Origin of the sequence: Desulfosporosinus meridiei DSM 13257, assembly GCF_000231385.2 — a bacterium.
GTDB lineage: Bacteria > Bacillota > Desulfitobacteriia > Desulfitobacteriales > Desulfitobacteriaceae > Desulfosporosinus > Desulfosporosinus meridiei.
Genome location: NC_018515.1, coordinates 4,111,191 through 4,168,861 on the forward strand (window position 1 = coordinate 4,111,191; position 57,671 = coordinate 4,168,861).

Genomic DNA, 57,671 nt, shown 5'->3' on the forward strand with positions numbered 1-57,671 from the left:
CATAGATCTGAGTCACTCCCTTATGTTCTAAGAACTTTACGATGAATTGTGCCCCAGTCATTTCAGCATCTTTTTCTAGCTCATCAGCAAAATAGTGTTTCACCTGTCCTTCTAATTCCCAGCGCGTCATGGTCGTCTCCCCCTTCTAATCCACTTCAAATCAGATTGTAAGCAATCTGAAAAATCATCTCAATTATTGTCCCGTATAATGAAACTCCGTTTTACTTTTAGCAGATATCTCTGTCTGTGATAGATACCTCGATATATTAGCTCTTATTCACTCGTGGATAGCCATCATAACCTCTACTGCCATGAAGGAGGCCAAAAATTCCTAGATGCAGAATTATGTTTCGTATTATAAAACTACGTTTTGAAGCCTTGTTAAAATTTGTACAAATATATTTTGCAACACAAACCGTTTCTGTTGATAAAAGTATCATAACACGAGATTAGCAATCTCTGCAATACCTATTTTCTCAATCTTTTAAAAATTTTTGTTAATCTACATAAAACAAAACTTTGACGTCATTTTTCGCTTCTAATGATAGACAAACATCTTCTTCAAAGGGATTATAATTTACTCCAATTACATCATCTAAATTAATCCAAAAAACATTACCCTCTTCGCTCCACACCGAAACTTTATCATCTGCAACATCAATATTTACAACTACCCCAAAATCGATGGTGCATTCTACAACCGCAAGAATCTCTATACACTTTAAGTTATTCCCTAAGAACTTCTCTCTAAGGGCCTTTACGAACTCAATTTTTGACGACAAGGTTATCACAATATGTTCCTCCCAAACTCATATACTCTAAATACTATTTTTTCCTTTTTCCTTCGAAAATATAAAAGAACCCGCAGACAGAAGTCACTGGGTTAGTCTTAGTAAACGATTTCTGTACTCACCGGTGGATAACTATAGTCCAATTATACCACATTCTACAACTTTAACAGCAACAAGTTGATTTCTCCAAAATCGGAAAGGTTTCCAATTTTGGGGCAACGCCTTCAAGAAACTAACCCCGAAGCTAGCGGAGTTCTTAAAAACAAATAAAGCACTCTTCCAAGAGGAAAAGCGCTAAGACCAACAAGCTTAATTTCTTACGAAAATGAACTACACTTTCATCCCACCCTCTGAACAGGCAGGTTCATGGAGTTTACATTCTAATTGACAAAAGGATTTTGGAGTTCACTCTATCAAATAGGCTGAAACCCTTACTTTAACTGGTGGGCGATACTGGTCTCGAACCAGTGGCCTCATCCGTGTGAAGGATGCGCTCTACCGCTGAGCTAATCGCCCGAATTGGATTTATGTATTCCATATTTTCGGCCAAAAACAAAATTCCCACCATTTATCCAGATTGATAAATGGTGGGCCCACTAGGATTCGAACCTAGGACCAACCCGTTATGAGCGGGGGGCTCTACCGCTGAGCTATGGGCCCAAAAAGAACTGATATAAATGGCTCCCCGAGTAGGACTCGAACCTACAACCTACCGGTTAACAGCCGGTTGCTCCACCATTGAGCTATCGAGGAATGCTCTGCACGGGTTATTATACGTAATTAACGACCTATAGTCAAGTCTTTGGCAAAAATTTTTAAAGTTTTTTAGGGACGCCTCTTTTTAGCAATTTTAGAATGGGGGAATACTCTATCACACTTCCATAAGGCAAAACGCCGCAGAGGGTAGTTCCGCCTGCGACGCTGTTCTATCTTTCCCTGAAGTTCTTGGGTTGTAAATCTCAAGAAGACTATTACTCCAAATAATCCTTCAATTTCTTACTGCGGCTAGGGTGGCGTAATTTACGCAATGCCTTGGCCTCGATCTGTCGGATACGTTCACGAGTGACACCGAATTCCTGTCCAACTTCCTCTAAAGTCCTGGTGCGTCCGTCATCAAGTCCAAAGCGTAATCTAAGAACTTTTTCTTCGCGAGGGGTCAAGGTCTCTAAGACTTCTTCTAACTGTTCTTTTAACAAGATGAACGAAGCAGCCTCAGCGGGTGCCGGAGCATCATCATCCGGAATGAAATCACCTAGATGAGAATCTTCCTCTTCCCCAATGGGGGTTTCAAGGGACACAGGTTCTTGAGCGATCTTCATAATCTCCCGAACCCTCTCCACAGGAATATCCATTACTTTTGCAATTTCTTCGGGAGCTGGCTCTCTTCCTAATTCCTGTAAAAGTTGACGAGAAACCCGAATTAGCTTATTGATAGTTTCAACCATATGCACCGGAATTCTAATGGTTCGAGCTTGATCAGCAATGGCACGGGTAATAGCTTGACGAATCCACCAAGTGGCATAGGTACTAAACTTAAAGCCTTTAACATAATCAAATTTTTCTACAGCTTTAATCAGACCAAGATTACCTTCCTGGATTAAGTCCAAAAAAAGCATGCCCCGTCCGACGTAGCGCTTAGCGATACTAACCACAAGGCGCAAGTTTGCCTCAGCTAAGCGGCGTTTTGCTTCTTCGTCACCGTTTTCCATTCGTTTGGCCAATTCGATTTCCTCATCGGCTGAGAGCAGGGGAACTCGTCCGATTTCTTTTAGGTACATGCGAACAGGATCATCAATTCCTACACCCTCCGGTACAGAAAGATCCACTTCCGCTTCTTCCTCAACATCATCGTCCGGATCCTCTACAATGTCATCATCTTCGTCAACTTTAACGCCTTTTAAGATTTCCAGTTCAACTTCCTCAGGCTCCGGCACCACATCTATTCCCATGCGTCCTAGTTGCTGATAGATATCATCAATTTGATCCGCGGAAAGTTCAATTCCTTGAAGAGCATCCATAATTTCTTTGTAAGTTAAAGATCCCTTCTTTTTTCCACTTTGAATGAGGGCTTGGACATTGTCAATCTTTTGCTTTTCGTTCATCTGTCCCCCACCTTCCCTCGGATCATTCTTTTTGGTGCCTATAACCTTACTATTCGCCACGTTTCAACCGCTCTCCTATCTCTTTCAACAGAGCCATAGCCCCTGCCATGTCACCGGATTTTTCTAAAGCTGCCATGCGGGCTTGAAGATCCTCGACTCTTTCATTTGCTTGAGTAGAAAGAATCCCTTGGATACAATCATCAAAAAGCCGCTCGGAATGGGTTATATCTAACTCTTCCAGGAGTAAACTAGCCAAGCGGCTTTGAACCTGTTCTTCAATGTTAACAGGCAATTTACCCTCCTGATTGAGATAATTAAAGATTTGCTGATGCTCCGGTACCTTCCAAAAGGATTCTCCCAATTCTGCCTTAATTTTTGGCAAGTATGAAATCTCCTCTATAAGTAACCGTAAAAGAATACGTTCGGATCGATACACCTTTAAATGGACAGTTGGTGAAGCTGGAGTATTTTCATCTTGAGAAATAATTTCACCCTTAATATTATCTCTATTTTTCCCAGAACTAACCTGTTTTTGCTGAGAATATTCGATAAATTGTACATTTTTAGTATTTTTGTTTTCTACTCTATAGATTTCTCGTTGTACCGCCTCAAAAGTTAGACCTAGTTCAAAACTTAAGAAACGCTCATAACCTTCACGTTCGATTGGACTGCTAACTTTTATGATATCCGGAGCAAGCTTCACGACTAATTCTGCTTTTTCCTGAATGGTCTGAGGAGGAACTTCCTTAACTAGCGTCCGGTATTTGAACTCAAAATAATTCAAAACCTGACCTAATACTTTTCCAAAGTCCTCGGCTCCATACCTTTTCAGGAACTCATCAGGGTCTTTTGCTCCTCTTAAAGTAGCTACATCCAAGCGGATTCCCGCATCTCGAAGAATTTCTCCTCCTCTTAACGCAGCCTGGATTCCGGCCTCGTCAGAATCATAAAGCAGGATGACATGCTGTGTATACCGTCTTAATAGCTTGGCCTGATCCCTTGTTAAGGCTGTCCCCAAAGAGGCGACTGCATTGGGATAGCCGGCATTCTGAAGAGCTATGACATCCATATAGCCTTCAACCAAAAGGGCATAACCTTTCTCCCGAATTCCTTGATGGGCCCGATGTATGCCATATAGCTGATGCCCCTTGTTAAAGAACTCGCTTTCCGGAGAGTTAAGGTATTTAGGAAGAGAATCATCTAGAACTCGACCGCCAAATCCAATTGAATGGTTTCGTCGGTCAAGAATACTAAAGAGGACACGGTTTCGAAAGCGATCATAATAACCTGCGCCTTTGCCTTGGGTTCCCCTTTCTATCGCCAGCCCATTCTCTACTAATTCATTTGGCTGCACTCCTCGTTCCTTCATGAAAGTTAGTAACCCATCCCAGCGATCAGGTGCATAACCCAGACGAAAGCTCTTCATGGTATCTGGGTCAACCCCGCGTTTTGAGAAATAGAGTCTTCCAACTTCTCCTTCAGGTGCATTAAGTAAAAGTTCATGAAAATAGCTGGTAGCTAATTCATGGATTTCTTCAAAACGCTGTCGACGTCGATTTGCTTCCCGTTCACGCGGAGATAATTCTTTCTCAGGTAATGCCACACCATATCTAGAGGCCAAATTCTGAACACATTCCATGAAGGACCAGTTCTCCCTTTTCATAAGAAAAGAAAAAACATTCCCTCCAACATTGCAGCCAAAACAGTAAAACATTTGTTTTTCAGGGGTTACTGTAAAACTAGGAGTTTTTTCCGTATGAAAAGGACAAAGCCCCAAATAAGTTTTCCCTTTACGCTGCAAGCTTACATATTCAGATATAATCTCTACAATATCTGTGCGTAATCGCACTTCCTCGATAACTTCTTCCGGCATAAATTCTTGATGAAGTCTAATATCCACGTCTCCTACGCCTTTCAGTTTCCAGCCACACTTTGTTTATTTTGTCAACCCTTACATATACATTTCTTTCGCCGAAACTTCATAAAATCCTCTTTTTTAGTTCTTCATTCGGTGAATCTGTTTTAGTGAGGGTAAAATCATCTTCTTCAACTGTATTAATTCTTCTTTTTCAAGGATAATACCTTCTTACTTCGACAATTATTTTGGGAAAAGTAATTATTTATGATCAGTTGCCTTAAAACAAGAATCAATACCTTAGCCCTTTCGCTCATTTAAAAAGCATGATAGTATATATAAAAGATTGGACTAGTGCCGATGGACGAACATTAAGCTCATATGTCAATGAATTTAAGGAAGGTGAATGTTTTATGACAAAGAGATCAATACGTACAATTATTTTAGCTCTGACTTTTTGCCTGTTGCTGGCAGGTGCCTTTCTGACAGGGTGCAATTCCTCCAAAGCTCAGGTTGATAATAAACCTTCAGATACAGCAACCACCCCGCCGCCTTCCAATACGGACACAATAGAGCAACCCAAAAGCTCCCAACAAATAAAGCTTTATTTCCCTAACTCAGATGCTACAGGGTTAGTTTCTTTTGAACGAACCGTTGAAGTAAAGGATCAGGCAGTTATTAAGGCAATGTTTAGCGAATTAGCTAACCCTCCCAGTGGATATGAACCCCCGCTCCCAGCGGGAACCACTCTACTTGACGCTACGGTAAGTGCAGATGGAATAGCTACGATTAATCTCTCTAAGGAGTTTAAAGCTAACTTTGGGGGAGGCTCTACCGAGGAACAAATGACCATATATAGTATCGTAAACAGCTTAACGACCCTTCCTAATATCCGGAGTGTCCAGTTTCTTCTGGAGGGTGCAAAACACGCTGGCATTCTCGGTCATTTGGATACCCACGATCCAATTAAACGCGATGAGAGCTTAATTATCAAATCCTAGCTAATCCATAGTAGATTCCTTTGCTTTGTCTCTTTATTCAATAGACACACTAACTATCTTATGTCTGATAGCTTTATTTTACTTCTCTAAGACAAAACTTATACTTTAATTATGGAATATATTACAAAAGTGGTTGAGATTTAAATCTCAACCACTTTTTCATTATCTTTTTACTTCCGAGGAATAAATAAGCTTTGAAAAAGATCAATGGCATAATTATCCGTTAGACCTGAAATGTAGTCTACAACCGCTGTAATTTTATCACCACCAGCCCAAACCAAAAAGTTCTGAGGAAGTTTTGAAAAGTTCTGACTGTAATAATGATAAAGTGCTTGCACTATGTACTGACCTTTCTCCCTTTCTTCCCGCAAATTCAAACTGGTGTAGACCCTTGCAAACATAAATTGTCTAAACTCATTCATTGCAGCACTGATCTCAACAGACTGTTTAATTTGATTTTGTCCATTAGACGCTTCTATCATATCCACCACCATTGTGGTAATCATGTCACTTGGTTTCACCCCCAGCATTCTCTTAACATTTGGGGGCAAGTCACTTTCAGTCAGCAAGCCCGCCCTTAAAGCATCATCATAATCATGACACAGATAAGCAATCCTATCTCCCGTTTTAACGATCTGACCTTCCAAGGTCTTCGGAATACCTTCACCAGTGTGATTTAAGATTCCGTCCAGAACACAATCGGTAAGATTTAAACCCAGACCATCCTTAGCCAGTACCTTGAGGATACGAATGGATTGTTCATTGTGCTCAAAATGGCCAATAATACGTCTTAGAGCCTCTTCCCCAACATGACCAAAGGGAGTATGCCCGACATCATGCCCTAAAGCTATGGCTTCAATAAGATCTTCGTTCAACTGAAGCCCTCGGCCAATAGTGCGACATATTTGGGATACTTCTAAACTATGAGTCATTCTAGTCCGATAGTGATCCCCTGAAGGAGCAATGTACACCTGGGTTTTATGTTTAAGACGACGAAATGGTTTGCTATGCAAAATCCGATCTCGATCCCGTTGAAATTTCGTGCGAATCGGGCACTCTTCTTCCAGACCCTGGCGTTTAGCATCTTTGCTTTTTGCTGCATAGGGTGAGAGTCGCGTTTCCTCATCTTTTTCTGAGCGTTGACGAATGTTCATGATCCCGCTCATCTAAATCCCCCCTTGTCTTAAAAACTGTTCCCTAAACAGATCTCTTTTCATTTTAGCATAATGACCGGATAAATACCTGCATACTTAGGGAAGAGCAGAAATGGCTGGCCAGAGCCTGTGCCGGCTTCTTAACATTCAGATTACTTAACAAGTCCCAAGAATTAGACACTGTCCCTAGATTTTTTGTTTGGTAAAATAATCCTAGAAGGAATCTCAAAGATAAATGTCGAATATCTAAACAATCTGTTGTATGTATCATAATTTACTCTTTATTTGAAGAAAGAAGGAAAATAATTGAATTTAAGTATAAAAACTAAACTAGTCATAATCATTGTTGCTTTAGTGTTTGTAGCAACAACAGTAATAACGGTATTTTCGATTAGAACACTTCATAGTGGAATGATGACAATGGCCCAAGAAAAATTGCACTCCGATCTTGCTCTCAGTAATTCGATTATCGATAAATCATTTCCGGGAGATTGGTCGATCCAAGATAACAAACTTTATAAAGGTGATAGGGTCATAAATGACAGTACGATTGTTGACCAAATTGGTGAACTTTCTAATGATAATGTGACAATTTTCCAGGGAAATACTCGTATCGCTACAAACGTTAAAAAAGAAGATGGTACACGGGCTGTCGGTACAACGGTGTCATCCGAAGTTGAAGAGATCACCCTTAAAGAGGGTAAAACCTACAAGGGAGAAGCAGTTGTAGTTGGGGTGAAAAACCAAACCATCTATGAACCTATAATTGATAAGCAAGGTAAAGTTATAGGTATGACGTTTATTGGAGTGCCAATTTCACTGATTGAAACTTTAGTGTCTGGGCTTAGTAATAAAATCGTTATCTTTATAGTCATTGAACTATTGATATCAGCCTTGGTCATTTGGGTAATAGTATCACGTACTTTAAGACGCCTCCATCATATTGTGAATTCTGCCGATAAGATCGCCCAGGGTGATCTATCTATTGAAGCACTTAATTCTAACTATAAAGATGAATTTGGACAATTAAGCAGTTCATTCAATACTATGGCTGATAATCTAAGGGATTTAGTCCAACATGTTGCTAGGGCATCAGAGCAGGTTGCTGATTCATCTCGCGAAATGTTAACCATCACCGAGCAAAGTGCAGAGGCCTCCGCTCAAATAGCTGGATCAATTGAGAAAGTGGCAGTTGGCTCTGCTGACCAGGTTAATTCAATAGCAGATACTGTCCAGGCTATTGAACAATTATCTGCCAGCACTCAGCAGGTTGCCGCTACGAGCAATGAGATAGCTTTATTGACAGCTAAAACGACTCAAACCACTAATCTGGGCCAAGATGCTATTAATTTAGTGGTTGTCCGGATGGATAGTATCAATCAAAAAACAGAGCAGGTTCAACAGACTGTTCAGAAGTTGTCGGAAAGCTCGGAGCAGATCAACGAAATTATTACAGTTATCACTGGAATAAGTGAACAAACAAATCTTCTGGCTCTTAATGCAGCAATTGAAGCAGCACGAGCCGGAGAACAAGGACGAGGATTTGCTGTAGTTGCTGATGAAGTTAGAAAACTAGCTGAACAATCTAAGGAAGCTGCTCAAAGGATTGCAATGTTAATTCAAGCGAACGAAAATAATATTAACGAAGCAGTAAGTGCCATGGACGCTGAAACTAAAGATGTTAAAGCCGGTATAGACACTGTAGATGCTGCAGGAAAATTATTTCAAGATATCACCAAGCTGGTTCTTCAAGTCTCTAATCAAGTCCAAGAAATATCCGCTACCACTCAAACAATAGCCAGTGGTACAGAAAAAATAGTCTCTGCCACTCAGAACATTGACCGAATTAGTCAAGATGCCGCAGATCAGACTCAAACTGTATCGGCAGCTGTAGAAGAGCAGACTGCTTCCCTGGAACAAATTAACTTGTCGAGTAAAGAGTTAGTTGCCATGGTTCAGGATTTACAAGAAATTGTTAGTGCTTTTAAACTTTAGGATTACCAAGGGGCAGCTTAATCTCTACGACAGTACCTCTCTCCAACTCGCTCTGCACGGAAACCGAAGCATCCTGGAGTTCGATTAAGTGCTTTGCGATAGCCAGGCCGAGCCCGGTACCTCCGCTGTTTCTTGATTTATCGGTTTTATAAAAACGATCCCAGATATAAGGCAATTCTTCCGCTGCAATTCCATAACCTTGATCGCGAATTATGATCGAAAGGGTCTTAATATCAAATAGGCTTGTTGCAACGGTCACTGTGGTGTTCACCGGCGAATATTTGACAGCATTGTCCAGAAATATTACCAGCAGTTGGCGTAAGCGATCATAATCTCCTTCAAAGGCGGGAATATCTTGTTTAGTAAGATACTCAACTTTAATTCCTTTTCTTCCGGCAATAGTCGCAAAATTTCTCACCACATCTTCAAGAAGATCTGGCATGTACAGCTTTTCTTTATTCATTTTAATTTTGCCGGCTTGAAGACGAGAAAGCTCCAAAAGATCTCCTACCAATCGTTCCAACCCGCGGGTTTCCGAAAGCATCCTTTGGTGGTAACGTTTAATCTCCTGGCTGTTTTCTACCGTTCCATCCACCATGGCTTCAAGGGATCCACGAATGACGGTCAGAGGCGTGCGAAATTCATGAGACACATTGGCCACGAAGTCCCGTCGTAGTTGTTCAAGCCGCTCACTCTTACTAATATCCTGAACTAAGGCAACACTCCCTGTCACCATTCCCGAATTATCGACAATTGGCGAAAGAGTAAACATAAGCTTTTTACCCAACCAATCTTTGAGTACTTGAGAGGTCTTTTTTTCCTCCGTTACTTTAGTAAGCTGGGCCTCAATTTTCAAATCATTGAGGTCTTTTTCTATGTCTTCATTTAAATAGGGATGAGGTCTATTCATAATTTCCGAAAGTGCAGAATTGACACTTATGGGTTTAAGAGTCATGTCAAAGGCTACGATTCCATCTGAAATACTCCCTATGATGTCTTTGAGTTTTCCTTTCTCCTGAAAAAGCTGATTAATCGTATAACCTAACTTACCGGCCAAAAGGTCAAGGGAATTCCCCAATTGACCCAACTCATCTTCGCGATTAACTCCTGTTTTAACTGAATAATTTCCTTGCGTCATTTCTAAGGCTGTTAGGTTCATGGCCTTCAAGGGACGGGTAAAGAGCAAAGAGTAGAAAACACCTAAACCCAGGGCTAGCACAAGCGCCCCCAGAAGACTGACTGCTAAAATTCGAACTGCCTTATTGACTGTTGCAGTAATTCCCGTAACCGGGGAATGGAGAAGTACGGAGCCAATAACTTGATGGTCGGAATCAATAATCGGTACGCCTACTGTCAGAGTTGCTTCATCGTAGACACTGCTAAAATTTTCACTGACCGATTCTTGGCCACTTAAAACCCCCTCAATAACTTTTTCAGCCTCCTGGGGGAGAGGCTCTGAGTTAAAAGGCTGCCCTTGCCTCATACCCATACCCCTTCCTGTACCCGGGCCTGTGCCTTGGCCTGCACCAGCTCCTCTACCTTTGCCAAAACCCATTCCGGACATCAAAGAGAGGTTCCCCTGCTTGTCAGTAATCCACACCTTTGCCTCAGTCATCCTATCCAGGAAGCGCATAGATCCAGCGAAGCCCCCAAACTGACCACTGCTTTGGGAGTTCTCGGCAATCACCTCCGCTATACTTCGGGCACGGTCCAGCATAGTTTGTTCTCGGCTGCTGAAGGTATACTGCCTGAACATTTGAATAAATAATCCCCCTATGACTAACATAGAAATGAGCACTATTCCAACAAAACCAGCCGTTAATTTTAACGCAATACTTTTCTTAAACATGCTTCACCTCAAATTTATACCCTACTCCCCAAATGGTCTTTATCTCCCAGCCAAAGGTTTGAGAAGAAGCTATTTTTGATCTTAACCGCTTAAGATGAGTGTCCACTGTACGAGCATCTCCAAAATACTCATACCCCCACACACTGTTTAAAAGGTTATCTCTTGAGAAAACTTTTCCCGGATTTGATGCCAGGATCCATAGTATTTCCAGTTCCTTTTTTGTAAGGCTGACGGGTCGCCCTTCGATTATTACTTCATAATCCGAAATGTTAATTTCCAAGCCGGGATAATGGATAATGTCTTTGCTTTGCCCCTCTGAAATATCAAGGCGCCTTAATACTGCACGAATGCGCGCCATGACCTCCGCTGGACTAAAAGGCTTTACAATGTAGTCGTCTGCTCCAATATCAAGGCCCATAATGCGATCGCCATCTTCGCCTTTGGCGGTAATCATGATAATCGGCACATTAGAACTCTGACGAATTTCCCGACAAACCGCAAACCCATCCTTCTTGGGCATTAAGACATCAAGTAATACGAGTAGGGGTCTATATTCCCCAAGCTTCGCTATAGCCTCTTCCCCATCATGGGCAATAATTGGAAGAAAACCTTCTTTAGTGACATAGGTACTTAGTATTTCTAGAATGCCCTCACTATCATCGGCAATCAATATGTATTTGTTCATAAGCCATCCCCCCTCTTTTAAGTCTATCACTTATAAAAATAGTGTTTGTGTCATAAATGTGACATTTAAAAATGTAGGAAGTCGTTTTATCACTTATGGATCAATTACTTTATTGAATACTATTACTCTTTAGGTCATACTCCTTCTTGTTTTTCAGTTGTCCTCTCCTCACAACAGTACCCCAAAATTATAGCCATAATCTCGTCTATTCCCTGAGAGATTATGGCCACGGTTATTCTTTACCCAAGCAAAAATCACACTTTATGGAGTTGTCGTTCTAACCGTTTAAATCCTATGTACATACTAATTCGCCAGGGCAGAATCATACTAAAGGCTAAGACGAAGAAAATTCCGGTCATTTGAGCAGGATCGATTTGAATGGCTTCAGCAAGGATAATCTTCCCGATCATTCGCAAAGCGACTAGACTTATCAGGGCTACTAAAAAAAACTTTGATCTTCGGAGATAGATTTGGTTGTCCCTTATTTCAAATTTAGATGTTTTTATTAAGATGACAGAAAAAAGCATGCCCATCATAACTGAACTTATCAGCTCTAGTAGGGTTGGTCTAAACATTGGCAAAATAAACATACTCCCACCAGTAGCCATGAAAAATGGAGGTAAAATAATCATTTTTGCCACTGCTGGTTTTTTTGTGTTTTTCACTCGTACCAAATTGACTACAACAACCATTAACAAGGACACGACAATTGATGCAACCACTAGGAATTGTTTTGTCAACATAATTAACCTTTCTATCTCGCGATTACGCCTATTCCAGTTTACACACATTATAATATAACTCTTTGCCTTAATAATAAAGCAAAGAGTTAATATTAGCAGACATAAAGAGCTATCCGACTCTTAATGTGGCTACTTATTATTCAGTTTTTCTATAGAGCTTCTAGGAGATATCTTTCGCGGAAAATTTCCGTATCGCTAAGGTCACAAATCCAAGCATGTAAATGGCAATATATAAGAACATCCAAATACTTGCCGGTTTACCGCTGCCGGATAAACTGGCACCGGCCATGGCACCAGCTGCCAGCTCAGAATTTGGAACCATTATGCGTTCCATCGTACTATAAATCGTTTGGAAAGGTGAGACTAAGCTAATAAAAATTCCGGTACCAATGACCGAGTTATTATTTACATACTGCCCGATCATTTCGACCATTCCACCAACATTCCCCAAAATGTAAATGAAAATCATTAAGATTCCATTGGGCACTGCCTTAAAAGTCACAGATCCAAAGATTGTTACACAAAGAACTGCAACAGGCAGCAAAAGGTATAGCAACCATCCCGAAAGGATTTGCGAGAAGGTGAGACTTGTTATCGTACTCAGGCCAAATAAAGCTCCAATAACCAGAATTGAGGTGAATAGCAGGGTTGCGTAGGTACAGGCTAATAGAACTAATCCTCCAAGTTTGCCAAGAATAAACTGATAGCGGTGAATCGGACGAGTAAGAATCCCTTGAATCAGACCAGACTCTAGTTCTGAGGCAATGGCACCGGAGCCAAGCATAATCGTGAGCAAAGCTATTAACATAGCAGAAAATTGAAAGCCCATTTTCGTAACCATTTGAATCGCAAAAGGTCTAAACTGATTTCCCATTCCATGGGTCACTGACGTGTTAGGAAAATAATTAAGCATTACTGTCCAAAATACCAAGTACAAAAAAGTGACAATACCCATTATGATAAAGGTTCTTTTACGAATTGCTTCATTAAGCGTGGTAATTAAGATTGCTGCGATGATAATCCCTCCTCACCGACAAGCTGCATAAACACAGTCTCAAGGGTCTCTCGGTGGGGCGTCAACTCATAAAGTGTCACACCATTAGAGATAAGCTTAGCTGCCAGGGCAGGAATCTCTTCGTAATCCTTTAAAGTGGCTGTTAAACTTCCATCTGCTAATATCTGCAAGGACTGGTATTGGTTATGCATCGTAACCAATAAATCTTCAGTCATACCCTTAGCTCTGATGGTTAAGGAGATTTTATTCATCAGTAACTCGTCCATCCGGGCGGATTTAACAACTGTACCTTTATGAATAAAGGTAACACTGTCACAAACAGCTTCCACTTCACTTAACAGATGACTGTTTAGAAAGATAGTTGTCCCTTCCTTTTTCAAAGCAACAATGATGTCTCGCACATCCTTCCGACCAATGGGGTCCAAAGCAGATGTCGGCTCATCGAGAAAGATCAGTTGGGGATTAGGCAGCAACGCACAGGCCAACCCTATACGCTGCTGCATGCCTTTACTATAGGCACCCACTTTGTATTTTTCTTGCCCTTCAAGACCTACTAACTTTAAAACCCTGGTAATTTGATCCTTCTTGTTTTTCAATTTAATTAATTGGGCATGGAAATTCAACAGATCTAATCCAGTCATCCAATCTTGATAGCGGAAAAGTTCAGGCAGGTAGCCCATTCTTTCTCGCGCGGAAACATCACCCAGGGGTTTACCCAGGACAGTGCCGCTTCCGGAGGTGGGGAATACAAGCCCGGTTAACATCTTAATACAGGTACTCTTCCCCGCGCCGTTGCGGCCAAGAAAGCCATAGACTTGCCCAGCTTCTACTGCAAGGTTGATTTGCTCACAGGCTGTTTTATTGCCATACTTTTTAGTCAGAGCATGGGTTTCGATGATCATTAACGAACACTCCTAGCGATTTCTGCCAGCTCTGCATCCGTCTTATTGCCAATTAAGCCATATAAATTGCCATCCTTAGTCCAGATTAGTACAGAAGCGTTATCCATATTGGACATTTCCTCCATAGCCATGGTATGAGCTTCTTTCAGAGCAGCAAATTTTTCTTCCCCATATTTGCTAATCATTGTTTCGCTCATTTCATCCATTAAAGCTTCATGTGACCTACCATTTAAGCCTTCCAGTGAAGTATTATGTGATCCTGTGACTGTCATATCTTGAGGAATAGTTTCCGTAAGTCCTTTTAAATCAGACAAAGTGTAGATGTAGCCTTTTTTTCCACCTAAATCCACTTCTCTACCGAAGCCTACTAGGACCGGAAGATAGATATCAGAACTATCTTCCTCGATTTCAGCAAGCTGTTGGCGAAGATTCGTAGGGATTAAGGGCAAATTCAACATGACATCTCGCAATTCTTCTTTGGCAGCTTGCGGGGCATCTAAATAGGACTTTTGGGTGGCTAAGAATAGGACATCCTCATATTTTGCAAAGGCTGCAGCAGAAGATACCATAGACATTTCTACACCGTTTAAACCGCTGGAAAGTTGTTTCGGACTATGCAGCAATTTCAACAGTTCGTTGCTGGCATCCACATCTAAGGTAAACTTCATTTCCCGGGAATTCAGCGCAGATATTTCAGGGGTTTGAGATGCTAGTTCAGAAGGCAAACGAAGTTTGAAAGCATCAAACTCTCCAGCTGAGTTCAGTCTTGTCAGTTTATGTTTCGGTTGTGAAATAAGGTTAAGCAGAGATTTGTGTTCAAATTCTTTTCCCTTGAAGTCTTCTTTCAGATTAGAAATTGCTTGCATTCCTTCCTGCAAGTCCGCCATGGTAATTTCAATGGTTTTCACATCGTTTACGCGGAAAATTGACAGAGCATCCAGGGCTAAAGTTTTTACCGGATTTACAAACGTAATGAGTCCTGCCACCAGCGCCAGAGAGGCAAAGGTAAAGATTTTTCGTTTCATGTTATCAAGTCCCTTCACAAATTTTCGGTACTCCTACTTTAAATCAAATTTGTGTCCTCAGTGTGCCCTCGGAGTATTAATTTCTAAACGGCAGCCTAACCACAAAAGACGTCCCTTGATCTAATTCACTCTCAACAATTACCTCTCCGGCATAGATATCCACTATTTTCTTAACAATAGCTAAGCCCAGTCCGCTTCCTTCTTTGGAATGTGACTTGTCCCCCTGAAAAAATTTTTCAAAAATCCGAGCTTGATCGCTCTGGGCAATCCCGATCCCTTGATCCTTAATCTCAACCACCACATTGTTGGGAGTCCTCTTCGCTTGGATATAGATAGTTCCAGATTTAACAGAAAATTTGATGGCATTCTCCAATAAGTTTAACCAAATTTGTTGAATCAAAGCTTCGTCACCCGTGTAAGCTATTTCAGCGAGATCAATATTGAGTTCTAAGTTTTTCTCAGACCATTTTTCCTCTAAAAGAACAATCGTCTTTCGAATCTGCTCATCTAAGGAAAAGGGTTTCCTATTCTCTGGGATGAATTGATGGTCTAATTTAGAAAGCCGCAACATGTTTGAACTCAAATGGCTTAATCTCTTGGCCTCTTCGATAATAATGCTAGTGTAAGATCGAAAATCCTCTTTCGACAAATCCTTATCCTGAAGCATTTCTGCGAAGCCTTGGATAGAGGCAATGGGGGTTTTCAACTCATGAGATACGCTGCTAATAAAATCTTTGCGGAGATATACCATATTCCCGAGTTCCGCCGTCATCAAATTAAAATTTCGGGCCAGAACCCCTATTTCATCATTGCCCTCATAGTCCATCTTTACAGAAAAATTGCCCTTTGCAACCTCTTTGGCAGAATTACTAATACGAATAATTGGCTCAGAAATTTTGCGCATAGCCAAATATAATAGAGACCCTCCTAAGGCTAAACATAAGAGCAGTGTTACTAGCATAAAACTCCCAAAAACTGCATGAGCTTCTCGAATACTCAAGTCACCATGGTAGAGAAAGAAGAACAGAATCGTCATCATGGTAAACGAAAGGAAACAGGAAAAAAATAAGATTCCAATGGCCATTAATGTTCCTTTAGCGCGGATTGAATGTGTTAAATCTTTAATCATAGTTCTTCTCCGCCTTATAACCCAGCCCGCGAATCGTGATGATCTTAAACTCCGGCCTGTCATCAAACTTCTTGCGCAGCTTTTTTATGTGGCTGTCCACCGTTCGTTCATCTATATCTGTATCCAGCCCCCAGATTTCAGACATTAGCTGCTGCCTTGTAAAAATTTGCTTAGGATAGCTTAACAATTTAAAGAGTAATAGAAACTCTTTTTTGGGTAATTCAATCTGAAGGTCTGGGCCAGTAATGCTCAAATTGTCATAATCCAGTAGGATTTCACCGATAACAATTTTATGTTCATTGGTAATTTTAGCCCGTCTTAGCAGAGCTGCTACTCTTAAAGTCAGCTCGTTCATATCAATTGGCTTAACCATATAATCGTCTGTACCTAATCTGAAGCCTTTCTCTTTATCCTCATAATCCTCTCTGGCAGTCACAATTAAAATTGGCAGGGTGTACTTTGCATCTCTAAGGCTTTCAATGAGTTCAAATCCATCCATATAGGGCATCATGATGTCACAGATAATTAAATCAATATGTTCGTTTTCAAAAATTTCAAGAGCCTTTTGACCGTTTTCGGCTTGCAAAACTCGATAACCGGCTTGTTCCAGCCGAGTTTTCATTAACATTAATAAGTTCTTATTATCCTCAACTACCAATATTTGAAACATGATAAACCTTCTTTCCAAAGCCTACTAAAAAGAAAGGGTATACCCTTTATTCCCAGAACATTATTCATTGTTTAAAACCTTTAAAATTTATGTCTCTTAAAGAGTATAACTTCATATTGTGACTTAAATGTGCCCAAAACATAAGAATCAGCGGTTAGAGTTATTGTACCAATAGTAAATAAAGCAAGGATATTGCCTGTTAAACTAAAGACAATACCCTCACTATTTTGCACCTAAACCCTAAAGCTTGGTGTATAAGACTTTAAAACATTCTAGAAACGACACATGTGGTGCTTTGCACGTAAATCTGATTACGGTATAAAGCCACACCTGTGTCGTTTTTTTGTTGTCTAAAAGGTTGCGCTAATATTTTTATTATATAGAAAGAAGGTATTTTTAAGTGCCAACGACAAAATTTCAGAAGGTGGTTTTTGCTTTTCTGTCCGTGGTAATAACGGTACATTTATTCGTGTTTTATAATCTTGTCCTTGAGATGGGAGGTATGTCGAACCAAGTGTTTATGGCATCTCGCAAAGTAGTACCCATTGGGTGAGGTATCACCTTAACTATTAAAAAGCCAGACGGTGATCAATTGAGTCAACTATTTACGCGAAAGATTACTCGCATACTTTACTTAGAGTCATGCCCAGACTATTTGTTAAACTGTCTTTGGAATATTGCAGCAGACTCTCCTTCAAGCAAGTCATTGACATCCTTAATATCGAGACGGTCAAGGAGTTCTCGAATATATGGGTTGTGTAAAGGGGTGCGGGCATCTGCTAACAGTCCATAGGTATTGACATGGAGGGTTCCTAATTCAGATTTGAGGAGGGCTTTTGGACCGCCGACACAGCCACCAACACAGCCCATTCCCTCATAAAAATTCGCCTTAATGTCTCCCTGATTAATGGAACGAAGGATCTCTTTACACTCCTGAATTCCCTCAGCTTGAACTGCCTTAATCCGGATAAGTTTATCTGGTCTAAGCTGGTCAAGGGTATCTGAAATAGCTTTCGATACCCCTCCTGTGCGGGCATAAATACGTCCGGCAGAGGAAGAATGTCCACTAGTGATATCCTCCATATCTTCAGGATTAACTCCCGTCGCTTCAAAGATCTGCTTAACTTCCTCAAAGGTTAATACTGCATCAATGGCATCTTGAATATCTGCTTCTTTGGCCTCAGCTTTTTTTGCTATACAAGGACCAATAAAAACCACTTTTGCTTCGGGATGAAGTCGTTTAATTCCCCGGCCGCAAGCAACCATTGGGGATACGGAAGGTTGGATATGGGGAATTAATTGATTATAAACCCGCTTAACCATACCCACCCAGATAGGGCAGCAACAACTGGTCAAGACAAAATCCTCTTCAGAATTAACTGCTCGATCAAATTCAAGAGCTTCTTTCAGGCTTAGGATATCTGCAAAAAGCGCAACTTCTACCATACCGTAAAAACCAAGCTGTTTGAAAGCAGCTCTGAGTTGACCCATAGTAACCCGATCTCCAAACTGCCCAATAATGGCAGGGGCCACAATTGCATAGACAGCGACCTCTTTTTTTCTCAGTAAATCTATTAAAGGAATAAATTCCTTCTTATCAATTAAGTTATTGAGTGAACACGTATCAATGCAATGCCCGCAGTGAATACAGCTGCGATCTTGGATTACGACTTTTCCTTCCATATCCCGGACTATGGCATTAAAGATACAGGACGTTTCACAGTTATGTTTTTCACTCGTACATTCCCCTTTACAATCATTAATCTGAAACACTACTTTGTTCTGCTCACCATTCCCCAAGGCATAATAAACATATTTTTTCGTGGCTTCATTTCCGCTTGCTTCAATTTCTCGGATCTCTTGCTCCAGCTTATCATTGTAGGAAGCTTTAACTAAGCGTTTAAAAATTTCGTCATAGGTAGTCACTATAACCCCTCCATGTCAAAAACATTGTTTACAAAGTGCGGGCCAAACTTATTTATACTAGCCTACACACCTTCCGGATGTTTATACTAGTTCGGAAACTTTCGGAATGAGGTCATTATGAACTTATTGTCCGATGATTTGGGAGGGTCACAGCCCAGAACACTGAAGTGTCTGACGGATACTTGCTTTAAGAATCTGAGGACGACATGAAGATTGGATTTAAAAAACTACTGAGACAGAGCAACGGAATTTACAATTAACATCCATTATCTAAAGTTTAGGAGGGCTGCCCATGCCCGGCAGTCCTCCTAAACTTTAGTATCTTAATAACCAATCGCTGTGAGTATCTGTTCTGGTAAAGCGTCAAAACTAGAACATCGTTGTCAACCCTATTAACCAAAAGCCAGTCGGGAGTGATATGACATTCCCTATGCCCGGTCCAAACACCTAATAACCTCCGCTATCAGTTCTTCAAAACTTGAATAGCGTTTTGCGCTTGGGTCACGGCTTATTTTATTAGCCTCTAGGGCAGCTTCCTTACGTCGAAGTTCTCGTTCTAAAGCCTAAATCTCACGCTCTTTCTCACAATTATTATTTCCGCAAAATCTTATCCAGCGCTTTTCCCTTTGCTAACTCATCGATCAGCTTATCCAAATAGCGAATTTCCTGCATAGTTGGTTCTTCGATGTCTTCCACTCGGACACCGCAGACCACACCTTTGATCAAAGCCCGTGAAGGATTTAGTTGGGGGGCTTCCTCAAAGAAGGTCTCAAAGTCTGTCTTTTTTTCAAGTTGCGCTTCTAACTCGTCCTGGCTATATCCTGTCAACCAACGGATGATTTCATCGACTTCTGTTTTCGTCCGTCCTTTTTTCTCCGCCTTCGTAACATAATGGGGATAAACACTTGCGACACTCATTGTATAGATATTATGTTTGGGCATAATACATCCTCGCTTCTATGGTTTTGTTTATATTATATCGAAAAATAGTCAGGCTCAACCGAGCCTTGAAAACATTAGGGAAATCAACCTACATTTCTATCAAATTTGTTCCGGAATGCAAAAATAGCGCGATGATAGTAAGCTTTAAAGCTATTTCTATTCTGCTTTTTGTTTTATTTACTACCCCTTGTTTCTAACAGCTACCTGAGCGGCAGCTATCAAAATAGACCTATCATCATAGAACACTTTTGCCTATCTAATATATTCATTACTAATCAATATATCGGATATCACTTCTGTTGGAATGATAAATTCCTGTATCCCCATATATCCAGGCCCAACCTCATATTCATCAAATGAAATCACTAATTTGCCTTCTGTATTAATGAAAAAATTTTGGCTTGCTGATATTTTATCAAACACTTCAATATACGTTTCCTTATCGTCAACCCAGTAAATTTTTCCTTCATCGGCCTTCATCTGTTCTCTCATTTGTGCCTTTATATTCTCACTAATAACTTCGACATAACTATTATCTTTGAACAAGCTTGGCAGGGTTATTAAGACCTCGTTTTCTTTGTCTATAGTATCATATTTAAGCTTTTCTACCCCAGAGGCTTTGGTAATTACAGTATAGCGCCCTATTGACAATATCCTGTCTGTGTCAGTCTTCACCATATACCCACTGTTAACTCCTAAATTGCCGCCACCTTTTTTCTGTATGTCTTCCATTTCAGCTTTAAACTCTTCGTATAACTTTTTGTTTTCATTAACATATTTCTCATTCAAGCTGTTTTCAAGGGCTTTATTTTCCAGACCTTGTATCGAAGGCACTTTAATATCCACATTGAATTTATCCCCATTCACAGTATATTCTCTGAAGGTTAGCACCTTTACTATACTACCTATAACCGGTACTTTTGATAGTGTAGACGCAAAGACTTGGCTGCTGTTAATCCCGACCATAAGCAAGGCTACACAGGCAGCGATTGAAGCTACTACTACACTTATTTTTTTAACAGTTATTTTTCTTTTCATTTTAGATTCTCCCTTATCTTTTAAAGCCTTGCTTACTAAATAGTCCAATTCTCCTGGAATGGGTGTCTCTAGATATTCTTTTTTAAGATGCTGCAAGTTTCTACGTTCCATTCTAGACCTCCTCACAATCACTTAACTTTATGCGCAACTTTTCAAGAGACTTGTATAAGCGGGTTTTTACTGTATTAACATTTTCACTAAGAACTTCAGCAATTTCCTCAATTTTTAAGTCTTCAAAATACCTTAATATCACTACTGTACGGTATTTGTCAGGTAAATTATCTAATGCTTTTTGCAAGTCAAAATCCCCATAATCATCAGCTTTTCCGAAGTCCAAGCTAGTCAAGACTTCTTCGTCTACAAAATCAATCTTCCTTCGTTTCCGCAAAAAGTCCAGTGAAGTATTAACCACTATTCTGTAAAACCAAGTCTTTATGTAATTAGGATTTTCTATTAAATTCTTAGATGAAATTGCTTTATATATTGATTCCTGCATAATGTCTAAAGCATCATCAACGTTCTTAACATAACTAAATGCCAATCTATAATGATTTTCTTTGTATTTAACAGCATGCTCTGTTATTTGTTCTTCTAAAGAGTTTATTTTTATTAAGGCCAAGCTATACCCTCACTTCTGTTTTAGATGCTTATCTTAACCACCTTATATTTTATAGACGTCTGTAAGTAATAAAAAGTTTTTTAATTTCAAAATTAATCCGCTTCATTAAAATATGGACACAGTCTTTTTTAAAGACTTCCCCACTAATCAATAACCACCAATCGATTGGAAGGAACTTCTTTTGATATTTACTTATATAAGATTTAATATATAATATAAAGTGAGGGTTTCTTTGGGGGAATCTCACCTTAATTAAATAGTTTTATTATAAGCGGCTATCTTAGATGCGATTGTCGCTCAATTTTATTTGAAACTGAAAGGATAGGAAAATGAACAGGGCAATTGATATTACATTTAAGGATCGCGATCGAATACTTAAGCTTATTGAAAAAGAAAAAGAATTCGGCACGGAAAAAAATAAAGGCTATTTAAAAGACCTTGAACAAGAACTAAAGCGAGCAAATATTGTATCCTCAGAGGATATACCACCTAACTCCATAACAATGAACTCTAAAATTATCTTGAAGGATTTAGATCTAGGGGAAGAAACAACATATACCTTAGTATATCCTGGAGAAGCAGATTTGTCAGAAAACAAAATTTCTGTACTTGCACCTATAGGAACAGCTATACTAGGATTCAGAGAGGGAGATGAAATTGACTGGAAGGTTCCGGCGGGAATCGTTAAACTAGAAGTCAAAAAAATAATTTACCAACCTGAGGCAGCTGGCAACTACGAGTTGTAAAATACGATTCTATTCATAAAAATCATACAAATTTGATACCCCTAAAAAGTAAGGTACCGTCTGTTAATTGCTTAACGACAGTACCTTATTTTTACATAGGTAAGGTTTAAAGCCTTGCCGTACAAGGCTTCAAACCGATCTATTTTTTGTTTTAATTATTGCTACTTGTTTCTCACCGCCGCCTGAGCTGCTGCTAACAAAATAGTACAATCTCATTTTTTCACATTATGGAACACTTCTTACAGCTATTGATATATAAGGGGTTATATATCAATAGCTGTAATGAACAAATGGGAATAGGATTTGATTTCTTCCTTTCAAGCTATATTCCATTCAGCTTTTAAGATGATTTTACTCCTCGGGTACTCCGTACCCCTCAGGTGCAGGAATACCCTTTTCGGCAGCCCGGCTAACTTCTTCCCACTCCTTCCAGGCAACTATTCGTTCCTTAAACGTATCTATAGCTACATCGTAGACCATACTGCCAAGAATAAGCCTTAGAGGAGGATTATCACTATCCACTAATTTCATAAGCGCTTCTGCAGCTAGGTAAGGATCGCTATCCACCGAATCCTCTGAATACTGACGAGCCAGTTCCTCACGAAGGCTTCCGTAAGATTCTAGGGGATTGCTGTAATTCATCGTGGTGTACAAGTTTGTCCAGTACCCACCAGGCTCTACCATGGTGAGCTTTATCCCGAAATGAGCTGCTTCCTTAGCCAGAGCTTCGCTCATGCCTTCCAGAGCAAATTTACTTGCACTGTAAATACCACTCATAGGACCCGAGACAATTGCACCAATACTAGAAATCTGTACGATATGTCCGGAGCCTTGAGAACGTAAATAAGGCATTACTGCCTGACAGACCCAAAGAGCCCCAAAAAAGTTTGTCTCCATCAGATTTCTGATATCAAATTCGCTTAGTTCTTCAATCATGCCCAGGGTCAATATGCCCGCGTTATTAACAACAACATCGAGGCGCCCAAAATGCTCTACTGCTAATTCAACTGTGGAAAAAACAGCTTTTCTATCTGTTATATCCAACTTTAATGGCAATAAAGTATCCTGATACTCTTCCTTTAGCTTTTCCAGTTTGCCGGTAGTTCTCGCGACTGCTACAACCCTATCCCCAGCCTTCAGAGCGGAACGGGTGAATGCATATCCCAGACCCTTACTAGCTCCGGTAATGAACCATACTCTTTTATTTTCATCGCTATGTGTCATAATATCTAATCTCCTTTATTATTTGATTTATTCATTGATGCTAGTTCAAAATTGAAATAGAACATTAAGTGTCCTTCTTTTCTAGCGCATTTTACTCGCCTCCTTTACGAAAAAAATTAAAAGCACAGGCTAACTGCCTGTGCTTTTAAGTAATCGAGAGAAGAAGTCAATAATCAAAGAAGTCCCTTGTTTCACAACGTTATTATTTCAATTATTATCACTCATTTTTAAGAAATAAAAGGATAGAGTTGTCTCTATCCTTAAAAGAATTCATATATTTCACCGCAAGGTTTTCTTAAAAATAGTTAGACCAATCCCGATTACCCTACACACAGGTAGAGGCTTAAGTACTATTTAATTAGTTACTTTAATCGAGATGTAATTCCACACATTCTTAAGCAACCCTCCATTCGTAAAAATTAAATTTACTCTATCATACAAATTAAGCTTTTTCAATACCCTTTTTTTATCTGGAAAAATGGAACTCCACCAGGGGGCGTTCCCTAAAAACAAAGTCTGTCTCTTAATCATAAGAAACAGTACCTTGCTCCGTTTTTAAAAAAAGCACACAAAGTCTTAGTTTATAACTTCCTTCATCAATATTATTTTATTTTTACTTCGATTGGTCTTTGTTGTTAACCGCCGCCTGAGCAGCAGCTAAGCGAGCAATCGGCACCCGGAAGGGTGAACACGAAACATAATCCAATCCAACCATGTGGCAGAATTCAATGGAGTTTGGCTCCCCGCCATGCTCCCCGCAGATACCTAAGCCCAGACTAGGATTAGCACCCCGGCCCAGATTTACTCCGATACCGATGAGTTTGCCTACCCCGTCTCGATCGAGTACGACAAAGGGATCCGTTTTCATCAGTTTCTTGTCCAGATAGACGGGTAAGAACTTTCCTTGTGCGTCATCCCGGGACAGCCCCATGGTCATCTGAGTGAGATCATTCGTTCCAAAGGAGAAGAAGTCCGCAACCTTTCCGATTTCATCTGCCAAGAGAGCTGCACGAGGCACTTCAATCATAGTTCCAACATGATAGCTGATTTGGACATTTTGTTCTTGCATAACTTCAGCGGCAGTGTCATCCACTAACTTCCGCATCATAATAAACTCTTCTTTGCCCATAACAAGGGGGATCATGACTTCAGGATGAATTTCATATCCTTCTTTAACCAGCCGGGCACTGGCTTGAAAAATCGCTCGGGCTTGCATAACCGTGATTTCCGGGAAGGAAACCCCTAGGCGACAGCCACGATGACCAAGCATGGGATTTAATTCAGACAAAGCCCGAACATTGCGCAGCAAGGACTCTTTTTCCTGTAAGGTGCCCGAGTCATCCTTGCTCATTCTCAGCTTAGTAATCTCGACAACTAACTCTTCCGAATGGGGCAGGAACTCGTGAAGGGGGGGATCAAGCAAACGTATGGTGACTGGGAATCCCTGCATAGCCTTAAGAATTCCATAGAAATCCTCTTCCTGCATCGGCAAGAGCTTGGCCAGAGCCTCTTCCCGCTCTTCTAAGGATTGGGCCAAAATCATATCTTGCACAATGGGAATCCGCTCAGGATCCATAAACATATGTTCAGTCCTAGTTAACCCAATTCCCACCGCTCCATAATCTCGAGCGTTGGTAGCTTCCGTGGGACTATCGGCATTGGCCATAACTCGCAGTCTGGAAATCTCATCAGCCCAGCTTAAGAATTCTTTAAATCCTTCACTCAGCTCAGGATCCACCATGGATACTTCGCCCTTGATGACTCGTCCGGTAGCTCCATCAATAGACATAATAGTCCCTTGTGGGTAATCAACCCCATCAATAGACACTACACCTTGAGTATAATCTATTTTCAAGGCATCACAGCCGCAAACAGCCGGTTTACCCATATGACGAGACACAACCGCAGCATGACTTGTCATACCTCCGCGACTGGTTAGTATTCCCTGGGCAGCCAAAATACCGCGAATATCATCGGGAGTAGTTTCAGTCCGAACCAAGATTACCTTCTCGCCAAGATTCCCTAAGCGTTCTGCTTCCTCTGCACTCAAAACGATTCTTCCCGAAGCAGCCCCGGGTGAAGCCGGAAGTCCTTTAGCCAGTACATGCAGCTTAACTCCGGTATCCATACGACGATGCAATAAATGTTCCAATTGATCCGGCTCAATTCTCATAACAGCTTCTTCTTTAGTGATAACACCTTCATGGAACAATTCTACTGCCACACGAATAGCTGCTGAGGCAGTTCGTTTGCCATTACGGGTTTGCAGCATGTACAGTTTGCCCCGCTCGATTGTGAACTCAATATCCTGCATATCTCGATAGTGAGCTTCCAGCTTTTTGGAGAAACTCAAGAACTGCTGATAGATCTCCGGGTTTTCCTGAGCCAAGGTGGCGATAGGGTTTGGGGTTCGTATCCCGGCTACCACGTCTTCCCCTTGGGCATTCATTAAATATTCTCCATAGAGCGCACTTTCCCCCGTTGATGGGTTACGGGTAAAGGCCACTCCAGTTCCTGAATCTGAGCCCATATTTCCAAAGACCATGGATTGAACATTGACAGCTGTTCCAATCTCATGGGGGATATTGTTAATTTTACGATAGACATTGGCCCGATCATTATTCCACGAACGGAAAACGGCTAAGACAGCTTGCTGCAGCTGATTTCTTGGCTCCATCGGAAAGGGGCTGCCGGTTTTACGTTCAATCTTTTTCTTATATTCACTGACCATCCATTTGAGACTCTCCGTGGACAGTTCAGAGTCATAACGAACTCCTTGTTTCTCTTTAGCAGTCTCTAAGATCTGTTCAAAATTATAATGCTCTACTTCTAAAACAACGTCGCCAAACATTTGAATAAAACGGCGATAACAATCCCAGGCGAAACGCTCATTTTGCGTATTAGCAGCTAAAGCTTCTACTGTGTCATCATTAAGTCCTAAATTAAGAACGGTATCCATCATCCCAGGCATGGAAAACTTCGCCCCAGACCTGACAGAAACCAGCAGAGGATTTTTCTTATCTCCAAAAACTTTACCGGAAGCCGCTTCAACTTCTGCTAAAGCCGGCCAAACTTGTTCCCAGATCCCCTCGGGAAACTTCTCACCGTTGCTGTAATACTCGTTGCAGGCCTCTGTTGTAATCGTGAATCCCGGAGGTACCGGCAAGCCAATTTGAGTCATCTCCGCTAAATTAGCTCCTTTTCCGCCCAACAAATCGCGCATAGAAGCCTTACCTTCTTGAAATAAATAAACATACTTCTTATTCATTTCGATCCCCCTTAAATAATATCTCTAATATAATGCTGGCTGTCTCCTCTACCGCTTTTCCGGTAGCATCGATAATCGGACAGCCGATACGTCTCATAATACCTCGGGCATACTCTAACTCTTGCATAATCCGGTCCAGGTTGGCATAATCCGCGGAAGCGCCTAAGCCCAGTGTTTTTAAACGCTCTGTTCGGATTTGGTTAAGTAGTTCCGGTCTCAACGTAAGACCAACTATTTTTCGGGATGGAATACTAAAAAGTTCCTCCGGAGGATCAACTTCAGGAACCAAAGGAATATTCGCAGCTTTGAGTCCTTTATGAGCTAAGTACATACTGAGGGGTGTCTTGGAAGTACGAGAAACACCGATTAGAACTACATCCGCAAATAAAACCCCACGAGGATCTTTGCCGTCATCGTATTTAACTGCAAATTCGATAGCTTCTACTTTTCTAAAATACTGTTCGTCAAGTCGATGGATTATGTTCGGTGTATGGGTTGGATCCATACCGGTTTGACTGGCCAAGGCCCCAATCAGCGGCCCAAGAATATCAACAGTTTTAAGTCCCTTTTCTAAAGCCTTATTCTCTAAATATTCACGAAGGTCTTTAAGTACCAAGGTGTAAACCAAAATAGCTTGCTCAGCCGCGGCCTCTTCCATAATATCTTCTAAATGAGCTTGATCCCTTACATAAGGAACCCTGCGAATTCGAGTCTTAACACCAATAAACTGTGCCGCAGCAGCCCGACTTACAAACTCAGCCGTCTCTCCCAGGGCATCTGAAATAACATAAATAACAGCCGATTGGGTCGTCAAAAATAACACCTCCGAATTATCCAAGTCACTATAACTCTTATCATAAGACCACTAGTCTGGCTTATCTAGTTTCTGCAATTTCTACAAAAAGTTTCGTGACATTAGTTTTTGTAAACCGACCTACAACCTCATAACACTCATTTCCATTCTCATCCACATACCCTTCAACCACCGGCAAACTATCCACCTGATGCTGAACCAGTTTCTTAGCAGCACTCAAGACGGGCTCATCAAGGGTTGTCATGTAGATGTTCGGCATCCGGGTCATAATAACGCCGACGGGAACTTGTTGAAGATCCATTTTTCCCAGGGATGCTTTCATGATATCTTTTCGAGAGACCATTCCCAGCAGGACTCTGTCTGGGCCGACAACCATCAGACTGCCAACATTCTGGGTAAACATCACAACTGTTGCATCATAGATACTGGCGTTTTCCAATACTGTGACCGGCATAGACTTAAATGAGCAGACTCGTAGCTGAAGCATACGCTCCATGATAGGAGAGGGGCCGAGATCTTCACGATAAGAATATCCGACACGCGGCCGTGCCACTAAGACTCCGGACATTGTCAAGACGGTTAAATCAGGGCGGAGCGTAGCTCGCGTCAAATTAAGCATTGACGCAATCTTTTCACCCGTGATGGAACCTGAAGCTTTCACGATCTCCACTATTCGTTGTTGCCGTTCCGTCCATTCCAACCAATTTCACCTCTTATGTATTGCTCTGTCTCAATGTGACATACTATTAAGTTCAATTCGCTCAATTATACCATATAATATTATTCGTTGGGTAGATATTGTTCCATATATGATGAACTTTTTAGAAATAAATTTTAGATCTTTCTAAGAATATGATGTTTACGTTGAGGTAAAAGTTGGGGACAGTTTATAAAATAGGATCACCTAGATTTATCAAAAAACCTTTAGTAATTCCGAAGATTCTCATTGAGTCACCTCGGTAGTAACATGCATCTTAAAAACTAAATTAACAAAAATAGAGGGTCATATAACAACTATTGTTACAGACCCTCTATAGACCCTACCGTTCAATTGTATCTTCTAATTAATTTAAGCCAAAAGGCTTAGCTCACCCAAGCAGCCCAGCATTTCCACACATTGCCCAAGCAAGGCTAAACGTGCCTTCTTCAAATCTTCATCTTCTACCATAATCATGACTGCTTGGAAAAGGGCTTCGATCTGAGGGACAAGTTCCCAGGCCAGATCATAGGCTTCCTCATAGTTGCCTAACTCGATCATCTCATCAAAACCCTGTCTGCGCGAAGATATCCCTTTGGCCAAGGCTATTTCAGTGGCATCTACCAAAGAAGCTTCTTTCAGCTCTGCCAGAGCTTCTTTCTTGCTTAAGTTATAGCAGCGGGTATAGGTTTGAGCGTAAAGAACAAATGCTTCTTCCGTTCGTTTTTTCGAAAGCACTCGAGCTCTTTTTACCGAACGATTAATATTCTCACTGCCTAACGCCAAAACAGCATCCACTGTATCATAGCGAAGGCCTTGCTCTTGAAGCACAAACCGAACCCTCTGCTGGAAGAAATCAAGCAGCAAAGGTAAGATGTCGCCCAGGGGCAATGCTGCCGTCCCCTGCTCTTCAAATAGACTGTAGGATTTCCGAATGAGCTCAGGCAAAGAGAGATCCCAGCCGGAATCTAAAATAACTGCAACAATTCCTTGGGCTTGTCTTCGGAGAGCGTAAGGATCTTGAGACCCGGTAGGTTGAATTCCGATACTGAAAGCTCCAACAATGGCATCAAGTTTATCCGCTATGCTGACCACCCGTCCACAATCTGAAACAGGTGTCGCATCCCCTGCAAAGCGAGGTTGATAGTGCTCCAGTATTCCCCGGCAAACCTCAGGCTTCTCTCCGCTGGCTTGAGCATAATCCGCCCCCATAATCCCTTGCAGCTCCGGGAAATCACTAACCATCAGGGTTACCAGATCTGCCTTGGCTAAATATGCAGTTCGATCAACCTCTGCTTGCTTGCTCTCTCCAAAACTTAGACCTTCCGCCATAAATCCGGATAATCCTCTTAAACGCTCAACCCTTTGCTCAACAGTTCCCAACTTCTCGTGATAGACAATTTTCCCGAGCTTCGGCACTAAGTCAGACAAGGCAACTTTTTGATCTTCCCGATAATAGAAGGCAGCATCTTCTAAGCGAGCCTTCAGAACTTTTTCATTCCCAGCTTTAACTGTGTCTAGAGCGAAATCACTTCCGTTGCGTACAGTGATGAAATAAGGCAAAAGTTTTCCCTCTTCAGTCCGCACAGGGAAATAACGTTGATGCTCCCGCATAGGAGTTGTAATAACCGCTTCCGGCAAATGCATATATTGAGGAGCCACTTCACCCAATAACGCCGTTGGATATTCAACCAGATGAATAACCTCACTCAAGAGTTCTTCATCTTCAGGAACCTTACCTCCGACTTTTTCAGCCAGTTCTTTCAATTGCGCTAAAATCAAAGCCTTACGTTCCTCGGGATCGATAACCACATAGGCTTGACGCAAAACCTCACGATAATCTGAAGGTTGACTAATCTGTACCTCTTCCGTTGCTAAAGTACGATGTCCTCGGGTAACACGCCCTGAGTTGAGACCCACAAACTCAAAGGGAACGATATCGGCACCGTAAAGTGCGACAATCCACCGAATCGGTCTAGCAAAGCGAAAATCAAGATCCCCCCAACGCATTGGCTTTGGAAAATGTAATGAGTTAATCAGGTCAAGGGCCAACTGAGAGAGGAGAGATTTCGTTTCCAGACCAACTTCAGCTTTTCGAGCATATACATAAGGTACCCCATTAACTTCCTGAACAAAAAGGTTTTCGATGGACACACCCTGCCCTCTGGCAAACCCTTGAGCTGCTTTGGTGGGAGCTCCGCCGGCATCATAAGCGGCTTTCACCGCCGGCCCTTTAACTTCCATAGATAAATCCTCTTGGGTATCCGCAAGTTCTAAGACAATTAGCGTCAGACGTCGCGGAGTCGCAAACACTTGGATTTCTTTATAGTTTAAACGGAGTTCCAGAAGACGCTTGCGGGCTTGCTCTTCCAACTGAGTCATTGCCCCCGGTGAGAATTTTGCCGGAATTTCTTCCGTCCCAATTTCAAGTAAAAAATCCTTTGCCATCTTATTTCACCTCTTTCACGGAGTTATTGTTCTTTAATAAAGGGAAACCTAACTTCTCTCTCTGCTCAACATAGGCCTGAGCACAAAGACGTGCTAAGGCCCTTACTCTGGCAATATAGCTGGTACGTTCTGTAACACTAATTGCCCCGCGAGCGTCCAAGAGGTTAAAGGTATGAGAGCATTTTAAAACATAATCATAGGCCGGAAGTACTAAACCCTTCTCTACTACCCGTTTTGCCTCGCGTTCATACATATCAAACCAAGTCTGTAAGGCTTCGATATCCGCTACCTCAAAGTTATAGTGAGAGTAATCAATTTCATTTTGCAGATAAATATCACCATAAGTGACATCCCCCACCCATTCAATGTCATAAACATTATCCTTGTTTTGAATATAGGTTGTTAAGCGCTCTAGTCCATAGGTAATCTCAGCACAAACCGGTTTACAGTCGATCCCTCCGCACTGTTGGAAATAGGTAAACTGAGTCACTTCCATTCCATCAAGCCAGACTTCCCAGCCTAATCCCCAGGCACCCAAGGTTGGCGATTCCCAATTATCTTCAACAAAACGGATATCATGCTCAAGGGGATTGATCCCTAATCTTTCTAAGCTCTGCAAATATAGCTCCTGGACATTGTCCGGAGAAGGCTTAAGAATAACTTGATATTGAAAATAATGCTGCAGCCGGTTAGGATTTTCTCCATATCGTCCATCTGTAGGTCTCCGAGACGGCTCAACATAGGCAACATTCCAGGGCTCAGGCCCCAAGGCTCTTAAAAAGGTTGCCGGGTTCATAGTTCCAGCCCCTTTTTCTACATCATAGGGCTGGGCAATAATACACCCTTGCTCACCCCAAAACTGATTAAGGGTCAGAATAATGTCTTGGAATTTCATAATAAGCCTCCTATTTAGAATTTATTTAGTTAAAGATGGTTTAAACTCATATTTCCCCGTTCCCAGCCCCGACTGACCAGAAACTAAGGGGGCCAATTGCTTAGTGAACACTTTTGTGGGAGTTCACGATAAAGCGAGTGCCGATGCTGAGGCATTATTCCGCCCAGGTTCACATTCTGCACTACCCAGAGGTTGGCGGAATAGCCTCAGCATCCAACGAGCTAGTGAACGGAACGTGTGTGAACGGGCAATGGCCCCTTACTTTCCCAGACCCCAAATTAAAAAAACCCTCACCCCCGTAGCAATTTTACAAGCTACAGGGACGAGAGTTATTCCCGCGGTTCCACCCTGTTTGACCCCTCGGGGCCCCCTTCGTTTCATGTGCTCAGAGCTGCCCCATTCACTTCTCACATTCGGCTTCCACCCGCCCGAACTCGCTATAAGAGAGGATTCATGAATTTCTTTCCCATCATCGCATATTTAAAAGGTTTTAATTTTTATCATTATATGCCTACTAAGAAAATGTGTCAAATGTAATCAAACTTACCCTATTAATTACTCTTTACTCTTATAATCTATAATCTTAATTTTTTAACTCATTAATTTTATTAATAAACTTCGAATACAACTTATGCATATGAGGTTCATTACTATAGGCAATCAATTCTTCCAGAGGAATCCATTTCACACCACTGTTTTCATCTTCTTTAACAATTAAAGGGTCATTCTCATTCGCCTCAATCAAAAACGCTACTGATAAATGTAAATGAGGAGAAACATACTCCCCTCTTCGTATATGCCCTAAAACAGGAAGAATATCTAAAGAGAAAATTCCGGTCATCATTAAGTTAACATTAAGAACCCCAGTTTCCTCCTTTAATTCCTTAATAGCAACAGCCAATAAGTCCTTCTCCCCATCAGCATGCCCACCTGTCCATGACCAAGAATTATATATATTATGATGGACAACCAGGACTTTGTCCCTCGCCTTATTCAATACAAACGCTGAGCTGGTGAAATGAGCAATTTTATTATTTCTAGTTAAAACATCCTCAAAGACCTCTAAACAATTTAAAATGATTGATTTATCCTTTTCCTCTTGCTCATTATCGGGGATATATCTTTGAATTGATTCAATGAAATCCATCTTTTGCTCTCTTTCATTTAAGAATAATTTAATTATCAGGATCACATTATGTCTTTAGAGGTTCAAAAAAATCAGCGGGTAGTTTTTATCGAGAAAGAGAAACCAAAATATAACAGCCTAGACAATCCAAGAAAAGATAAGATAATTTCTTGGATTCGTATATTACAAATAGATCGTAAAACACGAATCCAAGAACTAAAAACTAAAACTCTCCTGCTTCTCCATCATAAGGATACTCCGCTTTTGAGGCTACTTCCAACTCAAAATGATTCAAAGCCGCACCTACAGCACCTACAAGTGTCAGCAACCTCAAGCTGGGCTTCCTCCATATCGTATAGGCCAGGGCCAATCCCAAAGGAGCGGAAAGGCTAATAATCGTATTGTCATGACGTTTGAGACTAATCGTTGAATGATTAATCCTCGAAACCGTGGACTTAAGACTGTCTAGAATACCCTTGCCACATTCTTCAAAATGCCAGTCTGGGCCCAAGCCATTGCGAACCCTCTCTAAATCATCTAAAGCCTTCAACAAATCCCCTTGAGCTAAGTTCAAGGCCGTCCGAGCCTCTTCATAGCCGATCCCCATACGTTCACGTATTACATCTATCTTGTCAAGTTCTGTCCAGGATTCGCTCATATTATTTCCCTTCCTTTCCATCAAAACTTTGCTCCAAGTTATCCTGCATCAAACTTCCCATTCTCCAAGATTTAAGAGGACGTTCAAATTTATGTTCAATATAAAGCCGTAATGTCTCTAAAATCTCTTGCTCCATCCAAACTCCCCAGCGCATCCGATCAAGCTTAGTAATATCAGCACGAATCAATTGCCGCATAAACGCCACACTACCCGCGCGAATCCAGCGCCCAGAATATCTTTCTCGACAGTTCCCACACAAGAGCCCCGCCTCTAAACTAAAAAACAAGCGATCCCCCTTCACACCAACCCCGCACTCAGCACATCCTTCTAAAAAAGGACGATAGCCCAAGACATCCATTAACCGTAAAGCATATGCACCAAGCACAAGTGAGGGTTGAAAATGTTCGAGCAGAAAAAAACAAGTTAGGGTAAGTCTAAATAGCTCAATATTAGGCTGCTCTTTAATCGTCGAAATGTCTAAAAGCTCAGCAATTCCAGTCGCAGCAAATGACCGATCCAGATCGTTCCAAAGATGAGGAAAACTCTCCTTAGGGCTGCACTGGGAAACAGTGTCTAGTGTCTTCCCTCGATGGATCAGAAAATCTCCATAGGTGAATAGCTGAGCCCCTGCTCGTTGACGACTCTTAGGTTTCCGCACTCCTTTGGCAACCGCCTGAAGTTTCCCCAACTCACGGGAAAAAAGAGTGAGTACACGATCCGACTCACCAAATTGTCTACTGCGGACCACCAACGCGTCCGCATGATAAACGGCCACGCCCACTCACCCTTTCTATTCTTTGTTATCTTTAATTTTAGTATACATCGTTTCCTCTGCTCAGACATGAAATGTGCCTTCTCCCGAGCATTCGTCACCTCGTCCCTAGTCGTAAGACGGAGTCAATGTACACACAAGCTCATGCAAGCACTGCACTGGTGCCTAATCTATCCGCTCCCGCCTCAACAAGCTCTAAGGCAAACTCCTTAGTTCTAATACCACCTGATGCTTTTACCTTTACACCTTCTCCGACCCAAGCCTTTAAATTACGAACATCTTCAACCGTGGCCCCCCCTCCGGCAAAGCCAGTGGAAGTCTTGATAAAATCCGCTCCAACTCGTTTAACAATCTCGGCCACAGACTTTTTTTCGTCTTCAGTCAGCAAAGAAGTTTCAATAATAATTTTTATGATTAAACCACAGCTATGAGCTGCTTCAACAACTCTAGAAACATCTTTCTCAACGGCTTCCCAATTGCCCGATTTTACCCAACCGATATTAATGACAGCATCAACTTCCTTGCCGCCGTGGGCTTTAACCATTAATATTTCTTGAACTTTAACTTCAGTAAAGGTTGCACCTAAAGGAAAACCCACAACCGCAGCAACACATATTCCTGTGCCATGCAAAAGTTTTGCTGCCATTTGAACATATGAGGGATTAACACAAACAGTAGCAAATTTATGATGCTGAGCCTCATGACAAAGTGTCACAATATCCTTCTCAGATGCTGCCGGTTTTAACAATGTATGATCTGTTATAGCTGCAAGATTCATTATTATCCCTTTTCCTTTCCATAACCATAATTGCGCAAGCTATCTGCTCGATTGCGCCAATCCTTTTTAACTTTAACCCAAAGCTCTAAGAAAACAGGACTTCCTAGTAAAGCTTCAATATCCAGACGAGCTAAGCGGCCAATTTCCTTGAGCTGTTTGCCACCTGCCCCAATGATAATCCCTTTTTGAGAGTCTCGCTCCACAATTACCTGGGCACGCACTTTGACTAGGGTTTTCTTTTCTTCAACTGATTCTATAACTACCGCAATGGAATGAGGAACCTCATCCCTCGTTAATTGAAGAACCTTTTCTCGGACTAATTCCGCCATAATAAAACGCTCCGGCTGATCAGTCACTTCATCTTCCGGATAATACATGGGACCATTCGGCATTTTATCGAAAATCACCTTTAAAAGCTCATCGGTATTTTCCCCTGTTTTTGCAGAAATAGGTACAATAGCCTTGAAATCTGCCAAACCAGAAAATTCCTGAATCCTCCGCATCAATTGTTCCTTAGTCAATAAGTCAACTTTATTGAGCGCAAGTACGCAAGGAGTTTTCGTCTGCTTGAGCATCTCAATGATAAACTCTTCCCCCGGGCCAAACTCTGCAGAGAGATCTACCATATAAAGAATCGCGTCAACCTCTCGCATAGATTCTTTGGCAGCACCTACCATAAATTCACCGAGCTTATGTTTCGGTTTATGTATTCCAGGAGTATCTAAAAAGACAATTTGTCCACGTTCTTCCGTCAAGATACATTGGATTCTATTACGAGTAGTTTGAGGCTTGTCGGACATGATTAAGACCTTCTGTCCTAACAAATGATTAAGTAAAGTAGATTTACCCGCATTAGGTCTACCAATAACAGAAACAAAGCCTGAACGAAACTGATGCGATTTTGTTGAAACCAAAGGTGAAGCACTTCCCTATCTTTTTATCATTAATTTTATGCAATCAATATTACCATAACCGTAAACAATAGCGTCTATTCAACGCATTTTCTAGAATATTCTTAAAGGGTATACATTGAATGGTTAGTTTGCTCTGTGTCGTAAGACCGAGTCGATGTACACACAAGTCCCCTATAAAAACTCCGGTTCAAAGGCCTCCGGAAGCAATGCCTTCAAACTTGTCCACCGTACATGCCCTTTCCCATTTATCAAAATGACTGGACAATCCACGGCAAACTCACGGATTACTTGCCTGCATGCACCACAGGGAGATGGAAAAACATCTGTGGGTACCGCAATGGCAATTCCCTTTACTTCTCGTTCTCCTTGGGCAATAGCCTGGAAAATAGCATTGCGTTCAGCACAGACAGTTAAGCCATAGCTGGCATTCTCAACGTTACATCCGGAATAGATCTTACCGGAGGAAAATAAAACTGCTGACCCAACGGGATAATGAGAGTAAGGCACATAGGCATTTTCATAGGCAGCTTTAGCCTTAGAAACCAGCTCATTGATACTATCAGAATCAAGCAGTCCCTTAAATTCATTTACCATTTTTTCAAACAGTTGAGATTGGCTCTGATTCAAAAAATCACCCTCAATCCTAGAACATTTTACTCGCCAAACGTAGTAGTGGAGGAAGAAAAACGACAAAACCAATTACAACTGCCTGAATAGCAGTTACCAACACAGCGCCTGCGGCGATATCTTTTGCCATCCCCGCTAAGGGGTGAAAATTTGGCTGAACCATGTCTACTACAGTTTCAATGGCGGAATTCATTACTTCCGCGCCAATCACGCTGCCGATGGCCAAAATAAGGATCAGCCATTCAAGCCGTGTAACCTCACTCCACCAAGCGAGGAGCAAAACAGCACTACCTGCAAAGAGATGAAACTGGACGTGTTTTTGAGTCTTTACAGTATACATCATTCCTCGCCAAGCCTGATTTAGACTACGCAAAAAGCCTGGTTTCCTATAAATCCTCCCCATCTGCTCCCTCCCTTAGATTATTGGCACAAAAGTTTTTATACTCTCTCTAACTTCAATTCAGCCATTATCTCTTCTTCTTTACTACGCATTTCTTGTTTATCATTCTCTTCTTCATGATCATAACCTAATAAATGGAGTAATCCATGAACTGCAAGATAGACAATTTCCCGTTCAAAGGAATGTCCATATTCCTGAGCTTGAGCCCTTGCTCGCTCAACAGAGATTACTATATCCCCAAGCATTTGATCCTCTTCCTCAATTTCAGGTTCATCTTCCACCTCTTCCTGCAAGGCAAAAGAAAGAACATCTGTTGGTCTGTCTACTCCTCGATATTCTAGATTTAAAGCATGTATTCGTTGATTATCAACTAGCAATAAACTTACTTCCGCTTCTTCTGGGCCATTTGATAGTTGAAGAGCCTCATTTATTGCTTGGTTTAATAAATTTGCCAGAGGGTCACGATCTGCCGGTAAAACAGATTCTTCTTCCCAAGAGATGTCAATGATCATATATTTCGAGTAAACCTTATCTTAAATCTAACCAGAGTAGATCGATTGGTTTACCCTCCCCCCCTTCAAATTAAAACAATTAATCAGCAGTATCTTGATCCTAATCTCTTCACTTGGCTAACCCATTTTTGGTTAGTATCCATGTTCTTTTCTAGTAGAGTGGCAGTAGCGAATTCTACTCGCTAAAGATTAAATACCCAAAAATCTTTTTTATTAGATCATCCGTCTTGTGAAACCTTTATCTCAGCATCCTCCTGAGGATTATCCCGCTGCTTTTCCTTGAGAGGATTTTTGTCACTCAGAGCCCCTTGATCCTCAAGTTTTTTATGCATTGAGTTACTATTGTTATCCTTTATGTTCGGCATCTCCGGATATTCTACCCGAGAATGGAAAATACCACTCAAGACACGAACAAAGGCCATAGCAATCCGGTCTAAATCTTGAAACGTTAAATCACACTGATCTAATTGCCCGTCGTTCAGCTTGTCCTTAATAATTTTTCGTACAAACCCTTCGACTCGCCCCGGGGTTGGTTGCTTCATAGACCTTACAGCAGCCTCTACATTATCTGCTAAAGCAACCAGTGCAGCCTCTTTAGTCTGGGGTTTCGGCCCCTCATAATGGAAAGATTCTTCCGGTACATTTTCATATTCCTCAAGTGCTTTATGATAAAAGAAACTCACTAGACTATCTCCATGATGTTGAGCGATAATGTCCTGAATCTGCTGTGGAAGTTTATTATCCTTAGCCAGTTCTAATCCGTCTTTAACGTGGGAGGTAATAATCAAGGAGCTTAGAGTGGGAGCAATCTTATCATGAGGATTATCCTGGGTAAATTGGTTTTCGATAAAGAAATACGGACGCTTTAACTTTCCAATATCATGGTACAAAGCTGCAACCCTAACCAAGGTGGCATCCGCTTGAACTGCTTCTGCCGCAGCTTCAGCGAGATTACCAACTAAAATACTATGATGATAGGTGCCGGGGGCCTCCATCAATAGGCGTTTTAATAATGGTCGATTAGGATCAGATAATTCCAGCAGTCTTACAGAAGAGGTAATGTGAAATCCTGATTCAAACCAATGCAATGCCCCAACTGTTAGAAATGACGATGCTAATCCATTAACAATACCTAATATCACACCTACTCCCCAAACTGCTAAGCGCATATCCGAGGTCAAGGCGATCCCACTGATAACAAAAACATTTACAGCCGATACGAATATCCCTGCACGAGCTAAATCAGACCGTTGACTTAAACGAGACACACTGTAAACTCCTACAATCCCGCCAAAAAGAGCCACCACGCCTGAATGAAGCCCGAAGGAAGTCGATAGAACAGGATCGACTAAAACCGCGACAAAAACTGCTAAAACCAAGGAAACCATAATAGCTATATCCACACCAACCAAAATTGCAACTGTCATAGTTGCCCAGGCTATGGGAATCAGCATACCTGACAAGGAATTAAAGTCGGCCCCCAGATTTAAAGCAATCACTGCACGTCCAATAGCCACAACTAAGCACATAATAAGACCAATCAGAACCAAGCGATTTGTCATAACATAGATATCCCTTTTATACTGAAACAGATAGGCTAAAATAGAACCCATGCCAATCAGCACGATCAGCGCAATTCCAACCACAGATTTCCAGGCATTCTGGTTATTTATCAAACCATAATCAACTAAAACTTGATAAGTCGTCTCATCTACAATTTCACCGATACCCACGATTTTTTGCAGAGCCTTATAATGCAAGACCTCCTGCTTTATTAAGGCGCGTGCTGCTGCTCGCAAGGCTTCCGTAGTAGGCTCATCTACGATCAAGGTAGGTTGAGTCACTTCTTGATCGATAAACACCTTAAATAATTCTTTGGCATTCTCATCTAGCTGGGACTGCTCAAAATCTTTTTTGAGGTTCTCACGAAACACCGCCATTTGCTCACTGGTTCTTGCCCCGGAATCTAAATTGCGCGCTCTGGTCAAGATAATATCTCTGCCGGTCTTTTCAATTTCGTTAAGATCACTGGAATCTTTTTCCACTAAAAATATCAAAGCACTCTCTGAGAGACTTGCAAAAAGCTCCCTTTTTCTTAGTTCATCTGTTTTATCGGACTTTGTTGAGGCGTCTCGCAAAGAGGTGAAGGCAATCCCCATCTCCTTAGTTAATAGATTCAGATACTCCTCATCCGGCTTATATACCGGCTGGACTGCCTTTGAAGCAGCCTCTTTATCCCGATTATACTTTACCTGATCTACAATTTCCCTAGTCCACGGTGCCGTAATAAGCTGAGGACTTGGTTCTCCTACCTCCAAGTGTAATGTGGATACAAAAATATTCGATGATAATAAAACCGTAAGTAACAGAAAATACATCACCCCAACAATGGCCCTAAGCCAAGTGGTGTGATGTTTAAGCCAATCAAGACGGCTAGATAGCTCATCCCAGATCGTTTTGAACATTTTGATCTTCAATATCATCATCCTTACTTCCCAGTGCCGTTCCTAAGGTTCTTTTAGATCCCTAGGACTGAAACATATTAGCACACTCTTATGGATTGGCATATACAGCCAAATCCTCGTAGGTTTCCACCTCTACTCTTACTCGTTCTGAACCGGAATTATCCGAAAGAACCTTAACCGTTTCTAAGACAATTGGTACGCCCTGTGTTAGTTTCTTCTGAACTTCAGCCCGAGCTATTTGTTCAGCTAATTGGCGCGCTTCGGAAACAGTACGTTCTATATGCACATTATGAAGTTCTATATGATCTACTCTTATACCTTCGACAGGAAAGCGCCAATTCCTCCAGAGTTTTATAGATTGGGTAATCACTTCTTCTCGAGATTGCTCAAAGGGAGAACTTTGTGCTGTTAGCATTATAACGCGGGAGCCAATTTTTATACCCCTTCCCTTGGCTACTCTCCCACTTTCCTCAACCTTATCCTCCACTAAAGGGATTTGTCCTTCAGCGCTATACCACACTCGCGCTCGAACAAATCCTCTGGCCACAGAAACCGGAGCATTTTTAGCACTGCTCATATTATTCACTTGTGGACTTTTAATTAATACTTGCCCAGCCCGAACAGTTTCTCCTTCATGAATCAGGGGAGTTCCGTCAATCACCATAATTTCCTTTACAATCCCTGCCCGACTTGCGACCAGGTTTCCGACTTCATCCGGAATAGACGGACGAGTTTTCTCAGAAACTCTGATTTGAATGCTTGTTCCCTGACGTTCTATCCCAATCCAAGCTGCATCCGGAAGTTGCTCCTGAAGTGATTTAGCTATTCCGTTTAAGTCTAAATCTTTAGAGTACACCCATGTTCTAAGTCCGAGCTTCTCTGCACGTTCTATTACGTCAGCAGCAACGAGATTCTTATTTCCTGTCACAGAAATAGAGAGTACCAGCTGAGACAAAATCGTAAGTACCGAGGCAATTATAACGATTCCGATTAGCAACCCTTTTCTTCGCCACCAACGTGCAGCAACAAAAGGCCAGCCATATTTAGCCACAATATGAACTCTAGTATGGGTACGACGGGCAGGTCTGCGCAATCGCCTGAAATCGGCAAGCTTAATTTGAGCACGCATACCCCGTTCAGATTTTTGCGTATGATAGAGTATGATGCCCTCTTTCGACACCTGATTAACGAAGTGTGCTAAATGCTCTCCCCTTGCCAGGAATAGAATTCGCCCGTACCAAAACGTTCGCAGCCATTCAAACATTACTTCGTCTCCCCTCCATCAAACCAAAAGGAAGACAGTTCCCCTTCAATTTGCAGTTCTGTTGCTAAAATGACCTTAAGCATTAACCCCTTCCCTCTAAAAAAGATATCCCCTTCCGCAGTTTCCAAGCGAATCTCTTCTTCTGAAAAATTTAGGATACTAATATAGTTCTCCACCATTATTTGTCTTTTTCCGGTTATGGTAATTTTAGGACCTTCGCCCACTACATCCGGTGGAAAATCCAAAACTTCTCCAACACTGGTTTGTATTTTCTTGAACAAAAAAAACCCTCCCCTCACGAATATTTATGAAGGGAAAAGCAATAATAGTCCAAGCCTTAAAATTTTCTCTCAAAAACATGCCACAAGTTGGAAGGGGTGCAGGGGACGTTTTGTTTGCCATCTCAACTGATTACTACTGGAGGTATCAAATCAAGGCATCAGCAGAGGATGAAAATAGAGTCGCTTGGGTCAGGGCGGCACCAGCAGAGAACCTTCTTAAACACCTATTAAGCCTTTTCATAATTACCTTGTAAAATTGTAAAGGCTCAGTTACTTGTGTAACTGAGCCTTCTGCTGAAACTAAACTTACTATGCCCCGAGAACTTCTCGTACAATTTGATTGACAAGTTTGCCATCTGCACGGCCTTTTGTCTTAGGGGTTACTGCCCCCATGACTTTCCCGAGGTCTTTAAGGCTTTGCGCCCCTAATGTGGTAACGGTCTCATTAACGAGTTGGCGAATATCCCCTTCAGAAAGCTGTTGAGGAAGGTAATCCATAAGAACGGCTATTTCCTCTCCCAAAGCTTTAACCTGATCAGGGCGATCCGCTTGCCCGAAAACCTCAAGCGCATCCCGACGCAGCTTCATTTCGCGAGCTAATACTTCGATGACTTGCTCATCGTTAAATTCAATCTTCTTGTCGATCTCAGCATTTTTAATGGCAGCCCTAGCCATTCGAATGACGGAAAGTCTTACCTTCCCCTCCTCTTTGGCCCTCATGGCAACCTTCATATCCTCAACCAAGCGATCTTTCAGGGTCAATTGAGACACTCCTTACTTGAACTTGCGTTTACGCGCAGCTTCAGACTTTTTCTTTCTCTTCACACTCGGTTTTTCATACGCCTCGTGCTTACGAGCTTCTGCGCTAACACCTGCCTTTTGACAAGAACGCTTGAACCGGCGGAGTGCGGCATCAAGGGATTCATTTTTACCAACTTTGACTTCACTCATTGTCTATCCCTCCCTCCACTGGATCATCACAAATATACCTTTTTATTATACTGGATGAAGTAGGTTGCGTCAAGCGCACTTTAAATGTCAGATTGGTCAGCCGATATTTGCATTTAAGGCCTTTCCTCCGAGTAAATGAAAATGCAGATGCCCAATGACTTGGCCTCCATCTGTTCCGGTATTTGTGACTACCCTGTAACCTGATTCTGCCACACCAAATTCCTCGGCAAGCCGACGAATAATACTGAAAAGATGACCAATTAATCCTTTATTATCAGATGTTACATCATTAAGACTTCGCAGGTGGATTTTAGGAATAATAACCAGATGTACAGGAGCTAACGGCTGAATATCTTTGAATGCAATAATTTGATCGTCTTCGTAAGCAATTTCGCTGGGAATCTTTCCAAGGGCTATTTGACAAAAGATACAATCCGACATTAGTGTTCTTAACCTCCTATATCTTATTCACAAAATTATTTATTGACAACTTCAAAGGAACTTTTCTGAAAGGATGAGCCTACAAAATTATGGCACTTATCCTTAAGCAAGGGAGATATGGTGCTCTTCCAAAACAACCGTAACAAACTCTCCGGTTGCCCACTGTCGGGCATCTTTATTCGCAGGAATTTCTACCTGAATATAGTGAGGAGTATGTCCTATAGCACTGCCTTTTAGATCAACTTTTTCAACTAGCACTTCTACCGATTTTCCAATAAACTGCCGGCAAAACCTCACCTGACTTGCACGAGCAACATCTAATAACTCCTTAACTCGTTGATCCTTCAGCTTTTTTAAAACTTGATCAGGATAATCCGCTGCCGGAGTCCCTTTCCGCTTAGAATAGGGAAATACATGAATTCCAGAAAAATCACAGGACTTGGCAAACTCAATAGTAGAAGCATGGTCTTCATCAGTTTCCCCAGGAAAGCCGACAATAATGTCCGTCGTCACAGCCAGATCCGGAATCCGTTGACGAAGTTTTTCCAGCAAACCTTTGTAGGCCTTTAAATCATAAGGACGATTCATTCTGCTTAAAATCCTATCGCTCCCACTTTGTAAGGGGATATGTACGTGAGGACAGACCTTGTCAGACAAAGCAATTTTCTCAATCAACTCATCAGTATATTCCATGGGCTCAATCGAACTCAAACGTAAGCGACGAAGTCCCGGGATTTTTTCTAACTCACCAACCAGGCGGGCCAAGTTCCAATCCGCTTTCAAGTCCTGACCATAATACCCGGTGTGAATACCCGTCAATACGACTTCCGGATACCCTTCCTCTACCAAACGCCGAGCCTCTGCAATAGCGTTCTCAGGAAGCCGGCTGCGCAAAGGCCCCCGGGCATAAGGAATAATACAATAGGTACAAAATTGATTACACCCTTCCTGAATCTTTAACATAGCCCTAGTCCGATGTTCTTCACTAAGTTGAGGCAGTTCCTCAAATTCTTCAGCGTCCCAAATCCCACGGACAGCATTCTGGGGTGCCTTCTCTGCCTTCACTCGGTCTATCCACTCCAAGATCTTCGCTCGATCCTGGGTTCCAATCACCAGATCCACGCCATCAATACCCAGAATTTCCCCTGGTGCAGTTTGAGCATAACAGCCCATTACCACCACAACACTCTCCGGGTGAGCCTTAATCATTCGGCGAATAACCTGACGAGATTTGCTGTCACCGGTATTCGTCACGGTACAGGTATTAACCACAACAACATCCGCTTCTTCAGAGGAACTAACCACCTGATACTTTGCCTCGCGAAAAAGCTGAGCCATGGCTTCGCTCTCAGTTTGGTTCACTTTACAGCCCAGAGTTACAAAACAGACAGCCCCACCTGGCAGAGGGGACGTTTTGTTTGCCAGCATACCATGAGTTTTATCTAAGGCTTCTTTTGTAATTGCAATTGTTCCTGATACCTTTTCAGTTAATTGCCTCAGCGACTTCTTTTCCATATGTACCCCATTTGACCTTCTTCCTGATCGTTGTCATTATCAGTGCCTTTCTTGAAAAGAAGGCGTACATGAATATGCCTTCTCCAAGCATTCGTACCCCTCGGCCCCAGAACCAAGACGCAGTGTGATACATCAGCGACGTCTTTTACGTAAGCAGAATAGCAAACTTCCGCTTAAGCGACCCCAGATAAAGGTCAGAGCATAAGACATGCGCTACCGGCGCCTGCAAGCCGAGCATCGTCCCAACATACTAACCTGCTAACTTGCATTGAAGGCGCACATGAAATGTGCCTTCTCCCCAGCATTCGTACCCTCGTCCCCAGCCCAGGACGCAGTGTGATACATCAGCGACGTCTTTTACGTAAGCAGAATAGCAAACTTCCGTTCAAGCGACCCCAGACCGGGGCAGTGTACAGGGATGTACACTGCCACCAGTGAGCCACGGACGGCTCATCTGGTACGATAGTCTCCAGTGGAGACTATCGCCGTAGGCGGGTTCTTCAAAATAATACTATCGCCGAAGGATGGACCCCGCGCCCCAAAGCCAAGAGCTTGAACGGTTAGTTTGCTCTGCGTCGTAAGACCGAGTCGATGTACACACAAGTCCCCTACCCTAAATCCCCGAAATGCCCCAAGACTAGGGTAATCGCTGCCATTGCCGCCGTCTCTGTTCTAAGAATCCTGGGCCCTAAAGAAACACTCTGGGCGCTGAGATTTTCTTGCACCCAAGCTACCTCGCTTTCCTCAAAGCCTCCCTCGGGACCGATGATGATGGCAATAGGATGTTCGGAACTCATGGTTTTCAGAACAGAAGCCAAGCGTTGAGTCTTCTCTTCTTCATAGGGAATGATCCATTGAGTATCCTCCGGCAGTTGCTCCTTAAGCTCTTTCCAATCACAGACCTCAAATACTTCAGGCTCTTGTACCCTATGCGACTGCTTAGAGGCCTCAGAGGCAATCTTTTGCCAGCGGGCGACTCTATCTTGAGCCTTCTTCCCTTCAATATGTACAATAGAACGTTTGGCACGCAAAGGAATGAGTCCGGACATTCCTAATTCAGTTCCTTTCTGGATCACCCACTCCATCTTTTCCCCTTTGGATAGCCCCGCCACAATATAGACAGAGGTATGAGCTTCTACATCCGGTTGATCCGTACTAAGAATTCGGCAAGTCACACTTTTATCCTCAATATTTACAATAACACCAGTGTACTCCCTCCCGGTATTATCATACCCTACGACTAAATCTCCCGGTGACAGACGGAGTACCCGAACAAGATGTTCTCTCTCCGCATCACGCAGCCAAAAAACATCTCGCCCCAATTCCGTGACCTTAAAACGATTCAACTAAGCCCACCTCGCTCGAAATAAGATCCAGCCAGAGTCTTCCACACGGTTAACAATCTTCAGACCGGCTTCCTTCAGCCCAACTTCCACCTCTTCAGCCCGTTTATCGATAATTCCCGAGGCCAAAAATTCCCCAGTCGGCTTCAAAATCCGCTTTAAATCCGGAAGTAACCCTAAAATTACATCCGCGATAATGTTAGCAATGACGACATCTGCCTGTCCTACTAGTACTGTCCCCAAATCCCCTCGCAATACACGTACCCGGTCGCCTACATTATTCAGATTAACATTTTCTTGAGCAACTTTGACAGCAACAGAGTCTAAATCAACTGCCTCAACCTTGGCCCCTAACTTTGCTGCTGCAATAGCCAGAATACCCGAACCTGTTCCTAAGTCGAAAACTACATGTTCCGGTTCTACCATGTCCTCTAAGGTTCTTAAACATAAGGTAGTTGTGGGGTGGGTGCCCGTCCCAAAGGCCATGCCCGGATCCAGCTCCAGAACAACATCCTCCGGCTTAATCTCAACCTCTTCCCAAGTGGGTTTTACTAAAAAGTTTTTGCCAATATATATGGGCTTAAAATAGGCCTTCCAAGCCGTTGCCCAGTCTTCTTCCTTCAGTGAGATCCCTTTACTATGTATGAGCCAGTCCGGATACCGCTCCAGCAGCCCTAAAATCCCCTGTTCAAGCACTCGAAGCTTATCCGCAAGCTCTTCATCCTCAGGAAAATAACCCTTAACCACAGAGTTACCTGTGAGTTCTACATCTCCAAAACTATGATAATCCCACTCACCAGATTCAATGTATTGTACAAAGAGTTCCGGATCCTCAATACTGACCCCCGGACAACCTAACTCATAAAAAAGATCGGCAACAGCTTCCTCTCCTTCAGATGAAACTGTTACCGCAACTTCACGCCAATCCATGTTTATACTCCTTTTCACCCCATTGCATCGCGGAGGTTCTCTTTAAACTTTTCAAACAGCGACTTTTTGCCCATTTGTTGTTGTTCAGAAGTAACTTCTCCGAACTCACGGAGGAGTTTCTTTTGCTTCTCATTAAGCTTAGTAGGAGTTGTCAAAACAACTCTAACATGCTGATCTCCTCGGCCCGTTCCTCGGCGACGAGGTATACCATGTCCTTTTAGCCGAAAAATCGTAGCGGTTTGAGTCCCTTCGGGAACTTTCATCTTAACAACCCCATCCAGAGTTGGAACATCAACTTCCGCACCTAAAGCCGCTTGAACAAAAGTAATGGGAATCTCGCAATAAACATCATTGCCATCACGTTCAAAAAACTTATGAGGTTTTACTTGTAAAATGATATACAAATCTCCGGGAGGTCCGCCCTTAGATCCGGCTTCGCCATCACCGCTAAGCCTTAAGTTCAAACCATCTTCCGAACCTTCAGGGACATTGATTTTAAGTGTCTTAACCTTGCGAACCTTCCCTTGTCCATGACATGTGGAGCAAGGACTGCTAACAGTACGGCCTTCTCCATTACAAGTTTGACAAGTTCTGGCTGTTTGAATGTGACCAAAAGGAGTCCGTTGCGTAACCTTAACTTGACCGCTGCCCTGACATTGAGAACAAGTTGTGGGATGCGTACCCGGCGCTGCACCTGAACCCTGACAATCCGAACAAGTCTCGTCCTTGGGAATCTGGATTTCTTTTTCAACGCCAAAGGCTGCTTCTTCAAAGGTCAAGGTCATTGCATAACGCAAATCAGAGCCCCGTTGAGGGCCATTGCGACGTTGACCACCACCACCGCCCCCGCCGAAAAACATATCGAAAATATCGCCGAAGCCTCCGGCATCCCCAAATCCGCCCATACCCGGGTCTGCGTCACCGAACTGGTCATAACGCGCTCTCTTCTGAGGATCACTTAAAACATCATAGGCCTCAGTAACTTCCTTAAACTTTTCTTCCGCTTCCTTATTACCAGGATTAACATCGGGATGATATTGGCGAGCCAGCTTTCTATATGCTTTTTTAATATCCTGCTCGCTAGCATTCCGCTCGACCCCGAGCACTTCATAATTATCGCGTTTCATTACTTCCCTCCACACTCCTGCTAAACCCATCCACCTGGACAGCAAAGTCCTATAGTATTATATGATCCTTCGCCCTGAAGCACAAGGAAATATCCACTTTAAAGGAAATCCTTAAATTTCCACAAACAAACGCGGGCACAAAGGCTTTCAACCTTTGCACCCTAATATTTTAAATAACTCCTGCCTGACCTCGTGCCAACCTTATTACGGTTATGCAAATCCTAGTCAACATAATTTCACATAAGGTTGGCGACCAAAGCCAGGAGAGTTAATTTGCGAAGCTTGATAGCATCGTCACTGTACTGGGGAAGCAATTTCGCTCCGGCCCTCCCTATTATAGATCCTTCTTGACTTCAGTAAACTCAGCATCCACTACATCATCATCTTTTTTAGCTTGTTCAGCACCTGGTTGTGCACCGGCACCAGCTCCGCCGGTTGGGTCTTGAGCAGCTTGCTGTTGATACATTTTTTCAATATAAGGATGAAGAACTTTATTAAGAGCTTCAACTTTTGCATTGATCTCATCGACATTATCACCGGCAGCTGCAGTTTTTAAGTCTTCGACTGCCTTTTTGATGGATTCAACTTCACCAGCGTCGCCTTTACCTTCGAATTCCTTTAAGGTTTTTTCAGTTTGATAGGCCATTGAATCCGCTTGGTTCTTAGCATCGATTAGCTCTTTGTGCTTCTTGTCTTCCTCAGCATGAGCCTCAGCATCTTGCTTCATTTTTTCAATGTCTTCTTTAGAAAGCCCTGTAGAAGAAGTGATCGTAACTTTCTGTTCATTTCCGGTGGCCACATCTTTTGCCGAGACGTGAACAATACCATTAGCATCAATATCGAATTTAACTTCGATTTGGGGGATACCACGGGGTGCAGGAGGAATTCCTGTGAGTTGGAAACGACCTAAAGTCTTGTTGTAACTGGCCATTTCACGCTCCCCTTGGAGGACATGAATGTCAACTGAGGTTTGATTATCGGCAGCCGTTGAGAAAGTTTGAGATTTAGTGGTTGGAATTGTAGTGTTACGATCAATAATCCGGGTGAAAACTCCACCTAGGGTTTCAATCCCTAAGGAAAGAGGAGTAACATCCAACAGGATCATATCCTTAACTTCACCACTGAGCACGCCACCTTGAATTGCAGCGCCCATAGCTACTACTTCATCCGGATTAACCCCTTTATGAGGCTCTTTGCCACTGACTTTTTTAATAGCTTCTACAACAGCGGGGATACGAGTAGATCCACCAACCAGAATGATTTGGTCAATTTGATTCCAAGATAATTTAGCATCTTCAATGGCTTGACGTGTAGGTCCAATGGTGGATTCTACCAAGTCAGATGTAATTTCATCGAACTTAGCTCGAGTAATATTCATATCCAAATGTTGAGGTCCATCCTCAGTCATTGTGATAAATGGCAGGTTAACATTGGAGCTGGTAACTCCGGAAAGCTCAATCTTAGCTTTTTCTGCTGCTTCTTTTAAACGTTGAAGGGCAACTCGGTCTTTGGAAAGATCTGCTCCATGGCTCTTCTTATATTCTGCAACCATATAATCAATTAAGCGTTGGTCAAAATCGTCGCCGCCCAAATTGTTGTTTCCGCTGGTTGCCTTAACTTCAACCATGCCTTGACTTAACTCAAGAATGGATACGTCAAAGGTACCGCCCCCTAAGTCAAAGACTAAAACCGTGGAATCATCTTTTTTGTCAAGACCATAAGCAAGTGCCGCAGCAGTCGGCTCGTTAATGATCCGCAAGACGTCAAGTCCAGCAATGGAACCTGCATCCTTAGTCGCTTGACGTTGAGCATCCGTAAAATATGCCGGTACTGTAATAACCGCTTGAGTTACGGGTTGACCGATATAAGCTTCTGCATCAGTCTTGAGCTTTTGGAGAACCATGGCGGAAATTTCTTGAGGGCTGTAAGTTTTATCGTCAATTTTCACTTTGAAATCTGTTCCCATATGACGCTTAATGGAAATAACAGTTTTATCCGGATTGGAAACAGATTGACGTTTAGCAACCTGACCGACTAGTCTTTCACCGGTTTTAGAAAATCCTACGACAGATGGAGTTGTACGATTTCCCTCCGCGTTTGGGATAACGACAGCCTCTCCACCTTCCATAACTGAAACGCAAGAGTTAGTTGTACCTAAGTCAATACCAATAATTTTACCCATTATAATCTTCCTCCTTTAACTAGTTCGAAACCTTAACCATGCTGGGACGTAAAACTTTTTCTTTAAGGTAATATCCTTTTTGTAGTTCTTCGACAACTGTGTTTTCCGGATGTTCATCAGACTCTACTCTGAGCACCGCATCATGGAGATTGGGATCAAAAGGCTGCCCGGCAGCCTCAATTGCTTTAAGCCCTTCTTTGTTAAGCGCAGTTTGCAATTGACGGTAAATCATGTCTATCCCCTGGGAGAAGGCATTGAAGTCCGGGTTTACTTGGGCCGAACTGGCCGCCCGTTCAAAATTATCTAAAACCGGTAGTAACTCTGATATAAGGCGTTCAGATGCATATTTAATGATCTCTGTTTTTTCCTTCTGAGTGCGTTTTCGGTAGTTATCAAATTCCGCCTGTAATCGTAACATATGATCTTTATGCTCATCAGCTTTGGCTTTTGCTTGAATAAGCTCAGCTTCCAGAGTCATTATTTTTTCTAAAGGACTCATATCGTTACTATCCAGACTATCTTCTTCCGGAGGATTCTCAAGGTCACGCTCTTGCGTATCCTCCACTTGACCCTCATCCATACTTTTTGGGCCTCTGAGAGTTTCTTCTCTCATTCGCGCCATGCAAAATCACCTCTCGCAACATAATCACTGTAAAGTGTTAACTAATTTATATAGAATGAACCAGAAGGCTCAGTCACCGCTTAATCTATAACAAACAATTCAGCCTCAATTCCCCGGTTCCTAGCTCCCGCCCGCTCCAGCCAGGCTGGAGTGAAATTTGCGCAGCGAACCTTTAGGCAGAGTCGCGTCAATCGAGCTTACATTACGAGGTGCCAGCGTGGCACAGGTTCACATTCAGAACAGCCCAGAGGTTTGCCAACGCTCACCTCGTAATCAAGCTCGATAGCGACGGCGCCGTGGTGAGCGGAGCAATTTCACTCCAGCCCCCCTCGCAACTTCATTCACCGCCTGCGTCGCGTAAGAATTTCTGTCATACTCCGGGTCATAAAATCGACAATAGCTATTACTTTGGCGTAATCCATTCGGGTCGGCCCAAGTACGCCCACCGCCCCGATGGTTAATCCATTGACCTTATAGGTCGCCGAAATCAGGCTGCAGTCACGAAATTCCTTCAATGTATTTTCTCCACCAATAGTTACATTTAGTCCTTCCTGGCGGGGGGTTAGCAGTTTTTTCAAGGGTTCATTATCTTCAAACACCTTGAAGAGTGTTTTGACCTTAGCCAAATCTTTAAATTCAGGTTGATTGAGCATATTTAGAGTTCCACCGAGATGGATACGTTCATCTTCCTCTTTACCATCTAAGATAGCCCTTAACATATCCATGGCGTTATCTATTAAAAGTCTTTGCCTCGATAATTCACTATATATTTCATGCAGCATGCTGCGTTTGACTTGACTTATGGAATATCCCCGCATCTTCTGGTTAAAAACCTCTGCCACATGCTGAAGTTCTTCCGCTGAGAGATTTTCGCCCACATCCAAAATATGATTCTCCACGGCCCCGTTTTCTTTGACGATGACCATAATAACCTGCCCAGGTTGATAGGGGAGAAAATGCATTTTCCCAAAGGTACTTTTGCCTTTATGGGGACCCAGCACCAGACTGGTCAGGTTTGTAAGCTCGGATAAGAGTTTTCCCGTATGAGCAATCACTTCCTGCAGCTCATTGATTCTTTTCGAGCTTTCACGCTCAATGATCTCCATTTCCTCGGCATTAAGCTCTTGAGGATCCATCAGACAATCTACAAAGTATCGATATCCTGCGTCCGAAGGAATTCGTCCCGCAGAGGTATAGGGTTGTTCAATAAATCCTAACTCTTCTAAATCAGCCATTTCGTTTCGTATAGTTGCTGAAGATACGCCCAGATCAAACTTACGAGCAATCGTTCGAGATCCAATAGGTTCGGCGGTAGCAATATAATCCTGAACTATCGCTCTCAATATTTTGCGTTTGCGCTCATCCATTTGCATATATGCTTCCCCGCTTTCTTGAGTGATCTTGCTTTATACAAAATGTACTGACAAGTACATACTCATTATTTTCTTCGTTGTTAGCACTCTACCTCGATGAGTGCTAACAGTTTATGTCTTCACATTACCACTTCATTTTGGCTTTGTCAAGAATCATTTTAAGATAAATATTTGAGATTAAACCACTATACAAATTCTTGTAGGATGGAGTTTGCGACAAAGGAATACCGAGGATTCAAGCGGAAATACTCCCCCTCAACAATAAAAATATCAGTATCTTTATAGCGTTCCAAAACAGATCTATAAATATCCCTGAGATCAGTTCCGAAGTCAATTTCAAATTCTTTAAGATGAACCCCTGACTCTAGACGCAATCCCAAAATCATCCGCTCAGCCATACATTCTTGTAAAGACAATTCCTCTTGACCGGTCTCATCAATGGGACTTTTCCCCTCAGATAAGAGGTTTTTATATGCACATACATCCTCAATATTTTTCCAGCGCATCCTGTTCAAACATGATACACCGCCAGGTCCCATTCCCAGATAATCCGCTCCCCGCCAGTATCCTAAATTATGGCGACACTCATATCCGGGAAGGGCAAAATTTGAAGTTTCGTAGTTCCGATAACCCTCCATACCTAAACGTCTTACCGCCCATTCATGCATCTCAGCCTGCTGATCCTCACTCGGAAGTGTTTTTAAACAACCCTCCTCAACCTTTTGCTCTAATCGAAAGGACTGCTTGCGGAGCGAGGCCCCCTTAGTATTGTTAATACCATTACCTACCTCATATTGTTCAAAAAGCGGTGTTCCTTCTTCCAGCATTAACCCATAGAGGGAAAGATGCTCCGGTGAATAGGAGAGGGCCTCCTCCACGGATGCCTGCCAGTCCTGCAGACCTTGTCCGGGTAAGCCAAACATCAAATCGAGATTGAGGTTTTCAAATCCTGCCGATCTCAAGTGGGCAATGGCCTCACGGGCCTTTACAGCAGTGTGCACACGCCCTACATTACGCAACAAGTCATCATCAAAACTCTGAATCCCTAATGAAAACCTGTTGATCCCCAAATCCCGGATAAGCCTGGCCTTTCCAGCTGTAATAGTCCCCGGGTTCCCTTCCATTGTTTGTTCGACTTCTGGGTTCATGGGGAAATACCGTTGAATCATTCCCAGTAACCCTTCTAACTGCCGCTCACTCAATATAGTTGGAGTACCGCCTCCAATAAAAAGAGAAGACACCCCTGGAGGGGTATCTTTTTGCCTCTTTGCCATCTCTATTTCTAAGCCCTCTAAATACACAGAGATAAGATCCGGGGATGAGTTTTTAAGTGAGTGCGAATAAAATCCACAGTAGTCACATTTTTGGAGACAAAATGGGACGTGAACGTATAAGGACGGCATAGGCGTACACACTCTTTCTTCTAGTCTTCAATCTGCAATACGGCCATAAAAGCATCTTGGGGAATTTCCACGTTACCCACTTGCTTCATACGCTTTTTCCCAGCCTTTTGCTTTTCCAGGAGTTTTCGTTTTCGGGAAATATCTCCCCCATAGCATTTAGACAAGACATCTTTTCTCATGGCATTAACAGTTTCACGAGCAATAACTCTACTGCCAATTACAGACTGGATAGGAATTTCAAACATGTGCCTTGGAATAATACCCCGGAGCTTTTCTACAAGCTTCCTGCCACGATTATAGGACTTGGCACGGTGCACGATAAACGAAAGGGCATCCACCATTTCCCCGTTTAAGAGGATATCTATTTTAACAAGATCTGTTTCCTTATAGCCGGATAGTTCATAATCCAAAGACGCATACCCTTTAGTTCGTGACTTTAATTGATCAAAATAATCAAAAACTATCTCACTTAGGGGTAGCTCATAAGTCAGCTTTACTCGACTCGTTGAGACATAATCCATATTACAATAGGCTCCGCGCTTTTCTTGATTGAGTTCCATAATCGCGCCAACGTACTCAGACGGAACCAAAATAGTAGCCTTAACAATGGGCTCTTCGATACTGACAATCTGATCAACTTTCGGAAGATTGGAGGGGTTATCAATATTCAATACTTCCCCTTGAACAGTATTAACCTTGTAAATTACACTCGGTGCCGTAGTGATCAAATTTAGATCATATTCCCGTTCTAACCGTTCTTGAATTATCTCCATGTGCAACAGCCCCAAGAAGCCGCAGCGAAATCCAAAGCCTAAAGCCACGGAAGTCTCCGGTTCAAAAATCAAGCTGGCATCGTTTAGATGGAGCTTTTCCAAAGAATCACGCAGTTTATTATAATCGCTCGCCTCGACAGTATAGAGCCCGCAAAAGACCATGGGGGTTGCCTTTCGATATCCGGGAAGAGGTTCAGCTGCCGGATTATCTGCATCGGTAATGGTATCCCCCACCTGAGTATCCTTAACGTTTTTGATGCTGGCGGCAATAAATCCAACTTGACCAGCCTTAAGTTCGTCCACAATACGCATTGAAGGCGCAAAAACCCCAACCTCAGTTACCTCGAAGGATTTCCCGGTGGACATCATCTGCATTCTTGTCCCTTTAGCAACTCTTCCCTCAACAATTCTGACATAGGAAATGGCACCTTTATAGGCATCAAACTTGGAGTCAAAGATCAAGGCTTTCAGCGGCTCTTCATCATCTCCTTGAGGAGGTGGCACCATGGTCACAATTCTCTCCAGGATCTCCTCAATTCCGATTCCCGTTTTTGCCGAAGCTAGAATAGCCTCACTGGCATCCAAGCCAATAACATCTTCGATCTCCTGCTTCACACGTTCAGGCTCGGCACTAGGCAGGTCAATCTTATTAATAACCGAGATCAGCTCCAGGTTGTTTTCTAAAGCCAAATAAACATTTGCTAAAGTCTGAGCCTCAATTCCTTGAACGGAATCGACAACTAATAGGGCCCCTTCGCAAGCAGCTAAACTACGAGATACCTCATAGGTAAAATCCACATGGCCCGGAGTGTCAATCAGATTAAGCTCATAAACCTCACCATCCTGAGCCTGATAACTTAAGCGAACTGCCTGCAGCTTAATCGTAATTCCACGTTCACGTTCTAAATCCATGGAATCTAGGACTTGTGCTTCCATTTCCCGCTTAGTCAAAGCCCCAGTATATTCAATCAGTCGATCAGCTAAAGTAGATTTACCATGATCGATATGTGCAATAATCGAAAAATTACGGATACGTTGTGAAGCTTGCGCCAAGTTCCTGCCCTCATTTCTATAATCAAGTTTTAAAATTGAAACCTAGATATTCTAAACACTAATTATAACAGCTAAGAGGGGCTTTTCGCAAGATTTCCTGAGTAAACATGGCATAATCAGGCTTCATAACATAAAAGGACCCACTAACCGGCCCTATTATGTGAAACATGATAGTTTGTACTTATATAATAGCTCTTGGACTTCCTGACTGAATCCGTGCGTTACTCCTCCGTCGGGAAAAGAGGTCAAATTATGCAGCGCTGCATAATTTGACCTCAACTCCAAGGGCAGGGTTTGTGATGCCAAAGGCTGTTTTTTCCTGGCTAAATAAGAAACTTCTAATCACTGGAATTATTTCTTTTTTAATACAGGTATCCATATCTCACTTCGAAATGTTGGTGAACTAACATCCTTATGCTCGTTCCATAAGATCTCCGGCCCTTGAATTTGTTCATAGTTTGAGGATGGAAACCACTCGGAGTAAATCCGCCCCCAAATGTTTTGCAAAGTTTCTGGGAAGGGCCCTACTGCTTCAAATACCGCCCAAGTTGAAGCAGGAACATCAAGTTGGATCAAGTTCTCCGGGCATTCCTGAGATGTTGCCACCCCTATATAATGATCCAACTCTCCTTTTTCCTCCATTCGTCCGGAGGAGAAATTCACGGAGGCACTAATCAGACCTAAGGGCTCGATATCGGAAAGAGCCTTCATCTGATTGATCTTCTCCATATTTAAGCTTTGCCACATAGCGGCAATTTCCGGATTAACCCCGTGGAATATTATCGGAACCCTCTTTTTAATACCTACTATGTGAAAATCCCCTTTTTCTTCGATGCGATAGTTCATTTCATTGCCTCCTTTAATTGATAATTGGAAGGTCATCCTTGGAAAGGCTTTTAATGATTGGCCATTGTTTTTAGCTTCTGACGGTGTTACCCCATGCAAGTTTTGAAATGCTCTTGTAAAAGAGTCCGGAGAACTGTAGCCATATTTCAGGGCAAGATCGATAATTTTTGAATTCCCATTCCTCAGTTCAAAAGCAGCGAGAGTTAAGCGTCTGCGGCGGATGTACTCTGATAAAGTAACACCTGCCAGATAGGAAAACATTCGTGTGAAATGATATTCAGAGCAAAAAGCCAGCCTGGCTACTTCCTTAAAATCAATATCCTCGGTAAGGTTTTCTTCAATATATTCAAGGGCTCCATTCATATTTTTCAGCAAATCCATAGTTCTGACCTCCTTTCAAGAATAGAATAGCAGAAATGAATTGAGACTATCCGACACTTCATGCCCAAATATGTAGGACTAAATCCATTTTGACCGATAACCATTATTTATATTTAAGACAATCTAAAAATTTATATTCTAAATTCTATAATTTATAAATTAACCCTAAATTATAAAAAAGGTCTGTTCCACAGTTAAGTGGAAGAGACCTCTTTTGCTTTGATGATTTTAGAGGAAGTCCCCAAATGCGAACCAAGACTTAAAAGTTTTCGGACAGCCTCTTGCTAATAACCTGCCTTACCCTATGACTTCTTTAGCTTTGTCCAGTATCAAGTAATAAGTCTTATCTGCCACTGCTTGCAGCTCTATAATCCTAGCTTTAATATCCTGCAGAAACTCCTCATCTTTAATAGAACCCAGGTTAATCTTAACATTGAAAATTGCCCCCTGAAATCCCGCATAAGCTGTAACTCCAGATACTGAAGCATCGCAGGCAGTGTTAGGATTTCCGATGGTTAAGACCCTGATGGATAGTTTCAAGACTTCTACGCAAGCCTCAGCAACTTTAAGGGGCAAAAGAGTTGCTTGAATAGTAGCCTCCTGGATCTTTTCTGACCTATGAGCTTTCTCAGCTTCAGTCTCCTTAGGCAATTTATAGGCCTTCATAACTTCATTAAAAGCATCCGTGTCCAGATCAACATATTCTAATAAACGATTCTTTAAAGAAATTCCTTTTTCTTTTATTTGGACAATCTCCTCTTGAACACTGCTAAATTTAAGTTTACCTTCTGTGAAATTACAAACCATTAGACTTAAAGCTGCACCTAACGATCCGGCTAAGGCCGCCGCACTTCCGCCTCCGGGAGCCGGCGAATTGCTTCCTAACTCTTCCACAAATTCAGTGACTCTCTTGTCAATTAACAATATTCTCTCCCCCATTTCAGTCTTCAACTAAGTTTTCTTCAAAAACCTGCTTCCGATCAAAGTTTTCTAAGCGTAAATAAAACTCAGCAACATCTAAAAGGGCCTGCATAGGAGTCACACCGATTAACTCACTGCCAATTACATTAACGCCGTATCGGGCGGCCTCGGATTTTACCGTCTCGAAAACTCGGTACAAAGGTGTGCCGGTGTAATTAACCATGTTAATCGAAACCTGCGCCACATCCCTATCCTCTAACATCACTCCCATGGCTCGAACATATTTGAACCCGCCTTTAACCTCTCGGATAGAATCAGCAATTTTTTTAGCTATACTGAGATCATTAGTACCCAGATTAATATTATAGGCCACTAAAAACTGTCGTGCCCCAACGACCGTAGCTCCGGCGGTAGGATGCATCTTCGGCTGCCCATAATCAGGATGGCGTTCCGGTTGGCTGATCGCTTCTTTTAACCCTT

Annotated in this window: 52 protein-coding genes, 3 tRNA genes and 1 pseudogene (2 of these 56 cut by a window edge); 3 read left to right on the top strand and 53 right to left on the bottom strand. The window is 42.3% G+C overall.

Features of this window, described 5'->3' with window-relative positions; all coding sequences use genetic code 11:
- From DESMER_RS19025 to dnaG, 7 genes are all read right to left on the bottom strand, one after another.
- On the bottom strand, positions 1-130 hold the 5' end (the start) of the coding sequence (locus tag DESMER_RS19025; protein ID WP_014904696.1) for a thiamine pyrophosphate-binding protein. Its footprint begins 1,547 nt before the window's first position; only the first 130 of its 1,677 coding nucleotides appear in the window; its start codon is at positions 128-130; its stop codon lies off the left edge, out of view.
- A gap of 367 nt (positions 131-497) precedes the next feature.
- Complete coding sequence (locus tag DESMER_RS19030; protein ID WP_014904697.1) at positions 498-791, bottom strand: hypothetical protein; 294 nt, start codon at positions 789-791, stop codon at positions 498-500.
- A gap of 441 nt (positions 792-1,232) precedes the next feature.
- Positions 1,233-1,307 (bottom strand) — tRNA-Val (locus DESMER_RS19035).
- A gap of 69 nt (positions 1,308-1,376) precedes the next feature.
- A tRNA-Ile gene (locus tag DESMER_RS19040) sits at positions 1,377-1,451 on the bottom strand.
- A gap of 18 nt (positions 1,452-1,469) precedes the next feature.
- Positions 1,470-1,544: transfer RNA gene (locus DESMER_RS19045), tRNA-Asn, on the bottom strand.
- Positions 1,545-1,762: 218 nt separating this feature from the next.
- Complete coding sequence (rpoD, locus tag DESMER_RS19050; protein WP_014904698.1) at positions 1,763-2,953, bottom strand: RNA polymerase sigma factor RpoD; 1,191 nt, start codon at positions 2,951-2,953, stop codon at positions 1,763-1,765.
- The gene (gene dnaG, locus DESMER_RS19055) at positions 2,943-4,793 is read right to left on the bottom strand and encodes a DNA primase (RefSeq protein WP_014904699.1); all 1,851 of its coding nucleotides are present in this window, start codon (positions 4,791-4,793) and stop codon (positions 2,943-2,945) included. The genes rpoD and dnaG overlap by 11 nt, the downstream gene beginning before the upstream one ends.
- 368 nt (positions 4,794-5,161) lie before the next feature.
- On the opposite strand from dnaG, the gene DESMER_RS19060 reads away from it, so the two are divergent.
- Entirely contained in the window at positions 5,162-5,749 is a 588-nt protein-coding gene (locus DESMER_RS19060) for a GerMN domain-containing protein (protein WP_014904700.1), read from the top strand.
- A gap of 170 nt (positions 5,750-5,919) precedes the next feature.
- Here DESMER_RS19060 and DESMER_RS19065 read toward each other — a convergent pair whose 3' ends face one another.
- Positions 5,920-6,915 carry a deoxyguanosinetriphosphate triphosphohydrolase gene (locus DESMER_RS19065; protein ID WP_014904701.1) on the bottom strand — a complete coding sequence of 332 codons (996 nt, stop codon included), beginning with the start codon at positions 6,913-6,915 and terminating at the stop codon, positions 5,920-5,922.
- 294 nt (positions 6,916-7,209) lie between these two features.
- On the opposite strand from DESMER_RS19065, the gene DESMER_RS19070 reads away from it, so the two are divergent.
- Positions 7,210-8,898: a methyl-accepting chemotaxis protein gene (locus DESMER_RS19070; protein ID WP_014904702.1), complete on the top strand. Its 1,689-nt coding sequence runs from the start codon at positions 7,210-7,212 to the stop codon at positions 8,896-8,898.
- On the opposite strand, the gene DESMER_RS19075 is transcribed toward DESMER_RS19070, so the two are convergent.
- From DESMER_RS19075 to sigV, 13 genes and pseudogenes are all read right to left on the bottom strand, one after another.
- A complete protein-coding gene (locus DESMER_RS19075; RefSeq protein WP_014904703.1) occupies positions 8,888-10,747 on the bottom strand; it encodes a sensor histidine kinase in 1,860 nt (619 codons plus the stop codon). The genes DESMER_RS19070 and DESMER_RS19075 overlap by 11 nt on opposite strands.
- On the bottom strand, positions 10,740-11,432 hold the full coding sequence (locus DESMER_RS19080) for a response regulator transcription factor (RefSeq protein ID WP_014904704.1): 693 nt from the start codon (positions 11,430-11,432) through the stop codon (positions 10,740-10,742). Before DESMER_RS19080 ends, DESMER_RS19075 begins: the two co-directional genes overlap by 8 nt.
- Positions 11,433-11,686: 254 nt before the next feature.
- On the bottom strand, positions 11,687-12,175 hold the full coding sequence (locus tag DESMER_RS19085; protein ID WP_042334794.1) for a CcdC family protein: 489 nt from the start codon (positions 12,173-12,175) through the stop codon (positions 11,687-11,689).
- A 160-nt stretch (positions 12,176-12,335) separates the two neighbouring features.
- Positions 12,336-13,196: an ABC transporter permease subunit gene (locus tag DESMER_RS19090; RefSeq protein ID WP_345787947.1), complete on the bottom strand. Its 861-nt coding sequence runs from the start codon at positions 13,194-13,196 to the stop codon at positions 12,336-12,338.
- Positions 13,175-14,092, bottom strand: coding sequence for an ABC transporter ATP-binding protein (locus DESMER_RS19095; RefSeq protein ID WP_014904707.1), 918 nt, complete (start codon positions 14,090-14,092; stop codon positions 13,175-13,177). The genes DESMER_RS19090 and DESMER_RS19095 overlap by 22 nt, the downstream gene beginning before the upstream one ends.
- Complete coding sequence (locus DESMER_RS19100) at positions 14,092-15,117, bottom strand: hypothetical protein (RefSeq protein ID WP_042334799.1); 1,026 nt, start codon at positions 15,115-15,117, stop codon at positions 14,092-14,094. Before DESMER_RS19100 ends, DESMER_RS19095 begins: the two co-directional genes overlap by 1 nt.
- 76 nt (positions 15,118-15,193) lie before the next feature.
- Positions 15,194-16,246, bottom strand: coding sequence for a HAMP domain-containing sensor histidine kinase (locus DESMER_RS19105; protein WP_014904709.1), 1,053 nt, complete (start codon positions 16,244-16,246; stop codon positions 15,194-15,196).
- Complete coding sequence (locus DESMER_RS19110) at positions 16,239-16,916, bottom strand: response regulator transcription factor (protein WP_014904710.1); 678 nt, start codon at positions 16,914-16,916, stop codon at positions 16,239-16,241. Before DESMER_RS19110 ends, DESMER_RS19105 begins: the two co-directional genes overlap by 8 nt.
- Before the next feature lie 651 nt (positions 16,917-17,567).
- Complete coding sequence (locus tag DESMER_RS19115) at positions 17,568-18,842, bottom strand: [Fe-Fe] hydrogenase large subunit C-terminal domain-containing protein (RefSeq protein ID WP_014904712.1); 1,275 nt, start codon at positions 18,840-18,842, stop codon at positions 17,568-17,570.
- A 315-nt stretch (positions 18,843-19,157) separates the two neighbouring features.
- A pseudogene (locus DESMER_RS23270) lies at positions 19,158-19,296 on the bottom strand (type II toxin-antitoxin system mRNA interferase toxin, RelE/StbE family); the annotation flags it as partial.
- A 137-nt stretch (positions 19,297-19,433) separates the two neighbouring features.
- A complete protein-coding gene (locus DESMER_RS19120; protein ID WP_014904713.1) occupies positions 19,434-19,784 on the bottom strand; it encodes a DUF2200 domain-containing protein in 351 nt (116 codons plus the stop codon).
- A gap of 252 nt (positions 19,785-20,036) precedes the next feature.
- The gene (gene rsiV, locus DESMER_RS19125) at positions 20,037-20,933 is read right to left on the bottom strand and encodes an anti-sigma-V factor RsiV (protein WP_014904714.1); all 897 of its coding nucleotides are present in this window, start codon (positions 20,931-20,933) and stop codon (positions 20,037-20,039) included.
- Position 20,934: 1 nt separating this feature from the next.
- The gene (gene sigV / locus DESMER_RS19130; RefSeq protein ID WP_085931688.1) at positions 20,935-21,432 is read right to left on the bottom strand and encodes an RNA polymerase sigma factor SigV; all 498 of its coding nucleotides are present in this window, start codon (positions 21,430-21,432) and stop codon (positions 20,935-20,937) included.
- 338 nt (positions 21,433-21,770) lie between these two features.
- Between sigV and rnk the strand changes: the two genes are divergently transcribed.
- Positions 21,771-22,187, top strand: a complete 417-nt coding sequence (rnk, locus tag DESMER_RS19135) for a nucleoside diphosphate kinase regulator (protein ID WP_014904716.1) — start codon at positions 21,771-21,773, stop codon at positions 22,185-22,187.
- Positions 22,188-22,538: 351 nt separating this feature from the next.
- On the opposite strand, the gene DESMER_RS19140 is transcribed toward rnk, so the two are convergent.
- From DESMER_RS19140 to ftcD, 32 genes are all read right to left on the bottom strand, one after another.
- Positions 22,539-23,411 (bottom strand): SDR family oxidoreductase, encoded by an 873-nt coding sequence (locus DESMER_RS19140; protein WP_014904717.1) that lies wholly within the window; start codon positions 23,409-23,411, stop codon positions 22,539-22,541.
- A 613-nt stretch (positions 23,412-24,024) separates the two neighbouring features.
- Positions 24,025-26,679, bottom strand: coding sequence for a pyruvate, phosphate dikinase (ppdK, locus tag DESMER_RS19145; RefSeq protein WP_014904718.1), 2,655 nt, complete (start codon positions 26,677-26,679; stop codon positions 24,025-24,027).
- Positions 26,672-27,493 carry a pyruvate, water dikinase regulatory protein gene (locus DESMER_RS19150; RefSeq protein WP_014904719.1) on the bottom strand — a complete coding sequence of 274 codons (822 nt, stop codon included), beginning with the start codon at positions 27,491-27,493 and terminating at the stop codon, positions 26,672-26,674. The genes ppdK and DESMER_RS19150 overlap by 8 nt, the downstream gene beginning before the upstream one ends.
- Positions 27,494-27,554: 61 nt before the next feature.
- Entirely contained in the window at positions 27,555-28,193 is a 639-nt protein-coding gene (gene ccpN / locus DESMER_RS19155; protein WP_014904720.1) for a transcriptional regulator CcpN, read from the bottom strand.
- 369 nt (positions 28,194-28,562) lie between these two features.
- Positions 28,563-30,638: a glycine--tRNA ligase subunit beta gene (glyS, locus tag DESMER_RS19160; RefSeq protein ID WP_014904721.1), complete on the bottom strand. Its 2,076-nt coding sequence runs from the start codon at positions 30,636-30,638 to the stop codon at positions 28,563-28,565.
- A gap of 1 nt (position 30,639) precedes the next feature.
- Positions 30,640-31,533: a glycine--tRNA ligase subunit alpha gene (gene glyQ / locus DESMER_RS19165; RefSeq protein WP_014904722.1), complete on the bottom strand. Its 894-nt coding sequence runs from the start codon at positions 31,531-31,533 to the stop codon at positions 30,640-30,642.
- Between the two features lie 583 nt (positions 31,534-32,116).
- Positions 32,117-32,680, bottom strand: a complete 564-nt coding sequence (locus DESMER_RS19175; protein WP_014904724.1) for an NUDIX hydrolase — start codon at positions 32,678-32,680, stop codon at positions 32,117-32,119.
- A 202-nt stretch (positions 32,681-32,882) separates the two neighbouring features.
- Positions 32,883-33,317: a DUF4342 domain-containing protein gene (locus DESMER_RS19180; protein ID WP_042334006.1), complete on the bottom strand. Its 435-nt coding sequence runs from the start codon at positions 33,315-33,317 to the stop codon at positions 32,883-32,885.
- Position 33,318: 1 nt separating this feature from the next.
- Positions 33,319-34,092 (bottom strand): DNA repair protein RecO, encoded by a 774-nt coding sequence (recO, locus tag DESMER_RS19185; protein ID WP_014904726.1) that lies wholly within the window; start codon positions 34,090-34,092, stop codon positions 33,319-33,321.
- A 139-nt stretch (positions 34,093-34,231) separates the two neighbouring features.
- Positions 34,232-34,867 carry a deoxyribose-phosphate aldolase gene (gene deoC, locus DESMER_RS19190; RefSeq protein ID WP_014904727.1) on the bottom strand — a complete coding sequence of 212 codons (636 nt, stop codon included), beginning with the start codon at positions 34,865-34,867 and terminating at the stop codon, positions 34,232-34,234.
- 2 nt (positions 34,868-34,869) lie between these two features.
- Positions 34,870-35,781: a GTPase Era gene (gene era, locus DESMER_RS19195; RefSeq protein WP_014904728.1), complete on the bottom strand. Its 912-nt coding sequence runs from the start codon at positions 35,779-35,781 to the stop codon at positions 34,870-34,872.
- 171 nt (positions 35,782-35,952) lie between these two features.
- Entirely contained in the window at positions 35,953-36,408 is a 456-nt protein-coding gene (cdd, locus tag DESMER_RS19200; protein WP_014904729.1) for a cytidine deaminase, read from the bottom strand.
- 16 nt (positions 36,409-36,424) lie between these two features.
- Positions 36,425-36,811, bottom strand: a complete 387-nt coding sequence (locus DESMER_RS19205; protein WP_014904730.1) for a diacylglycerol kinase family protein — start codon at positions 36,809-36,811, stop codon at positions 36,425-36,427.
- A gap of 35 nt (positions 36,812-36,846) precedes the next feature.
- A complete protein-coding gene (gene ybeY, locus DESMER_RS19210; protein ID WP_014904731.1) occupies positions 36,847-37,320 on the bottom strand; it encodes an rRNA maturation RNase YbeY in 474 nt (157 codons plus the stop codon).
- A 218-nt stretch (positions 37,321-37,538) separates the two neighbouring features.
- Positions 37,539-39,806 (bottom strand): HD family phosphohydrolase, encoded by a 2,268-nt coding sequence (locus DESMER_RS19215; RefSeq protein ID WP_014904732.1) that lies wholly within the window; start codon positions 39,804-39,806, stop codon positions 37,539-37,541.
- A gap of 67 nt (positions 39,807-39,873) precedes the next feature.
- The gene (gene yqfD, locus DESMER_RS19220) at positions 39,874-41,049 is read right to left on the bottom strand and encodes a sporulation protein YqfD (protein WP_014904733.1); all 1,176 of its coding nucleotides are present in this window, start codon (positions 41,047-41,049) and stop codon (positions 39,874-39,876) included.
- The gene (locus DESMER_RS19225) at positions 41,049-41,330 is read right to left on the bottom strand and encodes a YabP/YqfC family sporulation protein (RefSeq protein WP_014904734.1); all 282 of its coding nucleotides are present in this window, start codon (positions 41,328-41,330) and stop codon (positions 41,049-41,051) included. Before DESMER_RS19225 ends, yqfD begins: the two co-directional genes overlap by 1 nt.
- A gap of 309 nt (positions 41,331-41,639) precedes the next feature.
- The gene (locus DESMER_RS19235; protein WP_014904735.1) at positions 41,640-42,092 is read right to left on the bottom strand and encodes a GatB/YqeY domain-containing protein; all 453 of its coding nucleotides are present in this window, start codon (positions 42,090-42,092) and stop codon (positions 41,640-41,642) included.
- A gap of 12 nt (positions 42,093-42,104) precedes the next feature.
- The gene (rpsU, locus tag DESMER_RS19240; protein WP_014904736.1) at positions 42,105-42,281 is read right to left on the bottom strand and encodes a 30S ribosomal protein S21; all 177 of its coding nucleotides are present in this window, start codon (positions 42,279-42,281) and stop codon (positions 42,105-42,107) included.
- Between the two features lie 96 nt (positions 42,282-42,377).
- The gene (locus DESMER_RS19245; RefSeq protein ID WP_014904737.1) at positions 42,378-42,722 is read right to left on the bottom strand and encodes a histidine triad nucleotide-binding protein; all 345 of its coding nucleotides are present in this window, start codon (positions 42,720-42,722) and stop codon (positions 42,378-42,380) included.
- A gap of 102 nt (positions 42,723-42,824) precedes the next feature.
- Positions 42,825-44,150 (bottom strand): tRNA (N(6)-L-threonylcarbamoyladenosine(37)-C(2))-methylthiotransferase MtaB, encoded by a 1,326-nt coding sequence (mtaB, locus tag DESMER_RS19250; RefSeq protein ID WP_042334803.1) that lies wholly within the window; start codon positions 44,148-44,150, stop codon positions 42,825-42,827.
- 695 nt (positions 44,151-44,845) lie between these two features.
- Positions 44,846-45,583, bottom strand: coding sequence for a 16S rRNA (uracil(1498)-N(3))-methyltransferase (locus DESMER_RS19255; protein ID WP_014904739.1), 738 nt, complete (start codon positions 45,581-45,583; stop codon positions 44,846-44,848).
- Complete coding sequence (gene prmA / locus DESMER_RS19260; RefSeq protein WP_014904740.1) at positions 45,584-46,510, bottom strand: 50S ribosomal protein L11 methyltransferase; 927 nt, start codon at positions 46,508-46,510, stop codon at positions 45,584-45,586.
- A 14-nt stretch (positions 46,511-46,524) separates the two neighbouring features.
- Positions 46,525-47,637: a molecular chaperone DnaJ gene (gene dnaJ, locus DESMER_RS19265; RefSeq protein ID WP_014904741.1), complete on the bottom strand. Its 1,113-nt coding sequence runs from the start codon at positions 47,635-47,637 to the stop codon at positions 46,525-46,527.
- A gap of 334 nt (positions 47,638-47,971) precedes the next feature.
- The gene (gene dnaK, locus DESMER_RS19270; protein ID WP_014904742.1) at positions 47,972-49,819 is read right to left on the bottom strand and encodes a molecular chaperone DnaK; all 1,848 of its coding nucleotides are present in this window, start codon (positions 49,817-49,819) and stop codon (positions 47,972-47,974) included.
- Between the two features lie 19 nt (positions 49,820-49,838).
- Complete coding sequence (grpE, locus tag DESMER_RS19275; protein WP_014904743.1) at positions 49,839-50,441, bottom strand: nucleotide exchange factor GrpE; 603 nt, start codon at positions 50,439-50,441, stop codon at positions 49,839-49,841.
- 341 nt (positions 50,442-50,782) lie between these two features.
- Entirely contained in the window at positions 50,783-51,814 is a 1,032-nt protein-coding gene (hrcA, locus tag DESMER_RS19280; RefSeq protein ID WP_014904744.1) for a heat-inducible transcriptional repressor HrcA, read from the bottom strand.
- A gap of 185 nt (positions 51,815-51,999) precedes the next feature.
- Positions 52,000-53,217 (bottom strand): radical SAM family heme chaperone HemW, encoded by a 1,218-nt coding sequence (gene hemW / locus DESMER_RS19285; protein WP_014904745.1) that lies wholly within the window; start codon positions 53,215-53,217, stop codon positions 52,000-52,002.
- A 20-nt stretch (positions 53,218-53,237) separates the two neighbouring features.
- Positions 53,238-55,043, bottom strand: a complete 1,806-nt coding sequence (gene lepA, locus DESMER_RS19290) for a translation elongation factor 4 (RefSeq protein ID WP_014904746.1) — start codon at positions 55,041-55,043, stop codon at positions 53,238-53,240.
- A gap of 351 nt (positions 55,044-55,394) precedes the next feature.
- Positions 55,395-56,270, bottom strand: coding sequence for an AraC family transcriptional regulator (locus tag DESMER_RS19295; protein WP_014904747.1), 876 nt, complete (start codon positions 56,268-56,270; stop codon positions 55,395-55,397).
- A 297-nt stretch (positions 56,271-56,567) separates the two neighbouring features.
- Entirely contained in the window at positions 56,568-57,194 is a 627-nt protein-coding gene (locus tag DESMER_RS19300) for a cyclodeaminase/cyclohydrolase family protein (protein ID WP_014904748.1), read from the bottom strand.
- 16 nt (positions 57,195-57,210) lie between these two features.
- Positions 57,211-57,671, bottom strand: partial view of a glutamate formimidoyltransferase gene (gene ftcD / locus DESMER_RS19305; RefSeq protein WP_014904749.1) — the 3' portion only. The gene runs 439 nt beyond the window's last position; only the last 461 of its 900 coding nucleotides appear in the window; its start codon lies off the right edge, out of view — the gene reads right to left on this strand; it ends in the stop codon at positions 57,211-57,213.

Coding starts and splice junctions, on each gene's coding strand:
- DESMER_RS19060 (WP_014904700.1), top strand. CDS start 5,162: ATGACAAAGAGATCAATACGTACAATTATTTTAGCTCTGACTTTTTGC.
- DESMER_RS19065 (WP_014904701.1), bottom strand. CDS start 6,915: ATGAGCGGGATCATGAACATTCGTCAACGCTCAGAAAAAGATGAGGAA.
- DESMER_RS19075 (WP_014904703.1), bottom strand. CDS start 10,747: ATGTTTAAGAAAAGTATTGCGTTAAAATTAACGGCTGGTTTTGTTGGA.
- DESMER_RS19080 (WP_014904704.1), bottom strand. CDS start 11,432: ATGAACAAATACATATTGATTGCCGATGATAGTGAGGGCATTCTAGAA.
- DESMER_RS19085 (WP_042334794.1), bottom strand. CDS start 12,175: ATGTTGACAAAACAATTCCTAGTGGTTGCATCAATTGTCGTGTCCTTG.
- DESMER_RS19095 (WP_014904707.1), bottom strand. CDS start 14,092: ATGATCATCGAAACCCATGCTCTGACTAAAAAGTATGGCAATAAAACA.
- DESMER_RS19100 (WP_042334799.1), bottom strand. CDS start 15,117: ATGAAACGAAAAATCTTTACCTTTGCCTCTCTGGCGCTGGTGGCAGGA.
- DESMER_RS19105 (WP_014904709.1), bottom strand. CDS start 16,246: ATGATTAAAGATTTAACACATTCAATCCGCGCTAAAGGAACATTAATG.
- DESMER_RS19110 (WP_014904710.1), bottom strand. CDS start 16,916: ATGTTTCAAATATTGGTAGTTGAGGATAATAAGAACTTATTAATGTTA.
- DESMER_RS19120 (WP_014904713.1), bottom strand. CDS start 19,784: ATGCCCAAACATAATATCTATACAATGAGTGTCGCAAGTGTTTATCCC.
- rsiV (WP_014904714.1), bottom strand. CDS start 20,933: ATGGAACGTAGAAACTTGCAGCATCTTAAAAAAGAATATCTAGAGACA.
- rnk (WP_014904716.1), top strand. CDS start 21,771: ATGAACAGGGCAATTGATATTACATTTAAGGATCGCGATCGAATACTT.
- DESMER_RS19140 (WP_014904717.1), bottom strand. CDS start 23,411: ATGACACATAGCGATGAAAATAAAAGAGTATGGTTCATTACCGGAGCT.
- ppdK (WP_014904718.1), bottom strand. CDS start 26,679: ATGAATAAGAAGTATGTTTATTTATTTCAAGAAGGTAAGGCTTCTATG.
- glyS (WP_014904721.1), bottom strand. CDS start 30,638: ATGGCAAAGGATTTTTTACTTGAAATTGGGACGGAAGAAATTCCGGCA.
- glyQ (WP_014904722.1), bottom strand. CDS start 31,533: ATGAAATTCCAAGACATTATTCTGACCCTTAATCAGTTTTGGGGTGAG.
- DESMER_RS19175 (WP_014904724.1), bottom strand. CDS start 32,680: ATGGATTTCATTGAATCAATTCAAAGATATATCCCCGATAATGAGCAA.
- DESMER_RS19180 (WP_042334006.1), bottom strand. CDS start 33,317: ATGAGCGAATCCTGGACAGAACTTGACAAGATAGATGTAATACGTGAA.
- deoC (WP_014904727.1), bottom strand. CDS start 34,867: ATGAATCTTGCAGCTATAACAGATCATACATTGTTAAAACCGGCAGCA.
- DESMER_RS19205 (WP_014904730.1), bottom strand. CDS start 36,811: ATGGGGAGGATTTATAGGAAACCAGGCTTTTTGCGTAGTCTAAATCAG.
- ybeY (WP_014904731.1), bottom strand. CDS start 37,320: ATGATCATTGACATCTCTTGGGAAGAAGAATCTGTTTTACCGGCAGAT.
- DESMER_RS19215 (WP_014904732.1), bottom strand. CDS start 39,806: ATGATGATATTGAAGATCAAAATGTTCAAAACGATCTGGGATGAGCTA.
- yqfD (WP_014904733.1), bottom strand. CDS start 41,049: ATGTTTGAATGGCTGCGAACGTTTTGGTACGGGCGAATTCTATTCCTG.
- rpsU (WP_014904736.1), bottom strand. CDS start 42,281: ATGAGTGAAGTCAAAGTTGGTAAAAATGAATCCCTTGATGCCGCACTC.
- DESMER_RS19245 (WP_014904737.1), bottom strand. CDS start 42,722: ATGTCGGATTGTATCTTTTGTCAAATAGCCCTTGGAAAGATTCCCAGC.
- mtaB (WP_042334803.1), bottom strand. CDS start 44,150: ATGCTGGCAAACAAAACGTCCCCTCTGCCAGGTGGGGCTGTCTGTTTT.
- prmA (WP_014904740.1), bottom strand. CDS start 46,510: ATGGATTGGCGTGAAGTTGCGGTAACAGTTTCATCTGAAGGAGAGGAA.
- dnaJ (WP_014904741.1), bottom strand. CDS start 47,637: ATGAAACGCGATAATTATGAAGTGCTCGGGGTCGAGCGGAATGCTAGC.
- dnaK (WP_014904742.1), bottom strand. CDS start 49,819: ATGGGTAAAATTATTGGTATTGACTTAGGTACAACTAACTCTTGCGTT.
- grpE (WP_014904743.1), bottom strand. CDS start 50,441: ATGGCGCGAATGAGAGAAGAAACTCTCAGAGGCCCAAAAAGTATGGAT.
- hrcA (WP_014904744.1), bottom strand. CDS start 51,814: ATGCAAATGGATGAGCGCAAACGCAAAATATTGAGAGCGATAGTTCAG.
- hemW (WP_014904745.1), bottom strand. CDS start 53,217: ATGCCGTCCTTATACGTTCACGTCCCATTTTGTCTCCAAAAATGTGAC.
- DESMER_RS19295 (WP_014904747.1), bottom strand. CDS start 56,270: ATGGATTTGCTGAAAAATATGAATGGAGCCCTTGAATATATTGAAGAA.